Raw genomic sequence first — 57417 nt, forward strand, 5'->3', positions numbered from 1 at the left:
CCTCGCCATGTTCGGGCGTCCGCGCTTTCTAGCCCGCCGTCCGATCCTTGGTCAGGCCGGCGCTGGGCCGTGCCATGCCGGACGATCGGGCACAAGAACCGGATGCGCGGGAACAGTCACCGACCCTCGGGCTGTTGAGAATGCCGATGTCGGATCCATCGGCGAGATCGATGTGCCGTATCCGGCAAAGCGCTTCCCACCGCCGCGAACCATGGCGGCTCTCATGACTTATCAGGAGTGATCCATGAAGACCCACAAACTCAACGGCGCGGCCATGGCGATGATGGTTGCCGGTCTGTTCGCCGTCACTTCGATGTCCGCTTCCGCGGGCGACAAGACACCCACCGGCGACTCCGCCACGGTCAAGTGCATGAACTCGTCATCGTGCAAGGGCCATGGCTCGTGCAAGCAGGCAACCAACTCCTGCAAGGGCCAGAACTCCTGCAAGGGCCAAGGCTTCACCATGCAGAAGTCCCAGCAGGACTGTGCGACCGCTCAAGCCGCTGCGAAGCAGGCCTGATGTGGACGGCGGGGCTTCCCGGCTCGCCTGGGAGGCTCCGCCACTTCCGCCATGATCATCGAATCGCACACCAACCAGCTTCCTTATCTCGGCTATGGCCTGGGCCTGCGCGTCGATCACTACGAGGCGCTGCTTGAACACCCGGGCAACGTGGAGTGGCTGGAGATCGTCTCCGAGAATTACCTGATACCCGGCGGACGGCCGCTTGTATGGCTGGAGAAGTTCCGCGAGCGCTTTCCACTCGTCATGCACGGCGTATCCATGTCGATCGGCAGCACCGACCCGCTGGACCATGGCTATCTTGCGCGCCTGGCCGGGCTGGCGCGCCATCTCGAGCCCATGTGGGTTTCCGACCACCTGTGCTGGACCGGCGTGCAAGGCGTCAACCTGCATGACCTGATGCCGCTGCCCTATACCGAGGAAGCGTTGTCGCACGTGGTGGACCGCGTGCGCCGCGTGCAGGACATCCTCGGGCGCCGCATCCTGCTCGAGAACGTGTCGAGCTACATCAGCTTCGCCCAATCGCAATTGACGGAATGGCAGTTCCTCGCCGCCGTGGCCGAACGTGCGGACTGCCTGATCCTGCTCGATATCAACAATGTCTATGTCAGCGCACACAACCACGGGTTCTCTGCGTTGGACTATCTGGACGGTATTCCGGCGACGCGAGTGCAGCAGTTTCATCTTGCCGGGCATGAGCATGGCGAGCGACTGCTGATTGACACGCACGACGCGCCGATCATCGACTCCGTGTGGGATCTCTACGTGGAAGCGGTGCGCCGCTATGGACGCGTTTCCACCATGATCGAGCGCGACGATCACATTCCGCCGCTCGCCGAGCTGCAAGCCGAGCTTGATCATGCGCGCATGCTGGCGGCGCCGTTGCTGAGGGAAGCGGCATGACCGATCTGCAGACTCTCCAGCAGCATGTGTTGCAGGCGATGCTTGCGAATGCTCCGCCACGACTGCGCGAGTTGCGCGGTGATGACTCCGCCGATATTGCCAGCCGACTGGCGGTCTACCGCAACGGCTACCGCATCCGCCTACGCGATGCGCTGGCGACGGAATACGCGGGGCTCGGGTTGATGGCGGGGCCTCGCTTCACCCATCTGCTGGATGGCTATGTGGCCGCGCACCCATCCGAGCACTACAACATCCGCTGGCATGGCGCGGGCCTGCCGGCCTATCTGGAACATGCCTTGCCCTGGCGCGATAAGCCCGAGCTGGCCGATATGGCACGCCTGGACTGGGCCATTTCCACGGTCTTCGATGCGACCGATGAGCCCGTCTTGAACGCAACGGATCTCGCCGCCGTGCCGGCGGAGGCCTGGGCCGATTTGCGGCTCACCCCGCAGAGCCATCTGCAGATGTTGACCAGCGCCTACAACGTCGATGCATTCCGCCGCGCGGCCGACCGCGGCCTGAAACGGCCACGCCTGCGGCGTCTCGGCAAGCCCCGTCACATGCTCGTCTGGCGCCAGTCGCTGGAAGTGCGCTACCGACTGATCCAGGCCGATGAATGCGCGGCGTTGGCCGGCGCCATGCGCGGGGAGGCGTTTTCACAGCTTTGTGAACATTTGGGGGAGCACAATGGTCAGTTGGCGGCATTGCCGCGCATGGCGGCACTGCTTTCGCAATGGCTGGATGAAGGGCTGATTGGCGGGTTGCGGGCCTCAGACTGGCTCGCCATGGCGGGCGAGGGTGCCATGTAACCGCGGGAACCCATCCGGCGAAGTTCAGGTATCGAGCGAACCGTCGGAAGGAACTCCCGTGTACATCGAACCGAATCCCGTCCTGTCCGCTGGCTCACGTCCCGTGCTCATCGAGCCGGCGCTTGAGTCTCTGCTCAACCACTCCATGTTGCGCGTCGAGGTGATCGCTGAATTGCATCGCTGTGGCACGTGGTTCCTCGACGAACCCCGTTATTCGCGTGGGCTTTTTCATCTGGTGGGCATCGGTCAGTGCAGGGTCGAAAGTCCCGCGCTCGATCAGAGGATCGATCTGGAGACAGGCGACCTCGTGGTTTTCCCGCATGGTGACCCGCATCGCCTGAGCGCAGGTGGCCACGCGGGCGCGGAATCCCCGGACCAGACCAGCCTCATCTGTGGCGAGCTCCATTTCATGGGCACGTCGCAACATCCACTCAGTCAGGCGCTGCCTGCGTGTGTGGTGATCCGCTCGAAGGAGGCCCATCGCACGTTTCAGCAGTTGTCGGCCATGATGGTCGAGGTGGTGCATGCCGGCCTCGCCGGTCGGCAGGTGTTGCTCAACAAACTCGCGGATGCGCTGTTCACGCTTGCCGTTTGTGATTTTGCACAACGCGCTGATGAACGCCGCGGGCTCTTCGCCTCGCTGGCGGATCCGCGTATCGCCAGGGTCATGCAAGCGGTCTATGAGAACCCCGGCCTCACCTGGACCATGCAGTCGATGGCGTCGTTGGCCTGCATGTCACGCTCCGCGTTCGCGGAACGCTTCACCCAGCTCATGAAGGTTCCGCCCGTGCAGTACGTCACGCAGTGGCGCGTAAGCGTTGCGGAGCAGCTACTGCGAGATCGGCAGCAATCCGTGGCGGGCATCGCCCAGCAGCTCGGCTACAGCAGCGAAGCGGCCTTCCGCCGCCTGTTCAAACGGGTCAGCGGCATCTGCCCAGGGCGCGTTCGCGCGGACAGTTGCCGTGCGTCCGCGTTGAACTGAAGGCGCCTGGCGGCGCCAAAACCGTGGTGTGCCGGGCCTGGCCGAACGTCATGGAGCGTCTTGCATGCACGCCAGCAACCGTCGGTAAGCCTCGTCCATGCAGCCCATCAGTCCTGGGCATGCGTCGATGTCGACGCAAGGCCGGTCGAGGAAACCCCTCGGCCGTCGGAGGGCGGGGCATGAAATCCAGGCGTCCCGGTAGTTTTACGTAATTTCCCCATGTTAAGACTACGGGGCCTGCGCGGGCTCGCCGGTGCGAATTGACGATCGAAAGTGGGTCCCATTTTGACGCGGGGCTGACATCGCAATCACTACCTTGGTGGCGCAGGGCCCTGTTGATCGCCTGAATAGCGGACGCTTGAATGCCCCTCCCGATCCATTGCGGGGGTTTCGAGCGGGCAAAAGGAGTCGCTAGGCGGGAGTGCGAGGCCTTGGAGCGTCCGACGGGGTGCAGCCGCTGCCCTCGCACGCACGTCACCTTATCCACTGGGGATGCGCAATGAGCTCTCGATCGAAACGCCTGGGTATGAGTCTGCTGGCGGGCTTGGCGTTGGCAGGCGTGGCCGTCACGGCGATGGCGGACGACACGCTGGAGTTGTCAAACAGCATCTATGCACTTTCCAAGCCCCCCGAACCCCAGGGAGGTGAGTGGGACTTTTGGCGCTTCGCGGTGGGTGCTGGCGTGGTCAGCATGCCCACGTTCCCTGGCGCCAGGGACACCAAGGTCGAAGGTCTACCGATACTCAGTGCGGGCTATGGTCGCTGGTTCGTCGGTGCGAATCCTGATGCGGGCTCGCTGGTGTCGGCTGGCGCGTATCTGTATCACGACGACCACTGGCGGGCTGGCGTTGCGGTGAGTTACGACTTCTTCGAACCGCGACAGGAATCCGACGATGCGCATTTGCGCGGCCTGGGCGATGTCAAACGCACGACCCACGGCGAAGCGTTTGGCGTCTTCACCTATGACTGGTTCACGGCGCGCAGCAGCGTGATATCGGATATCGGGGGGAACCAGCGCGGGACCGTGGTGACCTTGGACACGATGGGCACCTACGAGCCGACCGAGCAGTGGTCCTTCTCTGCGGGGCCGGGAGTCACCTGGGGCAGCAGTCAATACAACCGAACCTTTTTCGGCGTAGACGCAACGCAGAGTGCCCGCTCCGGCCTGGCGCCCTACTCACTGGGCTCGGGCGTCAACGAGGTACGCGTTTCTGTCGGCGCCGCCTATCGGCCTACCAACCACTGGGTTCTAGGGGCCGACATAACGGCGGCCTGGCTTGAGAACGATGCGGGCGACAGCCCAATCGTGCAGAAAAAGAATCAGATGAGTTATGGCTTGATCGCGACCTATCTGTTCTTCTGAACAGGCGAGCGGCGTTCCGCCTCAACGCCTGTGCCTGGCCGTTCCCAAGCCCCTCATGATGAGGGGCTTGGCGTATGGGAAACGCTCAGCCTTTGCCTACCACGGTATCTGGGCGCCGTTGCTATCGATATCGCTGGATTCCTCGAACTCTTTTTCCATGGCTTCGCGCTCGGCATCGGACGGCGGCTTTTCGCTGGCGGTTTCCCCGTGCGATGGCGGCGGCGCCGGGTTGGCGATCAGCTCGCGCACGCGGTCAAGCACATAAGCGAAGAACGGGTTCGATGCCATGCGCATCATCGCGTCGATATTCAGTACGAGCGCACCGCGTTCGCCGCGTGGCGCCTGCGTGCCCAGATGCGTGCCATAGAACTCATCGGGGTTGGGCGTGGTTCCATAGAGCGAGTCGTCAAGTGGAAATGGTAGCGATACGTGCGACATGGAAAACACGCCCGGTGGATAGTGCAGCGACAAGGGGCGCGTGTGCGATTCGGTGGAATGCGCCTCGATGGTGGTCTCCACGATGGCATCGTCCGGCGGCACGCTTCCCAGTACGGTGATGCGGAAGCGCTGCGGCCCCGTGGGCAGTACGCGGCTGAGCGCCCTTGATGACGCGGGACGCATGAGTACATCGAACGCATGGTCGCGATTCACATCGAACAACACGATCTCACTGCCGTTGTCCGGCAGTAGCGCGTAGAGGGAGCGCATCACCGCGGCCGTGCTTACGGTGAAATCGACCACCGACTGAAAGGTCAGGACGGGCGCGATGTCGCCAAGCTGATTGCTCTGCCCGAGACGCTGGAGCTGGCTTTGCAGCACATCGGTGAGCAGGTAGGCCTGGCGCGCACCGTTGACCGGGAAGGAGTTGTATTTGAAGGGATTGAATTCGGGCACCACGTCCAGCCACGAAGCGCGTGCAAAGGCCGGCAACAAGGCGGGTAGTCCGGCAATCCCGGCAAAGCGCGCAAAGCGCGTAATTCCGATCATCGGTGAGATGAGGATCAGACGATCGGGGCGGGCCAGCTTCGGATCCTCGATGGCATCGAGCGCATATTTCATCGCCAGCGCACCGCCATTGGAGAAGCCGACAAGGTGCAACGGTGCATGTGGGTCCGCGTGGCTGCGCGCCTCGCGTACCGCCAGCCGTGTCGCTGCCATCCAATCGGCCCACTTCACGTGACTGAGGCCGGCGGGCACGGTGCCATGCCCAGGCAGGCGGATAGCAACGACAAAGAAGCCCTGACTCCGATAAACACGCGCGATGTGACGAAGGCTGTAGGGCGAATCGGTCAGTCCGTGCAGCAGCACCACGGTGCCCACCGGTGGCCCCTCGGGCGCCATCTGGTAGGAGCGATTCCAGTCCGTGGCAAAGCGACCCGGGTAGATGGGCGCGCCGGCGTAGAAACGATTGGTGGCGACCTGGTCGGCAGGCGGAAGCTTGTCCGTGACGTTGCGCTTCACCTCGTCAAAGAGCGCATTCTCGGCGGCCAGGTAGCCTTTCCAGTCGGTGGCGTCGATCTGTGCCGCCGTCAGCTCATGCGGCTCGAAGGTATGCCATGCGTGCAGCGGAGCGCCACGCCATGCGTCCCAGGCGCGCATGCCGAGCACGCTGAGGAGGACCACCAGCACCAGGATCACCAGACGCTTGAGTGCCGTAAGTATCGATCGATACATCGAACCACCCCACCGGTTTTGGCGCTGAGCCACGCGCTGTCCGAGCGTATCTCAGCGGCATGCGGCGGACAATCGCGCCTTGCTTCGGAACACCTTTGCGAGGCCTTGCAGCAGCTGGCCTATTTCACAGCCTCCCCACGGATGCATGCCTACGCTCCCTCTGGGACGCGTCATCGGTTGTCATGCGCCTTGGAAAAACCGCTGGCCTAGCGCGCGATGCAAAGTTGGCGAACGCGGCTTGCGCTGGCATGCATAGCCCGTCATTGCGTGCGCAGCTTGCCGTCGCCGATACCCAGGCACAGACGCGCCGACCATGCGCGCAACCTCCTGCCGGGTGAAAGCTTGCGACGGTCGCGTTCAACGTCGCGCCGCCGCTTCACCTGTGCCAATCGACGTGTCAACTTTGCATCGGTGATATAGCCATGCAGGACCAGCAGGTCGGTCCAGAGCGAGCTCATGTGAGCCTCCAGTGCAAGGAAGGGGATGGAAGACGGCTTGCAGCGTGTCGATGCAGTCAATCGACGGTTTCACCTGCCAACGGCGTTGCCAGCATGGACGGGCGTTGTAGGAAGGCGCGATACCACGCCGACAGATGCGGCCGTCCGCTTTCGAATGCCGGCAGGTCACGAAACGCGAGCCAACTCAGCGCCGTGGCTATGGCGATCGCCCCGATATCAACGATGCTGGTTTCCGCAGCCGAGCGGCTGGCGTACTCCTGCTCAAGGAAATCGTACGAGGCGACCAGCTTCTCGATCTGCCCGTCGCGCATCGCCGGGTAGCGATAACGCGCCGGTCTGCGCACGGTTTCATGGCGCACGCTGATGCCCGCCTCGCACAGGCCTTGCGCCAATGCCTGCAGTTGCAGGCTCCGCCACCGTTGCGTCGGCGCGGCAGGAATCATCTTCGGCCCGTCATGCGGGCTGTCGAGGTATTCGCAGATGACGCTCGAGTCGAACAGCGAGGTGCCGTCGTCGCGTACCAGCACGGGAACCTTGCCCAACGGGTTCAGCTGAAACACTTCTTCATTTCGCAGGGTTGGGCTGGTCTCGTGGGGAATCACCTCGAGACGATCGGCCAGGCCCACTTCATGGGCCATGACCAGCACCTTGCGCGCGTACGGGGAGTGCGTCTGATAGAGAAGTTTCATGGGGCCTGGTCGTTGGTGGCTGAGACGTCGATCGGCGGCGCCCGAGGGCGAGCGATGGACAAGCATTTTGTCGAGCTGCCGCGCGGGGAGGCTGCGTATTCGCCTGCCTTGCCGTTGCCTGGGCGCATTTTTTGGCTTATCTATGCAGCATGACGGCAAACTATGTGCTGGACGATTTCGATCGCGAGATCCTTCGACGCGTACAGCGGGATGCGCGGGTCACCGGCGAGGACATTGGAGCGGACATCGGTCTGTCCGCCGCGGCGGTGCAGCGTCGACTCAAGCATCTGCGCAAGCTGGGTGTGATCACGGCCGAAGTCGCGCTGGTGAACCCGGCGGCCGTCGGCCAGGCGATGAGCTTCATCGTTGGCGTGGAGCTGGAGCGCGAGCGGGTGGACATGCTCGATGCCTTCCGCGTGGCCGCGCGCGCCGACCCCAATGTGCAGCAGTGCTACTACGTCACCGGCGAAGCCGACTTCGTGTTGATCGTCACCGCCAGGGACATGGACGACTTCGAGGTATTTACGCGTCGCCTGTTGTTCGACAACGCGAATATCCGCCGATTCACCACCCACGTGGTGATGGCGCGCGACAAGGTAGGGAGCGTGGTGCCCGTCTAGCCTCACGCGGAACTCAGCAGCTATCCAGCGGCAGGCATGGCCGTCAGTCCTCAGGGCGTGCGCGGCTTTGCCTTGGCGCGCTTCCTGGTGCTTGCGGCGCGAGGCGCATCCTTGGCTGACCATGCGCGGGCGTCGTTCAACCGCTCTATCCACGACAAGTCATCGACGTACGACAAGAAGTGCTGCAGATACCCGGGTGACAGTTCGCGCATGAGCGCGATCGAGCGGTGTGCGAGGGCGCCCGAGTTGAGCGGGCCTGCATTCGCGGGTACCGGCTTTAGCGACTGCCGCAGGTGGCCGTCCGTACGCAGCTTGGACCAGATTTTTCGAAACGCGTCGAGCGCCGCCAATTCCGGATACGAAGCGGCCAGGGGCGTCCCGCCGCCCGCGGGCAGTTCATCGCCCCGCGTCGCCGAGCAACTGGCCAGGTAATCGACGAGTGCGCCAAGCGCTCCAGCAGCGGGCACACAGGACGTGGCCGTGTTGCTCGTCACCGCGTTGGCGAGATCGGCGGCATAGCTGTCCAGCAGCTTGGACAGTCGGTCGTCCAGCAGGCGTCGCACCTCGCCATCGTGGCTGGCCGCACGCCGCTCCAGCGCCACCATGAAATGGAAGCGTACGGGATCAAGGCGATCGGCATGCTGTTCGCGCCACATGTCCAATAGCGTCCCGGCGCGCGCTCCACTATGGCTCATGGGCCGTCACGGTGGTCGTCGATGGCTTCGGAATGGGCGCTATCTCCACGCGGCGGTTCTTGGCCCTGCCCTCGTCATTGGCATTCGAGCCGACCGGCTGTTCGGCACCGAAGGCTGCAGCGAATACCGAGGACGAGGAGACGCCGTCCGCGATCAAGGCGCGAGTCACGGTCAGCGCGCGCTCGGCCGAAAGCTCCCAGTTGTCGGCGAACTGGCGGTTGCCATCGCGCACTTGCTGGTCGTCGGTGAAGCCGCTCACCATCAGGATCTCATCGCGCGACTGCAGATAGTTGGAAAGCGGGCCCGCCAGGCTCTTCAGGACCTCACGTCCTTCCGGCTGAAGCTGATCGGAATTCAGCGCGAACAACACGCTGCCGCGAATACCGATGCGTCCGTTGACCAGGGTCACGCGGCCCGCTGCCAGCGGGCCGGCCAAGGCCTGTTCCAGGGTCATGCGACGCTGCGCCTCGGCCTGTCGCTGTTTGACCTCTTCATCCAGTCGGCTGGAGAGTTGCAGTTGTACGCCGATCACACCGACCAGGATCAGCACGAACGCACCGAGCAGCACCGACATCAAGTCGCCGAACGCGGCCCAGATCGGTGCCGTCGACTCCGCTTCGACGTCAATCTCGTCGTTCATGCCGTTTCGATCTCGGCCGCCGCCCGCTGCCCGGCAAGCTGCTGCAGATCCTCGATAATCTGCTGCTGCGAAAGCATGCTGAGGTCGATGACTTCCCTGGCCTGCGCCACGTAGTACGCCAGCTGCTCGTCACTGCGCGCGAGCGAGTTGTCCAGCGCGGTGGCAACTTGCTGCAAGCGCTCCATCAACGCTTCGTTTGACTGGCCGAACAGTTGTACCGCCACGCCGAACGCGTCGCCCAGGCTCGCCACTTCGATGGCACTGCCGGTGACCTGGGCGGCCACCGCGCCAAGCTTGCCGGTTTCGGCTTCGATATGGTCGGTGAAGCGGGTGCTGACGCGATCCAGCAGATCCGCCGAGGTGGTGACCAGCGCATCGACGGCGGTCCGTTGCTCGGTCGACGCATGGTTTACCGCATCGAGCAGGGTTTCCACGGTGGCCAGCAGGCGACTGCGTTCATCCAGCATCGCGGTATCGCGAACCATGCTGTCGGAGAGCTTCTGGCGCAGCTCGGCAATGACCTCGGCCGCCGCCTTGGGCGCTTCGGATGCGGCTTGCACGAGACGGGAAATCTCGCTGATCGTGTCGCTGGCGTGTGCCTTGGTCTGTGCCGAGATGTCGCGCGAGGTTTGCGCGAGCGTGTCGCAAATCACCTGCTGTTGGCTCGCCGCGTGTTCGCCAGCCTGCTGCCACTGCGCGCGCAACGCGTCCGTCACCGAGGCGAATGCCGAGGTCCAGCTCGTCAGGCGGCTTTCATCCCGCGATTCGAGTGCCGACTGCAGGTCCGCATGCGATTGCTGCACGACGCGCACCAGCGATGCCGCATGTTCTTCGAAGGTGCTTGCGGCAACGGCCAGCGCTTGCTGGTTGCGGGATGCCAACGCTTCATTGACACCATCCTGCCGCGACAACGCGTGGTTCCACGCGTCCGCCGCGCTGCTCGCGCTAGTGTCGAGTCGCGCCGCCACGCCATCCAACAGACCGGCCGAGCGTTGCTCGAAGGTCTCGCTGAAGCGCTCCAGCGCGATGCGCAGATCCTGCGCCAGCGCCTCGTTCGATTGCCGCTGCGCGACCAGGGCCTGGTTCCAGATGTCGGCCACCGTCGTGGTGCTCGTCGCGAAGCCAGCCGACAACCCGTCGAGTTGCCGCTGCACGGCCTGCGCGACGCTGTCGTGCAGCGCCGCGGTTTCGCGCGCAAGGCCGGCCATGGTGGACGCCACGACCGGTTGCAGCGCCGCGCTTGCGGCGCGGGCGCTCTCGGCAACGCTGGTCTGCAACGACTGCTCCACCGAGGCGGCGAGGCGCGTGTAGACGGTCTCGGTGTTGGCATGGAAGGCCGCCTGGCTGGCGGACTGCCGCTCGCTCGCGGCCACGCTGTGTTGCTCGATGGTCGCCATCATCGTTTGCAGCCGATCGATCAGCGCAGGCATCGATTCGGTCTGCTGTTGCAGCAGTTTGAACGCCTGCTCGCGCTGATGGCTCTGCGAGAAGCTGCGCAGGGTGGTGGCGATTTTTACGTCCAGCAGCTGCACGACCTGCAGGCGCTCGCGCCGGCATAGGGCCGACAGCAGCCCGAGCATGGCGGAAGTGGCCACGCCCGCGATCGACGTGCCAAACGCAAAGCCCAGTCCCTTGACCGGAGCGGCGAGCGAGCCGCGGATCGCCTGCAGGTCCGTCGCGCTTTCCAGCGCGATGCCGGTGCCTCTGAGCGTCGCCATCATGCCCAGCAAAGTGCCCAGCATGCCCAGCAAGACCAGCAAGCCGACCAGATACGGCGTCAGCGCCGGCGCTGGCAAGGCTACGCGCTCACCCTCGATGCGTAGACGCACCGCGTTGCGCAGGCTGGGATGCAGGCGCTCAAGCCAGTCACCCAGGCCGGTGGGTGCGGCGGACAAGTCCGTCACGGCACGCTGCAGCATGGAGGTGGCTTGTCGATAGCGATACAGCTCGACTGCCCCGGCGACGTAGCAGACGCCGATCAAGCCGGCGACGGCCGCTCCCAGCGGATTGGAGCCGATGTAGCCCGCGCCGATCCAGCACACGGCCGCAAGGCCGACAAAGAACACAGCGAGGTTGAGAAGATTTCTGAACATGACGACCCAGTTAGCGGGTGCGAAGCGCTGCAAGCAGGCCTTCGACCGGTTGAAAACGAACATCCAGTTCGGCGAGCAACACGCTCTGCATATCCTTGCGAAACACGTCCAGCCATGCGCCTGGCATGGCCACAGGGGTGCCTTCCCATGCGGGTGCGTCGGCCAGAGCCAGCTGCTCGGCCTGACGCAGGCGTTCGAAGTGTTCCCCGAGTAAAGCGGGCACGCTGGCCAGCAGCGTCTGCTCGCGCGGACTCAGCGCGAGCTCCATCACGGCATCGACTTCCGCCAAGTGAGCCAGCTCGGTCGATTGTTCGGCGAGCCGGTCCCGCAGACGGCCGCGCAAGCTGCCGGTGGCCGCCTGCATCGCCCGCTGCAGGTGGAGATAGCGCTGGCGAAAGACGGTGTAATCGACGGCCACGTCGGCGCCGTCTTCGGCGGCGGACGCACGCCGAGTCGCGCGCTTGGCTGAGACGGTCGCTTCCGGCTTACTCGCGATCGCCTCCGCCAACGACGCGCGGAGGCGCGCGCACTCGTCTTCCTCCGCGCTGCCAACGGTGGGCACCTCGGAAGGCATCGCCGAGGGCACGCCGTCAAGCGCCGTGGACAGCGCGAGGGCATGCTTCCAGTCGAGCCACTGGCTCAACCGGTCCGACAGCGATGCGTTCGATTGTTGGGCGTCAACGTCGCTGAGACGAGCAAGTAAGCGGATGAACGTTGGGCCGCGGACCGTCGTCCGTCGAGGAGCTTGCACGATTCTGCTGGCTAAAAAACGACCATTTTACACGCGAATGGGTGGAACCCGCTTACGGCCCCCAGGTCAAGCGGCATCGAGCCTGCGCGGGCCCCGCCCATGCTGGCCTCAGACCTCGACGTCCTCTTCGCTGCCGTCTTCGAGGGCAGGCAAGGCATCGCCCAAGAGCTCCTGGGCGGCGTCGCCGGATAGTGTTTCCACGCTGCGCAGCTTGCGTTCGATCGCGCGGGTGCGCTGGCCCGCGCTGTCGATGCTGTTGCGCACTGTGTCGAGTTGCTTGCGCGTCTTGTCGAGGACGGCGCCGAACTTGCCGAACTCGCTCTTCACCGCACCGAGCAAAGTCCACACTTCGCTGCTGCGTTTGGCGATGGCAAGCGTGCGGAAGCCCATTTGCAGGCTGTTGAGCAGGGCGGTGAGCGTGGTGGGGCCGGCTACGGTCACGTGGTGATCGCGTTGCAGTATTTCGAACAAGCCAGGGCGGCGGATGACTTCGGCGTACAGGCCCTCGGTGGGCAGGAACAGCACGGCAAAGTCGGTGGTGTGCGGCGGCGCCACGTACTTGCTGCGAATGCGCTTGGCTTCCTCACGCACGCGCGTTTCCAGCGCGCGGCCCGCGATGGTGGCGGCGTCGGCGTCGGCTGCCTCCTGCGCATCGAGCAGGCGCTGGTAGTCCTCGGTCGGGAATTTCGCATCGATCGGGAGGTATAGCGCCTCCTCATCGCCCGGGCCAGGCATGCGCACGGCGAATTCCACGCGATCGTTGCTGCCCGGCACAGTGGCGATATTTGATTCGTACTGGTCCGCGGTGAGCATTTGTTCGAGCAGTGCACCGAGCTGCACTTCACCGAGGATGCCGCGTGTTTTCACATTGGTCAGCACGCGCTTCAGATCGCCCACGCCGGTGGCCAGGTTCTGCATCTCGCCCAGTCCGCGCTGCACCTGTTCCAGTCGTTCGGAAACGAGGGCGAACGACTGGCCAAGTCGCGTTTCCAACGTGTTCTGCAGCTTTTCGTCCACGGTGGCGCGCATCTGCTCCAGCTTGGCGGCGTTGTCGTCCTGGATCGCCTGGAGCTTGGTCTCAAGTGTGGCGCGCACCTCGTTGAGGCGCTTCTCGTTGTCCGCGGTGAGCGCGGCGAGTCGCTGTTGCTGCTGCTCGCCCAGGCGGTTGAGCGTGAGGGTAAGTTCTTCGCGGCTGCGGCGCGCATCCTCGGTCAGCCGCTGTGCCAGCGTTTGCAGGCCGGTATCGGTGCGTTCGGTGAGCACGTCAAGGCGTTGGCCGAAATGGCCGATGCGCTCCTGCTGCTGCTCGCTCATGCCGCCGAGCTGCTCCTGCAGCAGACCACGGAAGTGACCCAGCGATTGCGCCAGCTCGCCGCGTCCTGCGCGCTGTTCCTGCGCCAGCGCTTCGCGCAGATGGCGGTTGTCGTCTTTCAGGGCGTCGAGTCGTGCCGTCAGGCCGCCGTCGCCACGGCCGCGCTGCAGGTTGACGGTTTGCAGCACGATCAGCACCAGCACGGCGATGACGAGGACAATCAACAGGATTTCAGAAGCGGACATAACGTTCCCTGGCAGCACTGGCTGGCAAGTGTACGCGCTGGCGTCTCAGAAACCGGGACGTCATGGCAGCGGGCTAGGGGAAACGGTGCTGATCGACGCTCAGAGTTTGAACGCGCCTTGGTCGTAGGCCTTGGCGTAGGTCTTCCAATCGCGCCGCACCTGCTTGGTAGCGTCCTTCGCCAGCGTCCGCAGTTGCGCGGGCCAGCGTCGTTTTTCGCTGAAGGCGATCAGCTGATCGGCCGTGGCCGAGCCCTGGCGGCCACTGCTGCGTAGCTGGGACCAGGCGGTAAGTTTGCCCATCGCCTCCAGCACGCCTTCGAGGCGTTCCAGTTTGCCGTCCCATTCGGTGAGCGCGACGCGGTCCTGGGTGGGCTGCAGGCCGCGCAGAATATAGGACTTGCGACCCATGTTCACCGCCCGGAAGAACGCAGGCGATATGGCCTGCATGCGCCGCTGCACGCTCACCACGCGTTCGGCTTCGCTGCCCCACTTCGGTTGGGCGATGCTCAGGTGAGGCACCAGGGACGACGGCAAGGCCTGCTTGAGATCGAGCAGATAGTTGCCGTCGGGTGAGCCTTTGCCTTCGACGAGGATGGTGTAGCGGTCGATGCCGAGGCTGCCCGTGCCGGCAATGCGGCGTGCCACGTCGATGACGCGATAGAACCTCGGATCGTCCTCTTTCGCACAGATCCGTTTGATCAGCGCGGTGACCTTCTCGCGCTGTTTATCGGTCACCGAGAGTGCCCGTTTGCCGTCGATGCGCAATTTGCGCAGCTTGCCTTTGCGCTCGGTGCGGCTGTCGAGAAAATGGGGGCGCAGACGCCCGCGTAGGCTACCCAGCAGGTCGCCCACCATGCCGGTCGCGGTGTCGCGTTCGATCCAGCGCGCCTTGCCGACGCGCAAGGCGGCGACGTAGGAAGCCATGAACTGCCCGCACAGCCGATCGGCCTGTTCGGCGTTCAGCTGCAAGCTGTCGGCGGCGATATGCACGCTGCTGAGCAGCCGGATCAACTCCCAGGTACAAGGAGCGAGTGCCGCCTCGTCGAAGTCATTGAGATCGAAATAGACGAGCCGGTTGTCGCCCTTGTAGCTGCCCATGTTTTCCAGGTGCAGATCGCCGCAGACCCAGGTCGACGGCGCCTTGGCCAGCACCTTGGAGGCCGGCAGGCGCGCATAAAACAGGTGGCAGGTGCCGCGCAGGAATGAGAACGGGTCATGGCGCATGGCGGAGTACTTGCGCGCCAGTCGCTCCGGGTCGCGCTTGGCGTTGTAGGTGCGGATGGACTCGACGACCTCGATCATGGCCCGCTCTCCTTTGAGGACTTACATCACGCGGCAGAACACCGCCTTCAAGTAACGGCCTTCCGGCACATCGCTGCGGAACGGATGGTCAGCGCCCGCGCCAGCCACGTGCAGCACCTGAATCTCGCGTCCGGCATTGAGCGCCACGCGACGCAACATTTCCAGGAAATCGGCTTCGCTCACCAGGCCGGTACACGAGCAGGTCAGCAAGAGGCCACCCGGCGGGATCACATCGAGCGCCAGCCGGTTCATGGCGAAGTATTTCTTCAGCGCATCCATCACCTTGCTGCGGTCACGCGTGAGCTTGGCCGGGTCCAGTACGACAGCGTCGTACTGCGCGCCCTGAGCCACTGCGTTGCGCAGCCAGTCGAAGATATCGGCTTGCTCGAACACTGCGGGAACGTCATTGGCGGCGGCGTTGGCGCGGGCAATCTCCAGGATGCCCGCATCCATGTCTACGCCCACGGCCTCGCTGGCACCGGCCGCCAAGGCGTGTACGGCGAAGCCACCCGCATTGCAACACAGGTCGAGCACGCGACGACCCTTGGCCAGCCGCGCAAAGTGATGGCGGTTCTCGCGCTGGTCAGCAAAGAAACCGGTCTTATGGCCATAACCCGGTGCTGCGTGGAAACGCAGGCCGTGCTCGTGCACTTCGACCGGCTCTGGCGCATCGGGGGAGCGGCAGTCGAACGACTCCTGCTTCTGCACATGGCTCTCGGCGAACCAGTACAGCCGCGCGCCGGGGAAGTGGCGCAGCAGTGCGTTATGGATCGCTTCGCGGAAACGCCACATGCCAGCCGCGAAGTATTCGATCACCAGAATGTCGGCATAGCGGTCGACTACCAGGCCGGATAGTCCGTCGCCCTCGCTGTGCACGACGCGCCAGGCGTCACTCACGCGATCGAGCTGCAGCAGTTCCTGGCGCAGCGCGATAGCGTTATCGATGCGTGTGGCGATCCAGTCGGCGTCGATGGCCTCGCTCGGGTCGGTGGTGAGCAGGCGCAGCGCGATGCGCGCATGGCCATTCCAGAAACCGCGCCCGATGAAACGGTCTTTGGCATCCACGACATCGACCACGCTGCCGGGCGGCAGGCGCGTTTCAGGCTTGTGGACCTGGGCGGACCACACCCAAGGATGGCCAGGGGCGCGGTCGGTCTTGAGGCGGATGCTGGGGAGGGAGGAATCAGGGGTACTCATCCGGCCATGATAACCGGTGTGGGCGGCTACCCCCGATTCGCCGGCTCCTAGCGCAAGCGCAAGGCCAGCCAGGACAGCAGGGCGAGCAGGTTGATGCCGATGCGCGACAGGCCGGGGCCGGCCACGGCGAGCACGAAGCCCTCGCTGCCGACATGCCAGTCCAGGCCCAGGTGGACCGGCAGGTGCAGGGTGGCGTAGACGTTCACGAACGCGCCGCAATGCAGGGCATAGCTCAAGATCGGCGTGGCAATCAGTGGCAGCTGCAACAGCTGGGCCCAGCTCGAGAACGCCACGCCGCGTTCGCTACCTTCCAGCAGCATCACGCCCGCAATAAGCACGAAGCCGTACAGCAACAGCCCGATCAGCGCGACCAGCGATTCATGCGTGGAGCCGAACGGAAACAGGCGCCTCACCATGTTGACCACGCCGTAGAAGCCGCCGGCCACTTCGAGGATGCCGATCAGTCGGAAAAGAAAATTGCGCACGTGGCCGCCCGGTTCAAAAACGGCGAGCTTACTTGCTTCCTCTCCCCTCTGGGGAGAGGATTGAGGTGAGGCGTGGGTGCTTGCGGGAAAGCTTCAACGAAGCTCACATTAGCCTTGGCGTTATCGCCACATTGGCCCCTCACCCCAGCCCTCTGTCCCACCAGGACTACCTTCGGATCGCCCGGAGGGGAGAGGGAGCAGTGCGTCGATTACAACGCCTCGGCCAGCTCGTGCAGATCCGTGATGTGCTGCTCCCACCAGCGCGCCTCGGCCGCGAACGGGAAGGCGGCGGGGAAGGCCGGGTCGTGCCAGCGGGCGGCGATCCAGCCGGCATAGTGCAGCTGGCGCATCGCGCGCAGGGCGGGCACCAGGGCCAGTTCGCTGAAGTCGAAGTCGCGCATCTGCTGGTAGCCGTCGAGCAAGGCGTTCATGGCCGACTCGTCATTGGCCAGCATCCACAAGTCCTGCACGGCGGGGCCCATGCGTGCGTCGTCGAGATCGACGAAATGAGGCCCGCCGTCCGTCCACAGCACATTGCCAGGGTGGCAGTCGCCGTGCAGGCGCAGCTGGCGTACCGGCCCCACGGCCTCCACGCGCGCGGCGACGGCGCTGTCAACGCGCTCGGCCGCAGCGCGATAAGCCGCATGCAGCGCAGGCGGCAACAGGGTCGAGGCAAGCACGGCGTGCATGGGCTGCTCGATCAGCGTGGGGCGATCGATGCGGCCGCGATGCTCGAACGGTTGTCGTGCCCCTACCCCATGGATACGTGCGATCAGGCGACCCAGCCACTCCAGCTGCTCGTTCGATTCCAGCGACGGCGCGCGTCCGCCACGGCGTGGCGTGAGGGCGTAGCGAAAGCCGTCGTGATGCAACAGGGTTCGTCCGCCGAAGACCAGCGGCGCCACCACGGGCAGCTCGTCGGCGGCCAGTTCGAGTGCAAAGGCGTGTTCTTCCAGGATCGCCGCATCGCTCCAGCGATACGGGCGATAGAACTTGGCGATGACCGGCGCGGCGTCGTCCAGCCCCACTTGCCATACGCGGTTCTCGTAACTATTGAGTGCGAGCAGACGCCCGTCGGGCCACAGGCCGCAAGCCGTGACGGCATCGAGCACGCGATCCGGATCGAGCGTGGCGTAGGGCGCGTCTACACTCAACGCGGTGTCATCGCGCGTGCCGGGATCACAGCCATGGTAATGCGCGAAATGCACACCAGGTCGCCGGTTTCGTTCTCGATACGGATTTCCCAGACCTGGGTGGTGCGGCCCAGGTGCACCACGCGGGCGGTGCCGGTTACCGTGCCGCTGCGCACGCCCCGCACATGGTTGGCGTTGATATCCAGGCCCACCGCCAGCTCCTGCGACGGGTCGAGCGTCAGCATGGCCGCCGTGCTGCCCAGGGTTTCGGCGAGCACCACCGACGCGCCGCCATGCAGCAGGCCATAGGGCTGATGGGTGCGGTGGTCGACTGGCAGGGTGCCGCGCAGCCAGTCATCACCGATCTCGGTGATGCGCATGCCCAGCGTCTCCATCATGGTGTTGGCGCTCCAGCCGTTGATGCGCTCGAGCGAAGGTTCTTGCTTCCAGATGGCCATGGCGGTTGATTCTTGGGGGTGGGGCCCGCATTGTCGATCGACTACCGTGGCCGCGACAATGTGCGGCGGCACCCGCCGATCCAGCAGAGCAGCCCATTGTTTACCGTTACCCTCCAATCTTCCGGTCGCCATTTCCCGGTCGCACCGGGCGAAAGCGTGCTGGAAGCCGCGCAGCGCGCCGGCATCGCCCTGCCGTACTCGTGCCGTGCCGGCGTCTGTGGCAGCTGCAAGGCCACCCTGCTGAGCGGGCATTGCGCCTATCCACGCAACCCGCCACTGGCGCTGAGCGGCACCACGCCCTCCCAGCACGCCATTTTGCTGTGCCAGGCGGTGCCGACCGACGATCTGCTGATCGAGGCGCGTGAAGTCACCTCGGTAGAGGACATCGTCCGCCGCCAGCTCGATGTCGTGGTGACGCGCAAATGGAAGTTGGCGCCCGACGTGGTCGGTCTCCATCTGCAACCTGCTGCAGGGAAGGCGCGCCTGCACTGGCTGCCCGGTCAGTATCTCGATGTGCTGCTCGACGACGGACGCCGCCGTCCGTTCTCCATCGCCAATCACCCGCAGGCGGATGGCGCCATCGAGCTGCACGTGCGGCACGTGGCCGGTGGTGGCTTCACCTCGTGGGTGAACGACAGCTTGCAGCTGGGTGATGCGCTGCGCATCGAAGGCCCGCTGGGCACCTTCGTGCCGCGCGAGGACTCGGAGCGACCGATGATCTTCATGGCCGGGGGCACCGGTTTTGCGCCGGTCAAGGCCATCGTCGAACACTTTATCGCGCTAGGTACGCGACGCCCGATGCGCGTGTATTGGGGCGCCCGCAGCGCCACGGACCTGTATCTGCGCGAGATGGCCGAAGGCTGGACGCGCCAGGCGCACGATCTGATCTTTCAGGCCGTGCTGTCCGACCCGGAGCAGGCTGCGAGCAGCGGCTTGCGCATGGGACTGGTGCACGAAGCGGTGCTGGAGGATCAAGCCGATCTCTCCGAGCTCGATCTCTATATGAGTGGCCCGCCCGCGATGATCGATGCTGGCCGCAAGCTGTTCATCGATGCAGGCCTTGGCGAGGCCCGCCTCTATTACGATTCGTTCGACTATGCGCCGGACGTATTGGCGCAGATCCTCTCCGGGCGCGCCGGCATCGCCGGGTTGTAAGCCGCGTTCGTGTGCCTCATCTCGGGGAGACCCCCAGATCGGAGCGTCCCCGTGGCCCGACATCATCGTTATCGTGTCACTGTCGAACACCTCGCACCCGCGAAAGAGGGCGACGCGCTGCATGCGCCCCTGCACTTCGAGGCGACCAACCACGACGAGATCCTGGCGATCGCCGACCGTCTGCGCACACGGCTGGACTATGGCGACGACGAGACCGCCCAACTGGCGATAGGGCTGAAATTGTTCGGCGAAGTCATGCTGAAGCATCGCGAGGATGCGTTGTTTGCGCCGTTGCGCGAGAGCTTCAGGGAATTCATCGGCGGCCTGAAGAAGCTGCCGGAACGCGAGGGCTGAGCGCCCTCGCGTGGTCAAACCCCCAGGAACGACTTACGGGTTCTTGCCCTTGGCCACCGGCAACTGCGCCTGCTGCCACGCCAGTACGCCGCCACCCAGGGTATAGACCTTGGCGAATCCGGCCTTGACCAGGCGCTGTGCTGCCTTGGTGCTGGCGCCGCGGCCGTCCTTGTCGATCAGCACGACCGGCACGTCCTTGGCCTTGGCCAAGTCCTTGTGCTCGGGGTCGAACTGGCTCATGGCCACATGGCGCGAGCCCGGCACGTGTGACTTCTCGTAGTCCGCATAGGCGGACAAATCCACCATCAGCGGGCCCTCGCGATTGATCAGCAGGGTCAGGCCGGCTGGCGTGAGTTCCTTGTACTTGCGAAACAGCGTGAGGATTTCCATCACGATGATCGCCAGCAGCAGGATCAGGAACAGCGCGGCGAGCGCGAGATGGTTGCCGATGAACTCGGGCAGCTTATGCAGTACATCGCTCATTCGAAAGCTTCCGCAGGCGCGGCTAGACCGCGCGGATTGAACAGAACGGGCGATTATACGGGTTGTGCGGCCCGATCCGACGCCGGGACTTATTGGTGGCTGATATCCGGCAGGCCGCTGACCAGCCACCAGTGCTTGGTTTCGGGGTTATAGCGCCATTTCTGTTTGTCGACCACGGTGCGCTCGGCCTGGGTATGGATATTCACCATGCTGATCTGGACGATCTGGGTCACTTCGTTCTCGGCGCCGGGGGCAGCGCCCTTGCCCTCGTCGTAGCCGGTGACCTTGTACATGTCATAGCGCGCCATTTCGAGCGACGACGGCGGATGTTCCTCGCGCATCTTGGGATCGACAAACTGGTACGCCGAAGCGAAGTCGCCCCAGCGTACGACGCTCGCGTAAGCCGTGAGCGTGTTGGTGAGGGAATAATTGCGCTGGTCGCTTGCGCAACCGCCGATAACCAGCGCGGCAAGCGCAGTGAGCAGGATCAGGATACGGCGCATCAAGGCTTCCCCCAGGACAGTTAGCGCATTGTGCCGGAATCTCTATGGCTCTTCATACGGCGTCGGCGGGCCGCCGTTTGGCGACAAAACGTGCCTCGAGCGTGGCCGCCGGCCGCTCGCCAGCGCCGGGAACCTGGCAGCTCACCTCGATACGGGCGCGACCGCGTGCGGCCAGGGTATCGAAGAATGTGGCCCAGTCCGCACCATGGGCCAGTCGCGCCTCGCTCTGGAAATCCGACCATACCGGTTCGAGATAGCGCACGGTCGATTCGCCCACGAACACATCGCAGTCCAGGCCCCGCATGCGCAGCTCCAGTTCCACCAGGCCCCAGCCGGTGATCGTCATCACGCTCACCAGGCTGCCGCCGAAGGCACAGCCCTTGTCGTTGACGTTGGGCACCAGCGGGGCGGCGATCGAAAGGTGTTGTTCATCGCAGTCCTGAAAATGCAGGTCCATATTCAACGCCAAGGGGATTTCGTCGCGTATGAAGCCAACCAGCTTGCGGGCAACTGTCTGTCGTTCGTTCATGCTCATCGGGGTCGGGTGCGTTCAGGGGAACGCGTAGTGTACGCACCCCGGCGAAACAAACCTCAGCGCTGCGCGGCCGGTACACTGCCCAGGCTTTCCAGGGAGGTGGCCATGAGCGTGCGACAGTCGACTTCGGAGCCTGCGCTGAGCGGGCGCACGGTGGTCATCACGCGCCCGGCGGGTACCGGTTCGTCCATGGCGCGCCAGGTGCGTCGGCTCGGCGGTGTCCCGTTCTTGCTGCCAGGATTGTCGCTGCGCGAGGTGGCTGACCCCGGGCAGGCTGCCGTAGCGCTGGTCGCGGCCCTCGAAGATGACCTGCTCGTGTTCACCAGCCCCGCCGCCGTGCGCTTTGCCACGCGTCTGGCGTCACTGCGTACGCAGGCGACGGTGCTGGCGGTGGGGCAGGGCACGGCGCGCGCGCTGCGTTTGCATGGTGTGAGTGAGCCCTGCGCGCCTTCGCAGCGGCAGGATAGCGAGGGGTTGCTGGAGCACCCCGCCCTCGCTGATTTGAAGGGCAAGCGTGTGGCTTTGATCGGAGCGGCGGGTGGCCGCGGTGTCCTCCGAAGCGAATTGGCGGCGCGGGGTGCGCAATTGCGCGAGGTTCACGTGTACCGGCGTGCGGCGCCCCGCTGGCAGAGGCGTCAGCTTGAGGTGGTCGCGGCCTTGCCAACCGATGCGCACGTGCTGCTGTCGAGCGCCGAGGCGCTGGGGTGCTTGCGCGATGGCTTGCCGGTGGCGGCGTATGCGGCGCTGAGCAGCGCGATTGCGGTGGTCAGTAGTGAGCGGTTGGCTGAGGCTGCCCGCGAGGCGGGCTTCAAGCGAGTGGTGATTGCTGCGTCGGCCATGGCGACGGACCTGTTGGAAGCGGCGGCGCGATGAGGGTTCTGTGTGCGCCTTACGAGGCTTCGCCAGAGCGACGAACCTACCCATCGACGACACGCAGCGCCTCGAAACCCCCTCGCTCCTTCACGAACACTTGATTCGAGTCCCGCACCCCAGGCTGTTAGCATGTCGCGCATGAGCCAAGACGACTCCATCCCCAGCAACAGCGCGTCCGCAGGCCCTGCCGCGCCATCCTCATCCTCCCGTGCCACGCGCTCCTCGCCACCTGCGCGGGGCGGCGGCACACTCGCGGTGGCCCTGCTGCTTTCACTGGTGGCGGTGGGCGGTGCAGGTTACGTCGGTTGGCGGCAGTGGCAGCAGGAACAGGGCCGTGCGGCGGGCAGTGAAGCGATGGCGGGCATGAAGCAGCGCCTGGACAGCCTGGAAAGCGCGTTCACGGCAAGCAACAGCGAACGTAACTTGCTGCGCCAGCGCCTCGGCGACGCGGACCAGGTCAATCGTTCGCTGCGCGAGGAATTGCTGAGCCAGGCTGAGCGCACGCGCAACCTCGAGGATGCGGTGACCAAGCTATCGGAAAAGACCCTTTCGGCCCACGACGCCATGCTGCTCGATGAAACCGAGTCGCTGTTGCGCATGGCGAAGGAGCGTTACGAGTTGTTCCACGATGCGCAGGGTGCCGCTGCCGCCTATGTGATTGCCGACCAGACGCTCGCTGCGGTGGACGATGGCGCGTTTTCCGGTTTGCGACAGAGCATCGCTGCCGAACGCGAAGCGCTGGCGAAGAGTCAGCCGGTCAGCGTGAGCGCATCGCTGGCGACCTTGGCCAGCCTGCGCGCGGCGATGATCGAGCTGCCGCTCAGGCCACTGGATACACCCGCTTCGAGTTCGACCAGCGGAAGCTGGGCGCGCATCGTCTCCGCGCTCAATAACGTGGTGAAAGTGCAGCGAACCAACGGTGCGCCCTTGTCGGTGGCGGATGCGCGGTTTGCGCGTGAACTGGCGGGGATCGATCTGGCACAGGCACAGGCGGCGCTGCTCGCGTCCGATCACGAAGCCTATGTCGCTGCGCTCAAGCGTGCCGATGCGGGTATTGCAGCCCAGTTCGACGAGAAGTCGCCCGCCGTGAAGCAGGTACGCGAGCAGCTGGCAAGCTTGCTCGCGCAACAACCGACCACACCGGTGCAGCTGGGCGCCGCGCTCAGCGAATTGCGCAACCTGCGTTCGGTACACGCGCTCAAACCTGCAAGCAGCAATAGCGCGCCGGCCGGGGTCAAGCCATGAAGTTGTGGCGCTGGATCCTGCTGCTGGTGATCCTGGCGGCGCTCGCTGCGTTCGGCTGGCATTGGGTGGCGGCAGACCCAGGCTACGTGATGGTGCAATTGCGCGGCTGGCAGACGGAAACCACGGTCGTCGCCGCGGTGGTCCTGTTGCTGGTGGCGTGGGGATTGCTGAGTGCGCTGTGGTTCCTGGTGCGCTGGCCGTTTGGCGCGTTTTCGCGTCGGCATCGCCGCATCAGCCGCCAACGCATGCGTGAAGGTCTGATTGCCCTGATGGAAGGCCGGCACGGCGATGCCGAGCGCGACCTGCATCGCGCCTCGCGGCTGGGCGCCCTGCGCGCACCCGCCTTGCTCGCTGCCGCCGAGGCCGCGTCCCGCCGCGGCGAGAACAGCCGCGCACTCGCCACGCTGGACGAGGCAGGCCAGGTCGCACCTCGTGCCGCCCGCGTGCTTCGCGCCCGCGTGCTTCGACGCGACGGCAAGGCTACGGAAGCGGTGAACCTGCTGGCCCCCGAAGCCGACAGCGGCGATCTCACACCGGGTGGCTGGCGCGAGCTGGCGCTGGCATCGCTGGCCAGCGGCGACACGCGGCGTGCGCGCCAGACCTTGGAGCCGTTGCAGAAGAGTGGTGCGTTTGGCATCCGTGGTTTTGCCGCGCTCGAAGGACAAGTGCTTGCGGCCTCCCTGCGCGCGGCGCCTGATGCCGCAGCGCTCAATACCCTGTGGTCGCAGCTGCCCAAGGCACAGCGTCGGGTACCTGCGGCGATCGACGCGTATGCACGTCGCGCGGCCGGCTTCGGCATGGTCTTGCCGGCCATGGACGAAGTGGAATCAGCACTGCGTCGTGAATGGTCGCCGCTGCTGATCGAAACCTATGGCGCGTTGGGTGGTGACGACCTGGAAGCCCGCTTGCGTCGCGCCGAGTCCTGGCTGGATGCGCATCCCAACGATGCCGCGCTACTGCTCACGCTCGGTCGGATGTGTGCGCGACTGAAACTATGGGGCAAGGCTACGCAATTTCTCGAACGTTCGCTGGCGCTTTCGCCGACCAGTGCCGCCTGGGAAGCGCTCGGCGATGTCCATGCCGGCCAGGACGACGCGGCGCTGGCCCAGCGTTGCTATCGCAATGCCTTGGCGTTGGCTCGTGGCGAATCCATCGAGCCTCTGCCGCAGGATGGACGCTCCACCAAATTGGACACGCGTCCCATCGCGGTGGAAGAGCGCAGCGAGCACGGTGTGCCGCGCTTGCGCGAATAACGCGGCGTAGCTGGCATCGGTCGTGAGCAGGCTCTTGGGCCCACCCCTTTCAGCGTTTGGTGGATTTATCGGGAGTGCTGATCAGCGTCGAATCTCATTTCGAGGGGACGCAGCGGGCGTCTCGGCACGCCGAGCCACTCGTTCTTGCTCCTTCTCCCCTCCGGGCGACCCGAAGGTAGTCCCTGTGGGAGAAAAGGTTGGGATGAGGGGCGGGTGCTCGCTGTCACGCGACAACTGAGCGTGGGGGCTAGCTTGCCGCTTACGCAGCGGGCGTTTCGATCGCCTGCCGGCGCTCGAGTCACTTTTCTTTTGCTGGCCCAAAGGAGAAGTAACCCAAAGAAAACGGCCTTAAAGGCTGGTAGCACTCCGTGGGATAGAAGCGTTGGAAGGTTAGCGCGATAGGATCGTTTGCTACCCAAGGCGAGACACAGCGGCTACACCGCAACGCGCGATAGCGGTGAGGACTTAAAGCAGGTCCGGCCGATGGTCGAAACGCTCGCAGTATCCGGAGGCGCAGATGGTCAACTCGCCACCCACGCCTTAAGCCCTCTTCGCCTCGGCGCGTTGCGGTGTAGCCGCTGTGTATAGGCCGTGGGCCGCCACCGATCTGGCGGGCCACGCCCGTCAGGCTCGTATCTTTCGCAATGCTATGAGCTCCTAAGGCCATTTTCTTTGGGTTATTTTTCTTTTGGGCCAGCAAAAGCAAAGTGACCCGGACCGCGGCAGCGGTTCGGAACGCCCGCTGCGTAAGCGGCAAGCTGGCGGCAACGCTCGGTCAACGCGTGATCGCAAGCACACACCCCTCATCCCAACCTTCTCCCCAAAGGGGAGAAGGAGTTAAGAGCGAGTGGCGCTGAGCGAGCGATGCGCCCCACGGGGACTTCGTTCGGTCACAGGCGGCACGCTGGTTTCACTTTTGTCGTACTACCGACTTCTCAATGGCAGTCAGTTCTTGAGTTCGCCAGGACGCATCCAGCGGGCCTGCAAGCGCTCGCCGATGCCCACGATCACCAAGGCACAAGCGATGCCAAGCGCCACTTCGCCGATGCGCGTGAGGGCGATGATCCAGAACGTCCCGATATGCGGCACCAGCATCACGATGGTGGTGGTGCTGCCGCTGAGCCGCCCGGCGCTGCCGACGCCGAATAACCAGCAAGCGGTAATCGCTACCACGATGGCAACGGCGTAGGCCAGATAGGTTTCACCGCCGATCAAGGTGGCGCCCAGGCCCGCGATGCCACCGACCAGGGCGCCGACGATCTGGTCGCGCGACGAGGCGCGGGTATCGAGATAGTTCTGCTGGGTCACTGCGATGCTGGTCAGTGCCGCCCAAAAAGCTTGCTGGGTATGCAGCAGCAGGCCCAGGCCGTATGCCGAACTAGCGGCGACCAATGCGAGCAACGCCAGCCACAGGCCCTGCACCGCACGGTGTGTCCACGGCAGGCGACGATAGATCGCCGCCATGCCTTCCTGAAAGCCAAGCAGTTGGCGCACATTTTCGCGCAGGGACAGGTTGTCGCTCATGATCACTCCGTGCCGTGCCGTGCATGGGCGGCAAGGTGGCTACACCGGCGTCAGGTTGGCATAGGCGTAGACCAGCCACTTGCTGCCGCTGCTGGAGAAATTCACCTGGATACGAGTATGCGCGCCGCTGCCTTCCGCGCTGACGACCACGCCCTCGCCGAAGCTGGGATGGCTGACGCGCTGGCCCAATTGCAGTGGCATGCTTTCCTGCAGCGAGCTGGACGTCGCGCCGGGTCGTGCGCCGTACAACGGGCGACTGACCTGCACGCGCGGACGCACTTCGTCGATCAGCTCCGGCGGAATCTCGGAGAGAAAGCGCGAAGGACGCGCCAGCATCTCGGTACCATGCATGCGGCGTGATTCGGCATGGGTAATGAACAGCCGTTCGCGCGCGCGCGTAATGCCCACGTAGGCGAGGCGGCGTTCTTCTTCCAGGCGGCCTTCGTCTTCCACCGAGCGCTGGCTGGGGAACAAGCCTTCCTCCATGCCGACCAGGAACACGATCGGAAACTCCAGGCCCTTGGCCGAATGCAGCGTCATCAGCTGCACGCAGTCATCCCAGGCTTCGCCCTGGCCCTCGCCGGCTTCCAGCGCGGCATGCGAGAGGAAGGCGGACAGTTCGCTCAAGCCGGCATCGATATCGTCCTGGGTCAGCTCGAAACGACTGGCCACGTTGACCAGTTCGTCCAGGTTCTCCACGCGCGATTCAGCGTTGCCGCGGCTGTCCTTTTCGTAGAAGTCGCGCAGGCCGGTCTGGGTGATCGCGTGATCGATCTGTTCGGCGAGTGCAAGCGCATCGCCCACCCCAGTACCAGCAAAGGCGCGGGCCATGTCGTCGATCAACACGAGGAACGCTTTCACGGCGTTCTTGGCGCGTCCAGCCAGTTCTTGGCCACCGCTGAGTTCGCCAAGCGTGGCTTCCCACATCGAAATATTTTCAGCGCGAGCCCGCCGACGCAACACGTCGAGCGTGCGATCACCGATGCCGCGCGGCGGCGTGTTAACTGCACGCTCGAACGCGGCATCGTCATGGCGATTGGACGACATGCGCAGGTAGGCCAGCGCGTCCTTGATTTCCGCGCGGTCGAAGAAGCGCTGGCCACCGTAGACGCGGAAGCGGACATCGCGCTGCATCAGCTGTTCTTCGAAGTTGCGCGACTGCGCATTCGAGCGATACAGGATGGCGCAATCGCGCGCATCGCCGTGTTCGGCGATGTACTCGCGGATGCGCTCGACGACGAAGCGCGCCTCGTCCTGTTCGTTGTACGCCGCGTACAGGGCAATGCGCTCGCCTTCGCCGCCATCCGTCCACAGCTGCTTGCCGAGGCGTCCGCCATTGCGCGCGATCACGCTGTTGGCGGCCTTCAGGATGGTCGAGGTGGAACGATAGTTCTGCTCGAGCTTGATGGTCTTCGAACCGGGGAAATCGCGCAGGAATTGCTGCACGTTTTCCACCTTGGCACCGCGCCAGCCGTAGATGGCCTGATCGTCGTCGCCGACCACGAAGACCTGGCCGGTGCTGCCGGCAAGTACGCGGATCCACGCGTACTGCAGCGAGTTGGTGTCCTGGAATTCGTCGATCAGCAGGTAGCGCCAGCGTTCGCGGTAGTGCTCGAGCACCTGCGGGTTGCGCAGCCACAATTCATGCGCGCGCAGCAGCAGCTCGGCGAAATCGACCAGGCCGGCGCGGCGGCAGGCATCCTCGTAGGCCTGATAGATCTGCACCAGGGTGCGCGTCATCGGATGATCGCGATGCTCGACGTTGTCCGGTCGCTTGCCTTCGTCCTTCCAGCTATTGATCTGCCAGGTGGCCTGGCGTGGCGGGAAGCGCGACTCGTCCAGGCCTAGCCCGGTGATCACCCGCTTGACGATGCGTTGCTGGTCGTCCGCATCGAGTATCTGGAAACCCTCGGGTAGCCCCGCTTCGCGCCAGTGACGGCGCAGCAGGCGATGGGCGATGCCGTGGAAGGTACCCACGGTGAGGCCTTGCGTACCGCCAGGGATCAGTTGATCCAGGCGCGCGCGCATCTCGCCCGCGGCCTTGTTGGTGAAGGTGACGGCAAGGATCGCCCACGGCGGTACCTGTTCAACCTGGGTGAGCCAGCCAATCCGGTGCGTGAGCACGCGGGTCTTGCCGGAACCGGCGCCCGCGAGCACGAGGTAATGGCCGGGCGGGGCGCAGACCGCTTCGCGCTGCGCGTCGTTGAGCTTGTCGATCAGGTGCGAGACATCCATCCCACGCATTGTAGCGGGGTGGTCAAGGGAAGGTTCTTTGCCACCGGTCCGAGTTCCGGAAAACGCCTGAATAAAACGTCTCCGTGATTCCGGCGGCTCTCAACAGCCGAAGGGCTGGTCAAGCCGGAATCCAGTGACTTTGCACAGGACACAAGGCGCTGGATCCCAGCTTTCGCTGGGATGACGGTGAGGGATGTGTAGCGCTAGTAGTAGAGGTGAGCGCTCAGCAGGTGCCACGAGAAGGTAAACCACACGGCAACCAGACAGACCAGCAGCAGGACCAGGCTACCCAGCTTGCGCCACCAGCCACCGGGCTCACGCCACGCATGCCAGGCATTCATGGCTACGGCGATCGTGCCGAGACAGGCGAGCAGGCCGACGAGCTGCAGCAGGCGCAGGCGGGTGTCGAGCTGCGAGGTGCCCGTTTCCAGGCGCGGCAACATGACCCACCAACCGGCAGCAAACAGCAGCTGCAGGATCGCGGTGACGCAGCTCAGGCGATACCAGCGCCCGGCCCAGTCCGACCACGCCACCGGTTTGTTCAGTACACGGCGCATCAGCACGGCAACCGGCCACGACAGCGCAGCCAGCAGGAAGACAGCGAGTATTCCAGCCAGCAGCGGCTGCGTGCGCGTGGGCGACAACCAGGCCGGCACCGGGAGGAAGACCTGGGTTGGTGCGAGCTCATCGATGGAGATCCAGCGGACCCTGCCGTCCTTCACATCGGCGCCGAGATGGCTGCCACTGGCGTCGTCGACCCAAAGATACGGCTTCACCTCACGCCAGTGCGCCGGACCCACGAGCTCATCGAAACCCGGCGTGCGCAGCGTACCGTCAGCCGCCATGCTGACTTCCATCTGCGTCAACAGATTGCGCAGCGCGCGAAAGTTGCTGACGGACATTTTGCTGCCTAGATAGCGACCCACGATCGAGGCACCGTGCGCGCGCGCCGTCGTCAACGTGGGTTGTTTGATCTGCGGCAACGGAGGGAAATAGCGATCGGCAAAGCCATTCAGCAGTTGACGCCGCAGGCCGCCGTCATCTGCACCATCGACTGAGACAAACAACCCGACATGCTGTTGGCCGAACAGCGCCAACGCACTATGGAAGAAGCGGGTGTTGCTGGTCTGGCCGATGATGTCCTGGCCATTGCGGTCCAGGTGATAAAAGCCAAGGCCGATCGCGCGGAGTCCGGGCACGCTGGGGCGCGCGTAGCTGTGCATTTGCTTGACGGTTTCGCCACGCAGGAGTTGCGCGTCGCCGACATGGCCGTCTTGCAGATGGGCGATCATGAAGCGCGCCATATCGTTGCCGCTGATCGACAACGCTCCCGCCGGAACCGCGGGAATCAATCCCAGCGGAAACGGTGGCCCGCTGGGCGACAGGTAGCTTCCGGCCATGTCGGCCAGCAGCGAGGGCGGCAGCGGTTGTCGAAAGGTCGCGTGCGTCATGCCCAGTGGTTGAAAGATGTGTTGTTCGATATACGTCTCGAATGGCTCTCCGGCTACGCGCTGCACGATATAACCGGCCAGCGCGGCGCCGTAGTTCGAATACGCGGTAACCTCACCGGCAGGGAAAATGCGCGCCGGCACCCAGCGCTTCAGCCATGCTTCGTTGCTGATCAGCGACGAGGCGTCGGGCACATACAGGTCTTTCACCACGTCCTCGAACCCGGCGGTGTGCGTCATCAACTCGCGCAGCGTCACGGGCTTGCCGTCGCGCGGCGGGATGCTGAAATCCAGAAAACGATTGACGTCGGCATCCAGGTCGAGCTTGCCTTGCTCGACCAGTTGCATCACGGCCGTCGCGGTGAAAAGCTTGGAGAGGGAGCCCGCACGGAACAGCGTCGTCGCGGGGTCGATCGGTTTTTTCGACGACGCGTCGGCATAGCCGTAACCCTTGGACAGCAGGATGTCGCTGTCCTTGACGACGACAACCACGGCTCCAGCGATGGGTGCCCGCCTCATCGCGTCGGCCACCAACGGATCGAGCCAGGATGCGGCGTCGGATGCGGTCAACGCGTTTGCGCCCAGCGGCATCGCCGTGGCGCGCTTTTGCTCCGGGATAGGGGTGATCTGGATCTGCGCTTGTGCGGCGACTTGCAGCGAAATCACACACAGCGCCAGGAGCACGAGCAGCCGGAGGCGAATGGGGGCGCGTTTCCACGCGGCGCGTGCTGGCCTGCTCATCGTGCGGTTCCTGTCAATGCAATCTCGCGAGTATGACGGGGGAGCCGTAGTGTTCGATGTCAACGCCAAGCTGACGGGTAGGTACGATTCAGCCTTCGCGCAGGAATCCGATCAACGCCAGCACAGCGCCGACCACGATGCTTGCAATGCCCACCTGCGGCGAAATCGGCGTGTCATGCGTGGCGGTGACTTTGGCCGAACCGATCTGCACCAGCGTGTCGGTCTGCTGGTAGCTGCCATGGCCGAGGAGAACCCAGATGCCTGCAGCGAGCAGGATCAGACCGAGAGTGATCAGCACAGCGCGCATGAAAGCCTCCTATCGACGAGGCTTCGATCATAGGCGGGACGGGCGCAAGGGAAAAGTCGACGGCGGCACGCGGGATCGCCGCCGTCGATGGGGAAAGGCTAAAGCTTCAGCCGATGCGGGCAAACAGCGCGCCGTGGCCGGGTAGGGTGAGCCGGCCATTGCTCAGGTCGCCATGCGCCAGGCCATGGCCGTTGATCGGTGTCACCGCGTCCATGCCCGCGAGCGGCGTTTCGACCGCTTCGTGGGACAGGTTGAAGGCAGCGAGCACGGTGTCGTTGCCATGACGACGGGTAAACGCAAGTACCGGCTCGGGTGTGTCGAGGAAGCGGATGTCGCCCCAACGCAAGGCCGGCTGCGACTTGCGCCATGCCATGAATGCGCGGAAGCCGTTGAGCGCGGAGTGTGGCTCGGCGTCCTGCAGTGCCACGGCCAGCGCGCGATGTTCGGCTGGCACCGGTAGCCACGGTTCGCCCACGCTGAAACCGGCGTTGATGCCGTCGTTCCAGGGAATCGGCGTGCGGCAGCCGTCGCGGCCCTTGAAGGTGGGCCAGAAGGTGATGCCGTAGGGATCTTGCAGGGCTTCGTAGGGTACCTCGGCTTCGGTCAGGCCGAGTTCCTCGCCCTGATACACGCACACCGAACCGCGCAGCGAGCAGACCATCGCGCTCAGCATATTGGCCAGGCGCACCGACGCGTCGCCATTGCCCCAACGACTGAGCACGCGCTCCACGTCGTGATTGGAGATGGCCCAGCACGGCCAGCCTTCGAGCATCTGCGCTTCGAGGTTCTGCACCGTGCTGCGGATATAGGCTGCGTTGAAGTCGTTGGTGAGCAGCTCGAAGCTGTAGCCCATGTGCAGGCGGCGACCGCTGGTGTATTCGGCGGTGGTCGCCAGCGAATCTTCCGAGGAGATTTCGCCGATCGCCGCGACGTCCTGGTAGCGATCCATCAATGCACGCAAGTCTTCGAGGAACGCCAGGTTCTCCGGCCGCGTGTTGTTGAAGTAGTGGTACTGGAATGCGTACGGATTGTCCGGGCTGAAGCCGCGCCCCACGCGCTGGTCAGCGGGCTTGGGCGGGTTATCGCGCAGCTCGCGGTCGTGGTAACAGAAGTTGATCGCGTCCAGGCGCAAGCCATCCACGCCCTTGTCCAGCCAGAACTGCACGTTGTCGAGCACCGATTGGCGTACGTCCGGGTTGTAGAAGTTGAGGTCCGGCTGCGAGGTCAGGAAGTTGTGCAGGTAGTACTGGCCGCGGCGCGGCTCCCACTGCCAGGCGCAGCCGCCAAACAGTGACAGCCAGTTGTTGGGCGGGGTGCCGTCGTCCTTCGCGTCGGCCCAGACGTACCAGTCGGCCTTCGGGTTGTCGCGGCTCTCGCGGCTTTCCTTGAACCAGGCGTGTTCGGCCGAGGTGTGGCTGAGGACCTGGTCGATCATCACTTTCAGGCCCAGCCTGTGTGCCTTGGCCAGCAGCAGATCGAAATCGGCCAGCGTGCCGAACAGCGGGTCGACGTCGCGATAGTCGGCGATGTCATAGCCAAAATCCGCCATCGGCGAGCGGAAGAACGGCGCGATCCAGATCGCGTCCACGCCCAGTCCGGCAACGTAATCGAGCTTGTCGATGATGCCTGGCAGGTCACCGACGCCATCGCCGTTGGTGTCCATGAAACTGCGTGGATAGATCTGATAGGTGACGGCCCCTCGCCACCACGGTGCATCACTCATGTCGCATTCCCGATGTTTCCGCCCAATGCCCGCGTCGCGAAGACCGGTGGCCAGCTCGAAGCGCGGGGGCAGCTTAAACGCAGAGCGGTGACGCAATGATTTGACTGCATACGTATTCAGAAAAGCACGATATTGCGGCGCAGCAGGGCTTGGCCGGATCTTCGTGCGGGGACAAAAATCGTGCGTATCACAGCGTGTGAGTGAGCGAAAAACCGCACAGATAAGGCACGCGAGGCGGTTGGCTGCGGCATGCGGCGCGCGCGAAAATTTGCTGCTGCACGAGCCGGCAACCGTTATCATTTTGTCAAAGGTGCACAAAAAAACGCGGTAATGAATACGTATGCATAGACCTGTTCGCGTTTTGGCGCAGCCCTACCATGGCCGCCACGCGACTGGGCCCTCCGAGCATCGGCATGCACTGGCGCGTAGCCCGCAACAGTCTGTGGGGACTGTTGCGGCAACTACATAACAAGCAAGTGCAAACCCGTGGGAGGGGAAGACGGTGATACTGAAACGTAATGTGCTGGCCCTGGCGCTGGCGTCCGGCCTTTGTTTTACCGCCGGCATTCAAGCAGCGCCGGTTGATACGGGTGCGAAAGCTGATGGTTCCGCTGCCAATACAGGCGCGGCCAATGATCAGTCCGCGCCCGCGTCTGCGCAGCAGACCGACCAGAGCAAGAAGGACAGCAAGTCGGGCGACCAGCCCAAGCAGACCGAAGACCAGCAGCTGGCCAAGAGCCTGTCCACCATCACGGTGACCGGCTTCAACCAGGGCATGGAGCGGTCGATCGACTACCAGCGCTACGCTGACACGATCCAGAACGTCATCACCTCGGCCGATATCGGCGGTCTTCCGGACCAGTCGATCGCCGACGCGTTGACGCGTCTGCCGGGCGTTTCGGCCGAGCGCATTGCTGGCCAGGCATCGCAGATCAATATCCGTGGCCTTTCCGGCAACTTCATCCAGACCACGCTCGACGGTCGCGAACAGCCGTCGACCAGCGGCAGCAACTACATCAACTTCGACCAGTACCCGTCCGAGCTGATCAACATGGCCACGGTGTACAAGTCCTCGCAGGCTTCGCTGGTCACCGGCGGCGTGGGCGGCACCATCGCGCTGCAGACGGCGAACCCGCTGAACGCTCCGCAGGACCAGACGCTCAACGTCGATGCCCGCGGCAGCTACAACGGCCAGGCGCATGACGTCGCCGGTGCCAACGCGCTCGGCTATCGCCTCAGCGTGGCCTACCAGGGCAAGTTCCTCGACAACACGCTCGGCGTTGGCATCGGTGTCGCGCAGATGTACCAGCCGCACGTGGCCGAGCAGTTCGTGGGTGAAGCGTCCGACGGCACGCTCTACCAGGTCACGCCGACCCAGCAGGGCTATCTGACGCAGGGTATCCAGCTGCAGCAGAACGGTGGCACCGAGCGTCGCACGGGTTATCTGACGACGGTCGTGTGGAAGCCCACCGACGAACTGCAGGTGACCGGTGACGGCTTCTTCTCGAAGTTCAACAACAGCTCGTTTGGTTACGGTTTCCGCTCGCAGAACATCTACGGCAACAACGCGACCATCACCAATCCGGTGTTCAGCTCGCTGGGCACCATGATTGGCGGCACGGCGACCAGCAATCCGCCGGGCGTGGGTGGCGACCAGTTCTCCAACGAGACCACGGCCGACAACTACTCCGCCACCACCTATGTGTTCTCCGGTGGCCTGAACGCGAAGTGGGACCACGACCGCTGGCACGTCGAGGCGGATGCGTCGATGTCGCGCGCGTCGAGCAACGAGATCAACGTCGATACCACCGCTGACCCGTACAGTGGCCTGGGCACCGCCAGCCCGCAGTTGATGCCGCAGTCGGTGACTTACGCCCTGGCCGGGCGCCAGATCGGTACGGCGTCGTTCGCCAATCCGGGCATCTATACCAACCTCAATGACCTGGGCTTGTCGCGCTACGGTGTGTATCCGTACATCTATCACGACAAGATGAAGGCCTTCCGCACCAGCGTGAAGTACGACCTGCCGAACAGCTCCTGGCTGTCGGGGCTGGAAGCCGGCGTCTATATCAATAACCACGACTACCAGGCCGATCGCGAAGTCTACGTCTACGGCTCGGAGTGGAACACCTCGCCGGTGGCCGGCCAGCCGCCGCTGACCATCCCCAGCAGCGATGCATCGTTGCGGTGCTGGAAGGGCAATTTCTCCGGCTTCCCCTGCTTCATGCAGCTCAATGGCGCGGCCATCCTCGGTTCGCATGGCATCACGGCCACGCCGGTGAAGGACTGGAACAACAGCTGGTCGGAAATCCAGAGCGGCTCGGTTGATGAAAAGACCCGCGACCTGTTCTTCATGGCCGATATCGATGCCCAGGTGTTCGGGCATGAGCTGACCGGCAATGCCGGCGTGCGTGTCTCGCACCAGTCACAGTACAGCACCGGTCTGCAGCAGGTGGGCAACGGCGCCGGTGTGCCGATCGCCGACGGTTACGGCGTGATCAGCACCGACTATGCCCCGCTCACCGTCGGCAAGAGCTATACCGACTGGCTGCCCTCGTTCAACCTGATCTATCACCTGACCGACGACGATCAGATGCGCCTCTCGGCCGCCAAGGTGCTGTCGCGTCCGCCCATCGACAAGATGCTGGCGGGTGCCGGTTCGTGGGTGTCCAACGGCCAGTACAACGTGTGGGGCGGTACCAGCCCGCTGCTGGATCCGCTGCGCGCCAACCAGGTTGACCTGGGCTACGAGCACTACTTTGAGGATTCGTCGGGTGCCGTCACCGCGGGTGTGTTCTACAAGCACATCGAATCGTTCATCCAGAGCGTGACCTACGACAACTACGACTTCGCCGCGGCCGGCATCCCCGTGCCGATCGATCCGACCACCGGCAAGCCGTACCTGAATGGTCAGTTCCAGACGTCGTACAACGCCCAGGGCGGCAATGTTCGCGGTCTCGAGCTTGCTGGTTCGAAGAACAAGTTCCTGCCGGGTATCTGGGCTGGCCTCGGTGTCCAGGCAAACTTTGCCTTGACCTCGAGCACGGTGCGCAACCCGACCAACCTGGGTGGTCCGACCACCTACGTCGGCTTGCCGGGCCTGTCCAAGCGTGTGGCCAGTGCGGCGGTGTTCTACGACTACGGTCCGTTCTCGGCTCGCGTGTCCGGCAACTACCGTTCGTCGTTCCTGTCCGATTCGCAGATCGCGGTGAGCAACCAGTTGGTGACCTTCGCTGCCGAGACGGTGTACGACTTCCAGGCGTCGTACAACATCACCAAGCAGTTGAGCGTGGTCTACCAGATGCTCAATATGACCAACGAGCCGACACGCACGTTCTTCGGTGGCAATCCCCAGCAGACCGGCACGATCCAGTACTTCGGTCGTACCAGCTACCTGGGTCTCAACCTGAAGCTGTAATCCAAGGTCGCGCCGGCGCTTCCGCAAGGAGCGCCGGCGCGATGCTTTAGGGGCTTTGTCGCGGTGAATGGACAAAGCACCGGCACACCGCGAGGTCCGGCGTGGCGGTTACCGGCCCCGGCGATGCCCGCGTCCGCGAACCGATCCGTCGATGGCCTGCGGCCCTCGAATGGAGCAAGACATGTCGCGGTATCGCTTATTCACCCCTCTGGCTTTTCTGTTTGCGATGGCCTGTGGTTCGGCCGTCAGCACGACCCTCGTCGCCCATGCGACCGATGCGCCAGCGGCGCCCGCCGCGACGGCTCCTCCCTCCGGCGTCTATTACGAAATCTTCGTTCGCGCCTGGTACGACACCAATGGCGATGGCATCGGTGATCTCAATGGCGTCACCGCCAAGCTCGATTACCTGAAGTCGCTGGGCATCAGCGGCATCTGGCTGATGCCGATCAACCCATCGCCCAGTTCTCACGGCTACGACATCACCGATTACTACGGCATCAATCCGCAGTACGGCAGCATGCAGGACTTCCAGCACCTGCTCGACGAGGCGCACAAGCGCGGCATCGCCGTGACCATGGACATGGTGATCAACCACACCAGCCAGCAGCATCCCTGGTTCCTTGCCGCCCACGATCCCGCCGATCCGCACCACGACTGGTTCACCTGGGCCGGCGCACACCCGGACCTCAACGCGCAGAGCGCACCCGGCGGCAAGATCTGGCACCAACTCGGCGACACCTATTACCTCGGCGATTTCGGCGGCGGCATGCCGGACCTCAACTACGACAATCCCGCCGTGCGCGCGGAGATGATCAAGGTGGGGCAGTTCTGGCTGTCGAAGGGCGTCGATGGTTTCCGGCTGGACGCGGCCAAGCATATCTACGACGACTTCAAGTCGCGCGAACACGATCCCGAAATCGTCACCAAGAACGTCGCCTGGTGGACGCAATTCCATGACGCCATCGCCACGGTGAATCCCCGCGCCACCCTGGTCGGCGAAGTGATGGCGGAATCGCCCAAGCAGCTGGCGCCGTATCTGACGCCGCTGGGCTCGGTCTTCGACTTTCCGCTGGCCGCGCAACTGATCCGCAGCGCCAAGAACGAACGCGTCGGCAAGCTCGACCAGCTGCTGGAGGAAACCTACACCGCCTATCGAAGTGCGGCGGATGAGTCGTTTATCGACTCCACCTTCCTGTCCAACCACGATCAGCAACGCGTAATGAGCAGCCTCGACGGCGACGGCCAGCGCATGCGCATGGCGGCTGCGATGCTGCTGACGCTGCCCGGCCGGCCGTATCTCTACTACGGCGAGGAGCTGGGCATGGAAGGGCGCAAGCCTGACCCAAACCTGCGCGAGCCGATGCGCTGGCAGCGCCAGGCAGGACCGGGTGAATCGCGTTGGAAGCCTTCGAGCGTAAGCCAGGGCGAAGCCGTGTCGGTGGAGGCCGAGCAAGACGATCCTGATTCGATGCTCAATTTCTACCGCATGTTGATCAGCTGGCGTAGCCAGGTCAGCGCGCTGCGCGATGGCGACTTGCATATGCAGGCCACCGGCAATCCGCGTTTGCTTGCCTACTGGCGCCAGGATGGCACGCAACGCGTCCTGGTCGTGCATAACCTGTCTGGCAAGGCGGCGACCTGGAAGCCGGGTGGACACACCTTGCCCGAAGGCGCCAGCGTCCTGTTGAAGAGCAAGCCCGATGTTGCCCTGCAAGGGCAGAGCTTGAGCCTCCCCGCCTATAGCAGCGTGGTGGTGCACTGATGCGCGCACGCCTGCTCGCTCTGGCCCTGCTTGCCGCCATCGCCGGCACGCCGGCGGCGGGTACCGAAAGCCAAAGTGCGGTGACGACGGATCGCCTTTCGCTCGCGTTGGCGCAGGGCAAGCTGGAGTTGCGTTGGCTCGCGTCGGGCATCGTGCAGTTGCGCGTCACAGGCGCGGACGCGGCACCGGCCACGCCGGTCATCGACGCGCAGGCCAGTTTCGCCGCGGTGACGGCCACGCTGGAACAGCAGGGCGACGAGCAGGTGTTGCGCTCGGATCAGTTGACGCTGCGCTGGAATCCCCGCCGCGCCCAGTTGCGCATGGAGGATCACGACGGTCGCCTGTTGCTCACCGCAGATCTTGCACATGCCGCCGACGGGCGCTGGTCGCTACGCCACGCCAAGGGCGATCCGCAATACGGCATCGGCGGCCTCAATGCCTTCGATGCGGCGACCGGTGACTTGCTGCGCGAGGGCAAGCAGGTCGCGACGGCGGGCAACCAGGGCCACACCGGCGCACCGCTGGTATGGAGCACGGCCGGCTATGGCGTGCTCGCCGATGCCGAACCGGCCCGTTTCGACCTATCGGATACGACGATCGGCATTCATGCCGAGCATGAACCCGTGCGCACGCTCTATCTGCTGGCGGGTTCGCCGGCAGAGCTCTTCGCCGGAGTACGCCAGTTGAGCGGCGCGGCACCGATGTTTCCGAAGTGGGCGATGGGCTTCACCAACAGCCAGTGGGGCATCGACCAGAAGGAAGCGCTGGCGCTGGTGGACACCTATCGCGCCAAGCACATTCCTATCGACAACTTCACCTTCGACTTCGACTGGAAGGCCTGGGGCCAGGACAACGGCGAGTTCCGCTGGAACACCGACAAGTTTCCCGATGGTCCCGACGGCGCGCTGAAGCAGGCCATGGATCGTCGCGGCATGCACATGACCGGCATCATGAAGCCGCGCGTGCACGTGGATACGGTCGAAGGTCGCGAGGCCACTGAACACGGCTATTGGCTGGCCCAGTCAAAGCCGGCGCCGGACTATTTCTCGCACAAGACCGTGCGCGACATCGATTTCGACAACCCGGCGGCACGCGCCTGGTTCTTCAACGAAGCGCTCAGGCATTCCTACGACACCGGCATCGTCGGCTGGTGGAACGACGAGGCGGACGATAGCGGCGTCGACTCCCAGTTCCTCAATATGCAGCGCGCGCTGTACGACGGCCAGCGTGCCCACGGCGCGCAGCGCGTGTGGTCGGTCAATCGCAACTTCTACCTCGGTTCGCAACGCTACGCCTATGGCGTGTGGTCCGGCGATATCCAGAGCGGCTTCGCCAGCATGGCGGCGCAGCGCCAGCGCATGCTGGCGGCATTCGATGTCGGCGCGATGCATTGGGGCATGGATGGTGGCGGCTTCAAGGCGCCCCGCCCCAGCGACGAGAACTACGCACGCTGGATCCAGTTTGGTGCGTTCACGCCGATGTTCCGCGTGCATGGCGACTTCGGCCAGAAGCGCCAGCCCTGGGCCTATGGCCCGGTGGCCGAGAAGGCGGCGACGGATGCGATCCGCCTGCGCTACGCGCTGATTCCGTACATCTATGCTTACGAATATCGGAACCACGTACACGGCGTGGGCCTGGTGCGACCGTTGCAGTTCGAATATCCAAACGATCCCGCGCAGCGCGATCGCATCGATGCCTGGATGTTCGGTCAATACCTGCTGGTGTCGCCTGTCGTGGAGCAGGGCCAGACCCGCAAGCAGCTGGCCTTGCCCAAGGGGCGCTGGATTGGCTATGCGGACGGCAAGGTCTACGAAGGCGGCAAGGACGTCACGCTGCCGGTCGATGCGACGGGCTGGAGCGACATCCCGCTGTTCATTCGCGAAGGCGCGATCATCCCGCAACAGGCGTCGATGGACTACGTCGACGAAAAGCCGTTGACCACGCTCGACGTCAACGTGTTCCCCGCCCATGACCAGACGCACTTCGACTACTACGACGATGACGGCAACACGTATGGCTACGAGCAGGGCGATTACTTTCTGCAGTCGCTCTCGGTCAAGCGCCAGGACGGCGTGGTGACGTTCGACGCGGGCGCTCCCTCGGGCAGCTATCAGCCGGCATTGCGGCACTACGTTCTTGCGTTTCACGGCGACGTGGCAGGCACCGTGAACAATGACGGGCATGCTTTGCCCCGTTTCGATGGCGTGGAAGCCTTGCGTGACGCCCCAGGCGAAGGCTGGGCGCGCGGCAAGGATCGCTACGGGGAAGTTACTTATGTGAAGATCACGGCGGGCGCGGACCGCCATGTGCAACTCACTTCCACAGCGGACCAGCCATGAGCCTGCGCAAGACGTCCCGGTTGAGTCAGCGCACCGCATCGGCGATTGCCTGCGGGACGCTGCTGTGGGCCAGCCTCGCCCATACGCAAGCGGCCGGGCCTGGCGATGCGCGCGACAGTGTGAGCTGGCAGGGCAAGACCGCAAGCATGCGTCCGGTGGCCGATGGCAGTTTCCTGCTGCGCTCGCCGCAGGGCGAGCGCCGTATCCCGGCGCAAAAGCTCACCGTCCATACCGCCAGCCCGTTGTTCGACGGGCTGTTTGCGATGGCGCAGGAGGATTTGCATCAGGACTCGGTAGCGGCGATCCGCGACAGCGCCTTCGACCACGGCGAATCCATTGCGTGCGATTGCTTCGAGACCGGGGAGAAGTGGCATTACGTATGGACGCGCGATCTGTCCTATGCCGTGGATCTTGCCTTGTGGCGCGTCGATCCGGCGCGTTCGCGGCAGTCGCTGCGCTTCAAGTTGTCCGAGGTGCGTGAGCCGTCCATGCCCCAGGGGCTTTACGTGATGCAGGACACCGGTTCCGGCGGCAGCTGGCCGATCAGTACCGACCGCGTGGTGTGGTTCCTGGGCGCACGGCATCTGCTGGACGACCCCGCATTTGCGAATGAAACCTGGCGGGCGCTGACCGATACGCTGGCCCAGGACCGCCTCTACGTCTTCGACCAGCAGCTCGGCCTCTATCGCGGCGAAACCTCGTTCCTCGACTGGCGCGAGCAAAGCTACCCCGATTGGACCGCGAAGGACGTGCGCTTCATCGCCGAGTCCTACGCCTTGTCCACCAATGTGCTGCATTATCAGGCCTTGCAGCTGGCAGCCGACCTGGCCGAACAGCGTCACGAGGTGCTGGCGTCCGAGTATCGCGCCCAGGCCGAATCGCTGAAGCGCGCAATCAACGCGCATTTCTGGCGTGCCGATCGCGGCATGTACATGAGTTACGTCGGCGCCGGTGGCATGCCGATGGAAGCGTATGACCTGCTCGGCCTGTCGCTGGCCATTACCAGCGGCGTGGCCGATCCCAAGCGCGCGCAGTTGGCCTTGGCCAACTATCCGGCCTGGTCGTCGGGCAGTCCGGTGATCTGGCCTGAGCGCGCCGATCAGCCGATCTACCACAACCGGGCCATCTGGCCGTTCGTCAGTGCGTATGCGTTGCGCGCTGCGCGCAGCGTCAACGATGCACCGCGCATTGCCCATGAGATGGATTCGGTGCTGCGCGGCGCGGCCTTGTCGGCATCCAACATGGAGAACTTCGAGCTGGCCACCCAGTCCGTGCACGTCGAAGACGGCGCACTGAGTGGCCCCGTCGTGGATTCGCCACGCCAGTTGTGGTCGGTGGCCGGCTATCTCGACATGGTCATCGGCGGTGTGTTCGGCCTCGGCGACGATGGCAGCATCGCGCCGAAGCTGCCGGTGTCATGGCTGCCGCAGCTGTTCGGAGAGAGCAAGCAGATCAGTCTCGACCTGGCGGGGCAACGCATCACCCTGGTGCGCCCGGAAAAACTGCATGGCGACCTGCTGGTCGCCAAATCGCAGCGTCGTGACGGTGACGAAACGGTGGTGGAACTGACCGCGATTGCATCGGGTGCAGCGCCGCTGCGCATGGATGCACCGCTGTTCGCACCGGCCACGCCCGCGGCTCCGGTCGTGGTCGAAACGCCCGAGGGCCGGCAAGTCACGGTGGCCGACAAGGCGGTGCTGTACGTCGATGGCCGGCGTCATGGCGTGGTGGATGGCAAGACCACCTTGCCCACGCCTGCCTCCGTGCAGTGTCTGCGGGTCGCGACCCTCGGCAAGGACGGGCTGGAGTCGCTGCCGAGCGCGGAAACCTGCAAGGGGCTGGAGATCCATGTCGACAGCGCCTGGCCGCGGCAATGGCAGGCAACGGCGACCGGCAAGTTCCGTGTTTCGCTCGCCTATCGCAACGACCATGGCCCGATCAATACGGGTATCACGGCTGCGGTGAAGCTGCTCGACATACATTGCGATGGCGCCGCGCCACAGCGCGTCCCGCTGGCGATGCCGCATAGCGACGGCGTGCAGCGTTCCACTTCAGCCATATTCACGGCGACTGCCGGTGCGTTGTGTCGCTTCAGTCTGGAGCAGGGGTTCAACATGAGTTTTCTGCGCAGCAACGCGCACTATACCGGCGGGCAAGGTGGGGCCGACGGTCCCCTCAACGACGCCGCCATCGAAGGGCTGCTGATCGCGCCCGTGGCCAACGGAAATCCCACACCATGAAGCGCAAGCCCGAATTGTCGTTCTGGCAGATCTGGAACATGTGCTTCGGCTTTCTTGGCATCCAGTTCGGCTTTGCGCTGCAGAATGCGAATGTCAGCCGCATCTTCCAGACGCTAGGCGCCGATGTCGCCGATATTCCCGCGCTGTGGATCGCCGCGCCGCTTACCGGCCTGATCGTGCAGCCGATTGTCGGGTATCTGTCAGACCGTACCTGGACCCGACTGGGTCGGCGTCGGCCGTATTTCCTGATCGGTGCGGTGCTCACTACGCTGGCCCTGCTCTACATGCCGAACTCGCCGGCACTGTGGGTGGCCGCCGGGCTGCTGTGGGTCATGGATGCGTCGATCAATATCTCGATGGAGCCGTTTCGCGCGTTCGTCGGCGACCAGTTGCCACCACGGCAGCGTCCGCTCGGCTATGCGATGCAGAGTTTCTTTATCGGCGTGGGCTCGGTGGTCGCGTCGCTGCTGCCGTGGCTGCTCGCCAAGATCGGCATCAGCAACGTGGCGGGAACAGGCGGCATTCCGGATACGGTGAAGTACGCGTTCTACCTTGGCGGCGCGGTGTTGCTGGTGTCCGTGCTATGGACGGTGTTGTCCACGCGCGAATATCCGTCGGAGCAGCTCGAGTCGTTCGCCGACAACGTCGTGGAAACGCACGCGACCGATGTGTCCGGCGCCTGGCGCATCGGCCTGCTGCTGCTGGGCGTCGGCGTGGCGTTGCTGGCGGCGATTCGTTTCTACGCGCTGGAGAAGGAGCTTTACCTGCTCGCCGGTGGCTTCACTGCGTTCGGCGTCCTGTTTGGCTGGCTCTCGGCCACGCGCAGCCAAGGCATGCTGCGGCAGGTGACGGGCGACTTGTACGGCATGCCTGCACCGATGCGTCGCCTGGCCTGGGTGCAGTTTTTTTCCTGGTTCGCATTGTTCGCGCTATGGATCTACACCACCGCCGCCGTCACCGCCGTGCACTTCGGCAGCACCGATGCGCATTCGGCGGCGTACAACGATGGTGCCAACTGGGTGGGCGTGTTGTTTGCCGCCTACAACGGCTTCGCCGCCGTGGCCGCCATCGCCATTCCCTGGATGGTGCGCCGCTGGGGGCTGCGCATGAGCCATCTGGTGAATCTGTGGCTTGGCGGCGCGGGCCTGCTGTCGTTCCTGCTGATTCGCGATCCACACTGGCTGCTGTTGTCCATGGTCGGCGTGGGCTTTGCCTGGGCGTCCATTCTGTCGCTGCCGTATGCGTTGCTGTCGGACAACCTGCCGGCCGCGAAGATGGGTGTGTACATGGGCATCTTCAATTTCTTCATCGTGATCCCGCAGCTGCTGGCGGCCAGCGTGCTGGGTCTGTTGCTGCGCCTGTTCTTCCACGGCCAGCCCATCTGGGCGCTGGCCATGGGTGGCGCCAGCCTGATGATCGCCGGGTTGTTCACGCTGCGCGTGCGTGAGCCCGCCCTGGAGCTTTCCGCCGCTTCCGCCAGCACAGGACGCCATTGACGCCATGTCCATCCGCGCACCCATCGCCGCCGTCATCGGTCTCTCGCTCGCCATGCTCGGCGGTGCTGCCGCTTTCGCGGGCGAAGCACCCAAGGATTTCTACGGCACCGAGCTACCGTTCGCCTCGCAGGCGATCTACTTCGTGATGACCGATCGCTTCGTCAATGGCGATCCGTCCAACGATCACCGCGATCAGGGCGGTGCACACCACACGTTCGATATTCCCGTCCAGGGGCCGAATGGTGAGACCGACAACATCGGCTATCTCGGCGGCGACTTCAAAGGCGTGCTTAATAACGCCGGCTATATCCGTGGCATGGGCTTTGGCGCGGTGTGGATCACGCCGATCGTGGACAACCCGGACGAAGCGTTTACCGGCGGCGATCCGGTGACCTGGGGCGCTTCGCTGGCCGACCGCGGCAAGGCGGGCTATCACGGCTATTGGGGCGTCAGCTTCTACAAGCTCGACGAACACCTGCCCAGCAAGGATCTGGACTTCGCCCAGTTCACTTCGAGGATGCGCGCGCAGGGGCTGAAGACCGTGCTCGATATCGTCGCCAATCATGGCTCGCCGTCGTTCAGCATGCCCGTGGCGCAGCCGATGTTCGGCCAGATCTTCGACAAGGACGGCAAGCTGATTGCCGACCACCACAACCTCGCGCCGTCGGATCTCGATCCGGCGCGCCATCCCTTGCATCGGTTCTATCACGCGTACGACGACCTGGCGCAGCTGTCCAACAACAACGATGAGAATCCGGCGGTGCTGGATTATTTCGTTGGCGCGTACCTGCAATGGGCGGACCAGGGTGCGGATGCGTTCCGCATCGACACCATCAGTCATATGTCGACCGCGTTCTGGAAGCAGTTCGCCACGCGCATCCGTGCCAGGCACCCCGGCTTCTTCATGTTTGGAGAAGCGTTCGACTACAACCCGGACAATATCGGCCAGTACACCTGGCCGCGTAACGGCGGCATCAGCGTGCTGGATTTTCCGTTGCGCCAGCGCGTCGCCGAAGTGTTCGAGCATCCGCACAGTGACTACGCACGTGTTGCCGAGCGGCTTTACCTGCGCAATGGCCCGTATGCGAATCCGTACGAAGTGGTGACGTTCTACGACAACCACGACATGGCACGCCTCAACGCCACCGACGACGGTTTTATCGACGCGCACAACTGGCTGTTCACTGCGCGCGGTATTCCGGCGGTCTATTACGGCTCGGAAGTCGGCTTCATGCGCGGGCGTGCGGAGCACCAGGGCAATCGCAACTACTTCGGGCAGGAGCGCATCGATGCGGCGCCGAAAAGCCGCATCTACCAGCAGTTGGTGCGCATCGCCCAGCTACGCGCCCGCACACCGGCGTTGCAGAAGGGCTTGATGTTGCCGCTGCAGTTCAAGGGTGACCAGGCGGCGTTCTATCGCGTCTATCAGAAGGGCAACGAACACCAGATCGCGCTGGTGCTGCTCAACAAGGGCGATGCACCGGCGTCGTTCGATATCGCGGACTATGTGCAGCCAGGGACGTGGAAGGCCGCTCTGGGCGGTCGTAACGTCGAAGTGGCCGGTGGCGGAGCGCTGCACGCCACGGTGGGCGCGCACGATGTGCAGGTCTATCTACTGGATGCCGTGGCGACGCGCGCCGACTTCGTCACCGAGCTCACCCGGTTGATGAACGAAAAAGGCCATCCCGGCGCAGGGTAGGTAAGAAGCGCAGGTGCCGCTGTGGGCTTTTAGCCCTGCCGCAAGCTGGACCGACGCACGATCAAGCGAGCCGGCAGCATGGCGCTCTCCGCCGGCTCGCCACGAATCAGTCGCAGCAGGTTGTCGACCAGGATCTCGCCCGCCTGCTTGGTGTCCTGTAACACCGTGGTCAGTGGTGGATTGACGAAGCTGGCCATGGTGATGTCGTCGAACCCGGCCAGTGCCACGTCGTCCGGCACCTTCAGGCCGTGATCGGCGAGCGCACGCATGGCGCCGATAGCGATCAGGTCGCTGGCGGCGAACACGGCATCGAAACCGACACCGTGACTGAGCAGCTTCTCGAGCGCGTCGTAGCCCGAGCGTTCGGTGCTCTCGGCGTTCACCTGCAGCAGGGGCCCGGCTTCCAGCCCCGCATCGCCAAGGGCTCTCACGTGGCCGCGGTAGCGATCGAAGAATTCCGGATAATGACTTGAGGCATCGCCAAGAAAAGCGATGCGTCGACAGCCTTGTTCGATGAGATGGGTGGTGACCGCTTGGCCACCGCTGAGGTTGTCGCAGCCCACCGACACATCCGGCTGGTCGTGCAGCACCGCACCCCAGCGCACGCAGCACGTACCCTGGTCCACCAGTTTCTGCAGCTTGTCGCGGGTGGCGAGATAGTCGCCGTAACCGAGCAGGATGATGCCGTCGGCCTTCTTGCTGTCCGCGTAGTCCGCATGCCAGTCGCGCGAAAACTGCTGGAACGAGATCAGCAGGTCGTAGCCGCGCTGCGCACTGGCGCGCGTGATCGATCCAAGCATGGACAGGAAGAACGGGTTGATATGGGAGTCGTCTGCCGTCGGGTCCTCGAACAACAGCAAGGCCAGCGTGCCGGTATGTTTGGCGCGCAGGCTGGAGGCGTTCTTGTCGACCTTGTAGTTGAGTTGGTCCACCGCCGCCTGGATGCGCCGGCGCGTTTCCTCGTTCACCAGCGGACTGCCACGCAGCGCGCGCGACACCGTCGACTGGGAGACGCCAGTCAGGTGGGCGATATCGAACGAGGTGACTTTTCCCTTGATCTGCACGCGGCCGTAACCCTTGAGGCAATGCCGGCCGAGCTCTCTGTGGCCAGACGAGTTGTTCGCGGCATCCTAGCTGCTTTACGTCGCTCCCGCGCGCCGCGTGGAGACATTAGACGGGCGCTTGGCCCAGGCAAAAAAAGCCCCGAGGATTAGGGGGGAATCCTCGGGGCCGGGGGTGGAAGCGAAACCCAGGGGAGAGGTTCGCTTACCAGTTGGCTCATCCAGGGAGGTGGTCTGAGCCGGTTGGACGCCGTTGCGTGCATCCGAATACTAAGAACGCGCCACGCGGCAAAAGTTGCACTCACCAGGTCAGTTTTAGTTAGCGACGATTCATTTGACGAAAATCAAACACTTCGCCGCCCGCGTCGTCGCAGCGAAGACTGGGACGACGGCGAGAGCTTGAACAGGCTCCTAGTGCGCCTCGTCCCAGTTGGCTCCCACGCCCGCTTCCACCAGCAGGGGCACGGAGAGTTCCGCCGCACCCGACATGCGCTCAATGACGCCTGCACGCACCGCCTCGACCGCGTCCTTGCGCACCTCGAAGACCAGTTCGTCGTGCACCTGCATCAGCATGTGGGCATCGTCGCGTTGCTGCAGCCAGGGATGCACGGCGAGCATGGCGCGCTTGATGATGTCGGCGGCGGTGCCCTGCATGGGTGCGTTGACGGCGGCGCGTTCGGCACCGGCGCGCAGGGCCTGGTTGCGCGAGGTGAGGTTCTCCAGGTACAGCCGGCGGCCGAACAAGGTCTGCACATAGCCGTCGCGGTGCGCCTGCTCGCGGGTGGCGTCCATGAAGGCGCGCACGCCCGGATAGCGCGAGAAGTAGCGCGCCATGTAGTCGCTGGCTTCGCCACGATCCACGCCGAGCTGACGGGCCAGCCCGAACGCGCTCATGCCATACATCAGGCCGAAGTTGATGGCCTTGGCGGCACGACGCTGGTTGGCGCTGACTTCTTCGGGCTTGAGGCCAAACACTTCGGCGGCCGTGGCCCGATGCACGTCGCCGCCTTCGTGGAAGGCCTTGAGCAGCCCTTCGTCGCCAGAGAGGTGGGCCATGATGCGCAATTCGATCTGCGAATAGTCCGCCGCCAGCACCACCCAGCCTTCCGGTGCCACGAACGCCTGGCGTATGCGCCGACCTTCCTCGGTGCGTACCGGGATGTTCTGCAGGTTGGGATCGGACGAGGAGATACGCCCCGTCGCCACCGCACCCTGGTGGTAGCTGGTATGCACGCGACCCGTACGCGGGTTGACCATCTCGGCCAACTTGTCGGTATAGGTCGAACGCAGCTTGGCCAGGCCGCGGTAGTCAAGAATCAGGCGTGGCAGCGGGTGGTCGTCGGCGATGGCGTCCAGCGCTTCCTCATTCGTCGACGGCTGGCCCGTGGGGGTCTTCAGCTTGGCCCGCAGACCAAGTTCGTCGAACAGGATGGCCTGCAGCTGCTTGGGCGAGTCGAGATTGAACTCGCGGCCGGCGCTCTTCCAGGCTTCCCGCTGCAGTTCAAGCATGCGCTTGCCCAAGTGCTGGCTCTGCTTGCGCAACTCGCTCACGTCGATCAGCACGCCGCGCTGTTCCATCGCGGCCAGCACGGGAACGAGTGGAATCTCGATATCCTCGTAGACCGCGCGTAGGGCGGGGATGCTTTCAAGCTTTGGCCACAGTGCGTGATGCAGGCGCAGCGTCACGTCGGCATCTTCGGCGGCGTAGCGGCAAGCCGTATCCAGATCGACTTGGGAGAACGAGATCTGTTTGGCGCCCTTGCCGGCGACCTGCTCGTACTTGACGGTTTCGTAGCCAAGGTACTTCCGCGCCAGCGAATCCATGTCGTGGCGCGTGGCGGTGGCGTTCCATATATAGGACTCCAGCATGGAGTCGTGCCTGAGCCCCTGCACGGCAATGCCGTAGTGCGACAGGATGTTGATGTCGTACTTCGCGTGCTGGCCCAGCTTCGGCCGGGCGGGGTCTTCAAAGAACGGCTTCAAGGCAGCGAGCACCTGATCGCGCGGTAGCTGCGCCGGTGCCCCCGGGTAATCGTGGGTGAGTGGCACGTAGCAGGCATGTCCCGGTTCCACCGACAGGCTGAGGCCGACGATATCGGCCTGCATGGCGTCGATCGAGGTGGTCTCGGTATCGAACGCGATCAGCGGTGCGCTGGCGATCTTCGCCAGCCAGCTATCGAATTGAGCCTGTGTGGTCACCAGCTCGTACTGACCTTCCATCGCCAGATGCTGGTCGAGTAGGAGCGCACCCTGTACGCGATGCTCTTCGGTGGCAGCCGCCGGGTTCGAGTCGCGCACAGGGTGCGCTCCTGCAGGAGAGGCGGCTTCGTTGTCGAGCTCCTTCAACGCGGCCTTGAACTCGTAGCGTGTAAACAACTCGCGCAGCTGCTCCAGGTGGCGTTCGTGCAGGGCGAGATCCGTCACCGTCACATCCAGCGGCACGTCCGTCTTGATCGTCACCAGCTCGCGCGACAGCGGCAGTTGCGGCAGCGCCGCGCGCAGGCTCTCGCCGATCTTGCCGCCGATTTTGTCCGCGTTCGCGATGAGCTGGTCCAAGGTGCCGTATTCGGCCAGCCATTTCGCCGCCGTCTTGGGGCCGCACTTGGGTACGCCCGGCACGTTGTCGACGGTATCGCCGGTGAGTGAGAGGAAGTCGACGATTTGCGCCGGCTCCACGCCGAATTTTTCCATCACGCCCGCGCTGTCGGTGGTCGTGTTGGTCATGGTGTTGACCAGGGTGACGCCGGGTCGCACGAGCTGGGCGAGATCTTTGTCGCCGGTGGAAATCTCCACCTCGATGCCTTGGGCATGCGCCTGCTCGGTCAGCGTGCCGATCACGTCATCTGCTTCCACGCCGCTCACCCGCAGGATCGGGAAGCCGAGTGCGCTGACAATGGCGAGCATGGGGTCGACCTGCGCGCGCAGGTCGTCTGGCATTGGTGGGCGATTGGCCTTGTACTGGTCGTAGAGCTCGTTGCGAAAAGTAGGCCCCGGCGCATCGCTGACGAAGGCGACATGGTCGGGTCTGGCCTTCAGCGTCGCGCGCAGCATGTTGACCACGCCGAACAGCGCACCGGTGGGTTCGCCGTGCGAGTTGCTCAGCGGTGGCAACGCGTGGAAGGCGCGATAGAGGTAGGACGAACCGTCGATAAGAATGAGCTTGGCCATGCCGGGGATTGTCGCATGCGAGGGGTGGCGGCCTGCGATTCACGAGCCGCATCGCTACGCGCTGCTATGCTTTGGTTTCATCAGGAGGCCGTCATCATGAAACCTGTCGCGTTGTTCATCGTTCTTGGCGCCGCGGTCGCATCCCAAGCGTTCGCCCAGACCGCAGGCTTCCCGCCCGCACCGCCGCCGCCCGGCATGAATGATCCGGGCGTGAAGGCAGTAGCACCTCCCGCAGCGACACCGGCATCCGCAGCACAGACCGCGCAGCCGGCCCAGCAAGCGCAGGCCGCGTCGAACAGTGCAGCCGCTCGCCCGGGCCAGCCCGCGCTGCCGGCCATGCAGGAGCCGCGCGACGCCATGGGCCAGGCACCGCCGCAGGTGACCGTGCGCAAGCAAGGTGACGACACCATCCAGGAGTACCGCCGCAGCGGCCAGCTCTACATGGTGGTGGTGACGCCGAAGAATGGCATCTCGCAGACCTACACCGTCGACCAAAAGGGCGCCTGGACCAATGCGGGTGGCGAGCCGGTGAAGCCCGTGATGTACAAGGTGCTGGAGTGGGGCAAGGGCAAGTCCGCCGAGGATCAGGACAGCGGCGGCCAATGAGCCGCCTGTCGGCCATCGACGGACGCCGGGTTATGACGCTTCGCGCGGTGGGTCGGCTGTGAACCTGCGGGAGAGCTGGCTGCTCTTCGCACTGGGTTCGGCGTTCTTCGCCGCGTTGACGGCGCTGTTTGGCAAGCTGGGTGTGGCGGGGATCAATTCGAATCTCGCCACCTTCATCCGCACCATCGTGATCCTGCTGGTGACCGCCGGCATCCTCAGCCTGCGCAACGAATGGGCTCGCCCCACCGGGCTGCCGATCAACAGCTGGGTCTTCCTTGTCCTTTCGGGCATCGCCACCGGCTTGTCATGGCTTTGCTACTACCGCGCACTGCAATTGGGACCGGTGAGCAAGGTGGCACCCATCGACAAGCTCAGCGTGGCCATCGCCATCGTGTTTGGCGTGCTTTTGCTCGGCGAGCAGTTGAGTTGGTCACTGGTGATCGGCGGCGGGCTGATCGTTGCCGGCGCCATCGTCATTGCCGTGTTCTGATCGAGGATCGCTACGCGTCGTCCAGCTCCGGATAGTGACGGAAGATGTCGTCCTCGTTGAACGGTACGCGTCGCGGCGAGGCGAGATAAGCGGCAAGCCGGGGTCTCGCGGCGACACGCTCGCTCAGGGAGCGTAGACGTGAAGTGTGTCGACGAAGCCGCTTCATCGCGAGGGGAAAGGCGTAGTCCAGCCCCGCCATCAGCTGGAACAGGGATACATCCACATACGAATGGTTTCGGCCAACGGCATGGTGCCCGTCGCCGCGTGCCAGCACCTGTTCGAAGTAGTCGATGAATTTCGGCAGCCGCTGCGTACGGAACGCTTCCGCGCGTTTGCGCGCTTCCATCCGCTGATCCTCGAAGTACTGATCCATCGCAATCGGATGGTGGGTATCGTGCACTTCCGCGACCAAATCGGCGATGGTGAGCTGCAACTGCAGTGCAAAACACTTGCTGGCTACCGATGAGGGCACCAGACCGTGCCGCGGGGCAAGAAAAGCGAGGATGTTCGGTGTCTGCGCAATCACCAGCTTGCCGGCCTGCAGAAAGGGTGGGGCAAACGGCAACGCGCCCGGTTGTTCGCCACCAAGAAACCGCGTCATGACGCCATCCCCCTGGTCGCGTGCCACATCGACATAGGTGGCGCCGGCATCTTCCAAGGCCAGGCGCACGAATTCGCCGCGACCCTGGATACCCGTCCAGTAGAACAGTTCGTAGCGCATCGTCTGGCCCGATGGTGTCGGAGGGCCAAGGCTAGCTTCGGTCCGTTCAAGCTTGCGTGAGCATTACTCGGCAGGCATCGACGGCCACGCAGCAGCGAGTGCGCGCAGTCGTTCCCACACCAGTGCAGCGAGCGGCGACAGAGAGCGCTGGCGCCGCTTCAGCAGCACGACATTGCGATGTTCTGTCGGCGTCAGTGGCCGCGTCACCAAGGTGTCCGGCGCAGGTGCCAACGCCGGACTGACACTGATGCCCAGACCCGCCTCCACCATGCGAAACGCCGTGAGGGTATGACCGGTCTGCTGCACGATGTCGACCTCGATGCCGCGGCTGGCGAGCGCGTGATCGATCAGTCGACGGCTGCCGGAGGAATAGTCGAGCAGCACCAGGCGCTGACCGCGCAGCTTGCGCCACGGCACCCGCTCCAACTGCGCCAACGGATGGTCGGGTCGGCATACCAGCACGAAGGGGTCACGCAGAATCAGTTCGCTATCGAATTCACCACTCGGCGGTGGATCGATGGCGAGGCCGAAATCCACTTCGCCGCCGCGCACGCTGTCCAGCACCATCGTTTGCGCCTCGTCGTGCAGTTGGATGGTGAGATCGGGATAGCGCCGGATGCAGTCGGCAATGCATGGCGGCATCAAGCCGGCCGACAAGGTGGGTACGGATGCCACGTGCACCTTGCCGTGTCGGCGCTCGCTTTCGGAGTGGACATGACTGAGCACGCCTTCCAACTCCTCGAGCACGCGGCTGATCGCGTTCTCCAGATAGCGCCCCGCATCCGTGGGCACTACTTCCCGCGTGTTCCGGTCAAACAGTTTCAGGCCCAGATCCGCCTCCAGTTCGGCCACATGCCGGCTCACGGCTGGCTGGCTCAGGTGCAGGCTCTCCGCTGCGCGCCGGAAGTGCTGCTGCTGGGCCACGGCGAGGAATACACGAAGCTGGCGCAGGGTGATATTCATAACGGGATGATATCAATGAATCCGATAATACGAATGGATTAATGAATGGGGCGGCGTTCCAATAACGGCCTCTCGCGTAATCCGGCTTCCGGTCATGTCACTGAGTCGCTTCCTTCCCGATCGCTTCACCTGCGCCCTGGTGGTCACGGTCACCCTGGCCAGTCTGCTGCCTTGTCGCGGCCACGTGGCCGGCGCCTTCGAGGTGGTTACGGACCTGGCCATCGCGCTGCTGTTCTTCCTGCATGGCGCCAAGCTGTCGCGCGAGGCCGTGGTGGCTGGGATGACCCACTGGCGCCTGCACCTCACGGTGCTCGCCAGCACCTTCGTGTTGTTTCCCGTGCTTGGCCTGCTGTTGCGTCCGGTGCTGTCGCCGCTGGTGACGCCGTCGCTGTACCTGGGCGTGCTGTTCCTGTGCACGCTGCCTTCCACGGTGCAGTCGTCCATCGCCTTCACCTCGATGGCGCGCGGCAATATTCCGGCCGCGATTTGTGCGGCATCCGCTTCCAGCTTGCTTGGCATCTTCATCACGCCGCTGCTGGTGGGCGTGATGCTGGAGTCGCACGGCCAGGGTGGCATGAGCTGGGATGCCGTAGGCGGCATCGTGCTGCAGCTGCTGGTGCCCTTTATCGCGGGCCAGGTGGCACAGCGCTGGATCGGCCCGTGGGTAAGCCGCAATCGTGCATTGCTTGCCTATGTGGACCAGGGTTCGATCCTGTTGGTGGTGTACACGGCGTTCAGTGCGGCGGTGCTGCAAGGCCTTTGGAAGCAGATGCCGCTGCCGGTGCTTGGTGGCTTGTTGGGGGTCAACGCGGTGCTGCTTGCGATTGCGCTGCTGGTGACGCGTTACGGCGCGCGTGCGCTGGGCTTTGGGCGCGAGGACGAGATCACCATCGTGTTCTGCGGTTCGAAGAAGAGCCTGGCCAGTGGCGTGCCGATGGCGAAGGTGTTGTTCGCAGGTCATCCGCTGGGCGCGATCGTGCTGCCGATCATGCTGTTCCATCAGATCCAGCTGATGACTTGTGCGGTGCTGGCGCGGCGCTATGCGGAGCGGGCGCGAAGGATTGAACTGGACGTGGAGGCGGATGGCGCTACGCGCGCTTGAGCCTTGGTTTGTTCTCACGTGAAGGTAGCGAAGCTACCTCTCACCGACATCCCCGCGAACGCGGGGATCCAGTGCGTTTCGCTCTTGTGCGCGCCGGTCGCGGCATCGCAGCAGCCGAGCAAGAAAACCACGGGCTCAAACAGCGCCACCGCGAGTACCTGCCCCTCACCCCAACCCTCTCCCCTTTGGGGAGAGGGAGCTGCAGGGCGTCGATCAATGACGGAAGTGACGAATCCCGGTAAACACCATCGCCATATCGTGCTCATCTGCGGCGGCAATCACTTCCGCATCGCGCATCGAGCCACCCGGCTGGATCACGGCGCGAATACCCGCCGCGGCGGCGGCATCGATGCCGTCGCGGAATGGGAAGAACGCGTCCGAGGCCATCACCGACCCACGCACTTCCAGCTTCTCGTCGGCCGCCTTGATGCCGGCGATTTTCGCGCTGTACACGCGACTCATCTGGCCGGCGCCGATGCCGATGGTCTGGCGATCGCGGGCATAGACGATGGCATTGCTCTTGACGTACTTGGCCACCTTCCACGCGAAGATCAGGTCGTCGACCTCGGTCGGTGTCGGTGCGCGCTTGGTGACGATCTTGAGATCGTCGGCGCCGACCATGGCGCGGTCGGCGGTCTGGATCAGCAGGCCGGAACCGACACGGCGCGTATCGTTGCCGGGATGCGGCTTGGTCAGGTCGCCATCGGCCGGCGGCGGAATTTCCAGCACGCGCACGTTGGTTTTCTTGGCGAAGACCTTGAGCGCCTCGTCTTCATAGCCAGGGGCGAGCACCACTTCCACGAACTGGCGCTCGACGATGGCGCGTGCCGTGGCCGCGTCCACCACGCGGTTGAACGCGATGATGCCGCCGAAGGCGGAGGTGGGATCGGTCTGGTAGGCGAGATCGTAGGCGCGGCCGATGCCTTCCAGGCTCACGGCGACGCCGCAGGGATTGGCATGCTTGACGATCACGCAGGCCGGCTTGGTGAAGCTGCGTACGCATTCCCACGCGGCATCGGAATCAGCGATATTGTTGAACGACAGCTCCTTGCCCTGCCGCTGGCGGAACGTGGCCAGCGTGCCCGGATGCGGATACATGTCGCGGTAGAACGCGGCCTGCTGATGCGGGTTCTCGCCGTAGCGCAAATCCATCATCTTCACGAAGCGGCCATTGGCCTGGGCCGGGAAAGCGTCGTGGCCGGCAATGGCGTCGTAGCCATCGTTGAGCTGCAGCGCGGACAGGTAGTCGCTGATGGCGCCGTCATAGTTCGATACGCGATTGAACGCGGCGACCGCAAGCTTAAAGCGCGTGGCGCGGGCCAGGCCGCCGCTGGCCTCGATTTCCGCCAGTGCATCCTGGTACTGGTCGGGGGACGTCAGCACGCCGACGTCGTTCCAGTTCTTGGCGGCGGAACGCAGCATGGCCGGGCCGCCGATGTCGATGTTCTCGATCGCGTCTTCCAGCGCGCAATCAGGCTTGGCCACCGTCTGCTCGAACGGATAGAGGTTGAGTACGAGCAGGTCGATCGGTGCGATGCCCAGTTCGGCCATCACCGCGTCGTCCGTGCCGCGACGGCCGAGCAGGCCGCCATGCACCTTCGGGTGCAGCGTCTTGACGCGACCGTCCATGATTTCTGGAAAACCGGTGACGTCGCTGACATCCTTGACCGGGATGCCGGCATCGCGCAGCGCCTTGGCGCTGCCACCGGTGGAAAGCAGCTCGACGCCGGCCTGGTGCAGCCGCTGACCCAGCGCGATCAGTCCAGTCTTGTCCGAAACGCTGAGCAGCGCACGGCGGATAGGGGTAACGGCAGGGGCAGACATGGCGGCTTCCAGAGCGGGAGAGCCGAGCATTATAGCGGGCTGGGCCCGAACCGGCAGAAAGCGCGGCTTGATGCGGGATGGATGGCTAAACGCCGGGAGCTGCGTGGTCTACCGGCCCGAACGCGGGGCACGTGCAGGGCTGAGGTCCGATGGTTTCGTCAGGCTTACAGCAGGCCGTGGGCGGCCAGCTTCTTGCGCAGCGTGGCGCGATTGATACCAAGTACGGCGGCGGCACGGCTCTGGTTGCCGTCGTGCCAGGCCAGTACTTCGCGCAGGAGGGGGCCTTCGACTTCGCGAATCACGAGCGCGTGCAGACCCTCGTCGCATTCGGTATCGCCGATGTCGGCGAGAAAACGGCGGACGGTGCGACTGACGCATTCGCTCAATGCGCTCTGCGACGAAGTCTCCTTAGGGGACTCGCTAGCAGGCAGTCTGACGGCGTTCACTGGCATTTCCCCTCACGTTCTAATGCGGCGGCTGCGTTGGCCGCTGCAATTGTTGTATGGCAATACCGCGGGCGGCGGCTCGCATGGAACGCCGGGTGCAGCACAAGACGAAGGGGCGAGTTTACCCGTGTGTGCCGATAAATTTAAGTCCCTTGCAACGAACAAAGGGTGGGACTTGATGACATCGGCATTTGTCCTATGGACATTTCGCTGGCGCCTTGGTGGGTTGTGTGCAACGTCCGGCTTGAGCGTATGGATGCCGGCCGGCGATCGCCAGCACAGCTTGTTGGTACAAAGAGTTGGACGGCTATTCGAAGCCGAATTCGAACGCCACGGCCTTGCCGTCGGGATCTTCCACTTCAAGCACGATGGCGGTGCTGGCGCCCGGCGGCAGTCCGCGTTGCAGCGTGGCCATGTCACCAAGGTATTCGGCGGCACGCAAGCGGCGCATGGCCAGGCGATGGCCATTGACGTCGGACAGCGTGATGGCCACGACCGGATAGGGCTGGGTAAAGGTGGCGTCGTTGCGCAGGTTGGCGGTAATCAACAGGGCGCCAGGCACCGAGGGGTGCGCCTGAACGTCGCGGGCGAGCAAGCTCAACTGTGACGTGTCCTGAACCAGCGGCAGTTGGCATCCCATGCTGTTGCAGGCTTGCCGCAGCATCGTCCCGATCGTCGGGTCGCTGATCAGGACGTCACGCTTGGCCCAGGCGATTTGCGCGCCGAGGGCGGATAACAGCAGGACGCAGGCCGTTACCCATGGCCAGCGCCGCCCGTTACGTTCCTTGCCGCGCGCAAAGCGGGGGGCAAGGACCAGGTTGCTGAAGTCCTCGATGTCGTCGCGCGCTTCGTCCTTGGCTTCGGCAATGGCCGGGGTTTCCGGGCGCGGGCGATAAATCGCCAGATCCAGCCGAGGCGCCGCCGTCTGCGTGCGGGGTGACAGATGTTGGAAGGGTTCAGGCGGCAACTGATCGATGAGGCTGACTAGGGCATCGAATTCGGTCTCGCAATGACCGCACACGACCATCCCTCTCGCCTGCGCAAGCGTTTCCGTGTTCAGCGAGAACACGGTCAGGCATTCGGGACATTGGGCGTACATGCAGGCCGCTCCGTCGAACTGTGGCAAGCCTAGTGCAGGTGCGGTCACAAATCATCCGCGGTGACGCGGAGATCGTGATCAGTCTCTCAGGCCTGGCGTCCGTCGCGCCCGCGCATCCTGCGCTCGCAGCACTAGCGCGTCCGTGCGCGTCGACCACTGATGCGCACCCAGTCTTCCTGGGTGTCTACGCGCAGTTCGTCGAACCACTCGGCGTAGCGCTGCAGCAGCTCGTCTTGCTGGCCCTTGAGGATGCCGGAGATGGCGAACGGCGCGCC

49 protein-coding genes (1 of these 49 cut by a window edge) are annotated in these 57417 nt (G+C 64.3%); 20 read left to right on the plus strand and 29 right to left on the minus strand.

Features of this window, described 5'->3' with window-relative positions; all coding sequences use genetic code 11:
• The first annotated feature begins 244 nt into the window (after positions 1-244).
• The 5 genes from bufA2 (at position 245) to OUZ30_RS17885 (ending at position 4577) form a co-directional block, all read left to right on the plus strand.
• Positions 245-520, plus strand: coding sequence for a BufA2 family periplasmic bufferin-type metallophore (gene bufA2 / locus OUZ30_RS17865; protein WP_266183792.1), 276 nt, complete (start codon positions 245-247; stop codon positions 518-520).
• A 51-nt stretch (positions 521-571) separates the two neighbouring features.
• Entirely contained in the window at positions 572-1423 is an 852-nt protein-coding gene (gene bufB / locus OUZ30_RS17870) for an MNIO family bufferin maturase (protein WP_266183793.1), read from the plus strand.
• Complete coding sequence (locus tag OUZ30_RS17875; protein WP_266183794.1) at positions 1420-2232, plus strand: HvfC/BufC N-terminal domain-containing protein; 813 nt, start codon at positions 1420-1422, stop codon at positions 2230-2232. Before bufB ends, OUZ30_RS17875 begins: the two co-directional genes overlap by 4 nt.
• Positions 2233-2290: 58 nt before the next feature.
• The gene (locus tag OUZ30_RS17880; protein WP_266183795.1) at positions 2291-3214 is read left to right on the plus strand and encodes an AraC family transcriptional regulator; all 924 of its coding nucleotides are present in this window, start codon (positions 2291-2293) and stop codon (positions 3212-3214) included.
• 499 nt (positions 3215-3713) lie between these two features.
• Positions 3714-4577, plus strand: a complete 864-nt coding sequence (locus OUZ30_RS17885) for a MipA/OmpV family protein (protein WP_266183796.1) — start codon at positions 3714-3716, stop codon at positions 4575-4577.
• A 96-nt stretch (positions 4578-4673) separates the two neighbouring features.
• Here the strand turns inward: OUZ30_RS17885 and OUZ30_RS17890 are convergent, their stop codons facing one another.
• The 3 genes from OUZ30_RS17890 to OUZ30_RS17900 all read right to left on the minus strand — a co-directional run bounded on the left by OUZ30_RS17890 (position 4674) and on the right by OUZ30_RS17900 (position 7398).
• Positions 4674-6251 carry an alpha/beta hydrolase gene (locus OUZ30_RS17890; RefSeq protein ID WP_266183797.1) on the minus strand — a complete coding sequence of 526 codons (1578 nt, stop codon included), beginning with the start codon at positions 6249-6251 and terminating at the stop codon, positions 4674-4676.
• 260 nt (positions 6252-6511) lie between these two features.
• A complete protein-coding gene (locus OUZ30_RS17895) occupies positions 6512-6709 on the minus strand; it encodes a hypothetical protein (protein WP_266183798.1) in 198 nt (65 codons plus the stop codon).
• Between the two features lie 56 nt (positions 6710-6765).
• Positions 6766-7398 (minus strand): glutathione S-transferase family protein, encoded by a 633-nt coding sequence (locus tag OUZ30_RS17900; RefSeq protein ID WP_425601533.1) that lies wholly within the window; start codon positions 7396-7398, stop codon positions 6766-6768.
• A gap of 149 nt (positions 7399-7547) precedes the next feature.
• Here OUZ30_RS17900 and OUZ30_RS17905 point away from each other — a divergent pair, with 149 nt between their 5' ends.
• Positions 7548-8018 (plus strand): Lrp/AsnC family transcriptional regulator, encoded by a 471-nt coding sequence (locus OUZ30_RS17905; protein WP_266183799.1) that lies wholly within the window; start codon positions 7548-7550, stop codon positions 8016-8018.
• Positions 8019-8068: 50 nt separating this feature from the next.
• Here the strand turns inward: OUZ30_RS17905 and OUZ30_RS17910 are convergent, their stop codons facing one another.
• From OUZ30_RS17910 to OUZ30_RS17955, 10 genes are all read right to left on the minus strand, one after another.
• Positions 8069-8713, minus strand: coding sequence for a DUF2894 domain-containing protein (locus tag OUZ30_RS17910; protein WP_266183800.1), 645 nt, complete (start codon positions 8711-8713; stop codon positions 8069-8071).
• The gene (locus tag OUZ30_RS17915) at positions 8703-9353 is read right to left on the minus strand and encodes an OmpA family protein (protein ID WP_266183801.1); all 651 of its coding nucleotides are present in this window, start codon (positions 9351-9353) and stop codon (positions 8703-8705) included. Before OUZ30_RS17915 ends, OUZ30_RS17910 begins: the two co-directional genes overlap by 11 nt.
• The gene (locus OUZ30_RS17920; protein ID WP_266183802.1) at positions 9350-11446 is read right to left on the minus strand and encodes a DUF802 domain-containing protein; all 2097 of its coding nucleotides are present in this window, start codon (positions 11444-11446) and stop codon (positions 9350-9352) included. The genes OUZ30_RS17915 and OUZ30_RS17920 overlap by 4 nt, the downstream gene beginning before the upstream one ends.
• A 10-nt stretch (positions 11447-11456) precedes the next feature.
• The gene (locus tag OUZ30_RS17925; RefSeq protein ID WP_266183908.1) at positions 11457-12200 is read right to left on the minus strand and encodes a DUF3348 domain-containing protein; all 744 of its coding nucleotides are present in this window, start codon (positions 12198-12200) and stop codon (positions 11457-11459) included.
• Positions 12201-12305: 105 nt separating this feature from the next.
• Positions 12306-13754, minus strand: coding sequence for a DNA recombination protein RmuC (locus tag OUZ30_RS17930; protein WP_266183803.1), 1449 nt, complete (start codon positions 13752-13754; stop codon positions 12306-12308).
• 99 nt (positions 13755-13853) lie between these two features.
• A complete protein-coding gene (locus tag OUZ30_RS17935) occupies positions 13854-15056 on the minus strand; it encodes a DUF2252 domain-containing protein (RefSeq protein ID WP_266183804.1) in 1203 nt (400 codons plus the stop codon).
• Positions 15057-15077: 21 nt separating this feature from the next.
• A complete protein-coding gene (locus OUZ30_RS17940; RefSeq protein ID WP_266183805.1) occupies positions 15078-16253 on the minus strand; it encodes a class I SAM-dependent rRNA methyltransferase in 1176 nt (391 codons plus the stop codon).
• A 47-nt stretch (positions 16254-16300) separates the two neighbouring features.
• The gene (locus OUZ30_RS17945) at positions 16301-16738 is read right to left on the minus strand and encodes a hypothetical protein (protein ID WP_266183806.1); all 438 of its coding nucleotides are present in this window, start codon (positions 16736-16738) and stop codon (positions 16301-16303) included.
• Positions 16739-16947: 209 nt separating this feature from the next.
• Positions 16948-17892, minus strand: coding sequence for a serine/threonine protein kinase (locus tag OUZ30_RS17950; RefSeq protein WP_266183807.1), 945 nt, complete (start codon positions 17890-17892; stop codon positions 16948-16950).
• Positions 17889-18329 (minus strand): hotdog fold thioesterase, encoded by a 441-nt coding sequence (locus tag OUZ30_RS17955; RefSeq protein ID WP_266183808.1) that lies wholly within the window; start codon positions 18327-18329, stop codon positions 17889-17891. Before OUZ30_RS17955 ends, OUZ30_RS17950 begins: the two co-directional genes overlap by 4 nt.
• A 96-nt stretch (positions 18330-18425) precedes the next feature.
• Here OUZ30_RS17955 and OUZ30_RS17960 point away from each other — a divergent pair, with 96 nt between their 5' ends.
• Positions 18426-19484, plus strand: coding sequence for a 2Fe-2S iron-sulfur cluster-binding protein (locus OUZ30_RS17960; RefSeq protein ID WP_266183909.1), 1059 nt, complete (start codon positions 18426-18428; stop codon positions 19482-19484).
• A gap of 51 nt (positions 19485-19535) precedes the next feature.
• A complete protein-coding gene (locus OUZ30_RS17965; protein ID WP_266183809.1) occupies positions 19536-19838 on the plus strand; it encodes a DUF3861 domain-containing protein in 303 nt (100 codons plus the stop codon).
• A 33-nt stretch (positions 19839-19871) separates the two neighbouring features.
• Here the strand turns inward: OUZ30_RS17965 and OUZ30_RS17970 are convergent, their stop codons facing one another.
• The 3 genes from OUZ30_RS17970 to OUZ30_RS17980 all read right to left on the minus strand — a co-directional run bounded on the left by OUZ30_RS17970 (position 19872) and on the right by OUZ30_RS17980 (position 21359).
• Positions 19872-20321: a rhodanese-like domain-containing protein gene (locus OUZ30_RS17970; RefSeq protein WP_266183810.1), complete on the minus strand. Its 450-nt coding sequence runs from the start codon at positions 20319-20321 to the stop codon at positions 19872-19874.
• Positions 20322-20410: 89 nt separating this feature from the next.
• Entirely contained in the window at positions 20411-20824 is a 414-nt protein-coding gene (locus OUZ30_RS17975; protein WP_266183811.1) for a hypothetical protein, read from the minus strand.
• 52 nt (positions 20825-20876) lie between these two features.
• The gene (locus OUZ30_RS17980; protein ID WP_266183812.1) at positions 20877-21359 is read right to left on the minus strand and encodes a YiiD C-terminal domain-containing protein; all 483 of its coding nucleotides are present in this window, start codon (positions 21357-21359) and stop codon (positions 20877-20879) included.
• A 105-nt stretch (positions 21360-21464) separates the two neighbouring features.
• Between OUZ30_RS17980 and OUZ30_RS17985 the strand changes: the two genes are divergently transcribed.
• The 3 genes from OUZ30_RS17985 to OUZ30_RS17995 all read left to right on the plus strand — a co-directional run bounded on the left by OUZ30_RS17985 (position 21465) and on the right by OUZ30_RS17995 (position 24730).
• Positions 21465-22232 (plus strand): uroporphyrinogen-III synthase, encoded by a 768-nt coding sequence (locus OUZ30_RS17985; RefSeq protein ID WP_266183813.1) that lies wholly within the window; start codon positions 21465-21467, stop codon positions 22230-22232.
• 138 nt (positions 22233-22370) lie between these two features.
• On the plus strand, positions 22371-23477 hold the full coding sequence (locus OUZ30_RS17990; protein WP_266183814.1) for a uroporphyrinogen-III C-methyltransferase: 1107 nt from the start codon (positions 22371-22373) through the stop codon (positions 23475-23477).
• Positions 23474-24730 carry a heme biosynthesis protein HemY gene (locus OUZ30_RS17995; RefSeq protein ID WP_266183815.1) on the plus strand — a complete coding sequence of 419 codons (1257 nt, stop codon included), beginning with the start codon at positions 23474-23476 and terminating at the stop codon, positions 24728-24730. The genes OUZ30_RS17990 and OUZ30_RS17995 overlap by 4 nt, the downstream gene beginning before the upstream one ends.
• Before the next feature lie 945 nt (positions 24731-25675).
• Here the strand turns inward: OUZ30_RS17995 and OUZ30_RS18000 are convergent.
• The 5 genes from OUZ30_RS18000 to OUZ30_RS18020 form a co-directional block, all read right to left on the minus strand.
• The gene (locus OUZ30_RS18000) at positions 25676-26254 is read right to left on the minus strand and encodes an FUSC family protein (protein ID WP_266183816.1); all 579 of its coding nucleotides are present in this window, start codon (positions 26252-26254) and stop codon (positions 25676-25678) included.
• Between the two features lie 39 nt (positions 26255-26293).
• The gene (gene uvrD / locus OUZ30_RS18005) at positions 26294-28489 is read right to left on the minus strand and encodes a DNA helicase II (RefSeq protein ID WP_266183817.1); all 2196 of its coding nucleotides are present in this window, start codon (positions 28487-28489) and stop codon (positions 26294-26296) included.
• A 203-nt stretch (positions 28490-28692) separates the two neighbouring features.
• Positions 28693-30678 (minus strand): serine hydrolase domain-containing protein, encoded by a 1986-nt coding sequence (locus OUZ30_RS18010; RefSeq protein WP_266183818.1) that lies wholly within the window; start codon positions 30676-30678, stop codon positions 28693-28695.
• An 88-nt stretch (positions 30679-30766) separates the two neighbouring features.
• Complete coding sequence (locus tag OUZ30_RS18015) at positions 30767-30985, minus strand: hypothetical protein (RefSeq protein WP_266183819.1); 219 nt, start codon at positions 30983-30985, stop codon at positions 30767-30769.
• A 106-nt stretch (positions 30986-31091) separates the two neighbouring features.
• A complete protein-coding gene (locus tag OUZ30_RS18020) occupies positions 31092-32708 on the minus strand; it encodes an alpha-glucosidase family protein (protein ID WP_266183820.1) in 1617 nt (538 codons plus the stop codon).
• A 502-nt stretch (positions 32709-33210) separates the two neighbouring features.
• Between OUZ30_RS18020 and OUZ30_RS18025 the strand changes: the two genes are divergently transcribed.
• The 6 genes from OUZ30_RS18025 (at position 33211) to OUZ30_RS18050 (ending at position 45662) form a co-directional block, all read left to right on the plus strand.
• Positions 33211-36126: a TonB-dependent receptor gene (locus OUZ30_RS18025; protein ID WP_266183821.1), complete on the plus strand. Its 2916-nt coding sequence runs from the start codon at positions 33211-33213 to the stop codon at positions 36124-36126.
• Positions 36127-36307: 181 nt separating this feature from the next.
• On the plus strand, positions 36308-37888 hold the full coding sequence (locus tag OUZ30_RS18030) for an alpha-amylase family glycosyl hydrolase (protein WP_266183822.1): 1581 nt from the start codon (positions 36308-36310) through the stop codon (positions 37886-37888).
• Positions 37888-40227 carry a glycoside hydrolase family 31 protein gene (locus OUZ30_RS18035; protein WP_266183823.1) on the plus strand — a complete coding sequence of 780 codons (2340 nt, stop codon included), beginning with the start codon at positions 37888-37890 and terminating at the stop codon, positions 40225-40227. Before OUZ30_RS18030 ends, OUZ30_RS18035 begins: the two co-directional genes overlap by 1 nt.
• A complete protein-coding gene (locus OUZ30_RS18040; RefSeq protein WP_425601534.1) occupies positions 40224-42467 on the plus strand; it encodes an alpha-L-rhamnosidase-related protein in 2244 nt (747 codons plus the stop codon). Before OUZ30_RS18035 ends, OUZ30_RS18040 begins: the two co-directional genes overlap by 4 nt.
• Positions 42464-43963, plus strand: coding sequence for an MFS transporter (locus OUZ30_RS18045; RefSeq protein ID WP_266183824.1), 1500 nt, complete (start codon positions 42464-42466; stop codon positions 43961-43963). Before OUZ30_RS18040 ends, OUZ30_RS18045 begins: the two co-directional genes overlap by 4 nt.
• Positions 43964-43967: 4 nt before the next feature.
• On the plus strand, positions 43968-45662 hold the full coding sequence (locus OUZ30_RS18050) for an alpha-amylase family glycosyl hydrolase (protein ID WP_266183825.1): 1695 nt from the start codon (positions 43968-43970) through the stop codon (positions 45660-45662).
• Between the two features lie 29 nt (positions 45663-45691).
• Here the strand turns inward: OUZ30_RS18050 and OUZ30_RS18055 are convergent, their stop codons facing one another.
• Complete coding sequence (locus OUZ30_RS18055) at positions 45692-46720, minus strand: LacI family DNA-binding transcriptional regulator (protein WP_266183911.1); 1029 nt, start codon at positions 46718-46720, stop codon at positions 45692-45694.
• A 414-nt stretch (positions 46721-47134) separates the two neighbouring features.
• Entirely contained in the window at positions 47135-49891 is a 2757-nt protein-coding gene (polA, locus tag OUZ30_RS18060; RefSeq protein WP_266183826.1) for a DNA polymerase I, read from the minus strand.
• A 96-nt stretch (positions 49892-49987) separates the two neighbouring features.
• On the opposite strand from polA, the gene OUZ30_RS18065 reads away from it, so the two are divergent.
• Together OUZ30_RS18065 and OUZ30_RS18070 are read left to right on the plus strand one after the other, a co-directional pair.
• On the plus strand, positions 49988-50497 hold the full coding sequence (locus OUZ30_RS18065; protein ID WP_266183827.1) for a DUF2782 domain-containing protein: 510 nt from the start codon (positions 49988-49990) through the stop codon (positions 50495-50497).
• A 58-nt stretch (positions 50498-50555) separates the two neighbouring features.
• Positions 50556-50987 (plus strand): EamA family transporter, encoded by a 432-nt coding sequence (locus OUZ30_RS18070; protein WP_266183828.1) that lies wholly within the window; start codon positions 50556-50558, stop codon positions 50985-50987.
• 10 nt (positions 50988-50997) lie between these two features.
• Here OUZ30_RS18070 and OUZ30_RS18075 read toward each other — a convergent pair whose 3' ends face one another.
• A complete protein-coding gene (locus OUZ30_RS18075) occupies positions 50998-51708 on the minus strand; it encodes a glutathione S-transferase (RefSeq protein ID WP_266183829.1) in 711 nt (236 codons plus the stop codon).
• A gap of 63 nt (positions 51709-51771) precedes the next feature.
• On the minus strand, positions 51772-52671 hold the full coding sequence (locus OUZ30_RS18080) for a LysR family transcriptional regulator (RefSeq protein ID WP_266183830.1): 900 nt from the start codon (positions 52669-52671) through the stop codon (positions 51772-51774).
• 94 nt (positions 52672-52765) lie between these two features.
• On the opposite strand from OUZ30_RS18080, the gene OUZ30_RS18085 reads away from it, so the two are divergent.
• Positions 52766-53773 carry a bile acid:sodium symporter family protein gene (locus tag OUZ30_RS18085; protein WP_266183831.1) on the plus strand — a complete coding sequence of 336 codons (1008 nt, stop codon included), beginning with the start codon at positions 52766-52768 and terminating at the stop codon, positions 53771-53773.
• Positions 53774-53986: 213 nt separating this feature from the next.
• Here OUZ30_RS18085 and purH read toward each other — a convergent pair whose 3' ends face one another.
• From purH to prmA, 4 genes are all read right to left on the minus strand, one after another.
• The gene (gene purH / locus OUZ30_RS18090; RefSeq protein ID WP_266183832.1) at positions 53987-55597 is read right to left on the minus strand and encodes a bifunctional phosphoribosylaminoimidazolecarboxamide formyltransferase/IMP cyclohydrolase; all 1611 of its coding nucleotides are present in this window, start codon (positions 55595-55597) and stop codon (positions 53987-53989) included.
• A gap of 164 nt (positions 55598-55761) precedes the next feature.
• A complete protein-coding gene (locus tag OUZ30_RS18095; protein ID WP_266183833.1) occupies positions 55762-56049 on the minus strand; it encodes a helix-turn-helix domain-containing protein in 288 nt (95 codons plus the stop codon).
• Between the two features lie 301 nt (positions 56050-56350).
• A complete protein-coding gene (locus OUZ30_RS18100) occupies positions 56351-57142 on the minus strand; it encodes a zinc-ribbon and DUF3426 domain-containing protein (RefSeq protein WP_266183834.1) in 792 nt (263 codons plus the stop codon).
• 131 nt (positions 57143-57273) lie between these two features.
• On the minus strand, positions 57274-57417 hold the end of the coding sequence (gene prmA / locus OUZ30_RS18105) for a 50S ribosomal protein L11 methyltransferase (RefSeq protein ID WP_266183835.1). It continues 762 nt past the right edge of the window; the window shows 144 of its 906 coding nt (coding positions 763-906); its start codon lies off the right edge, out of view; it ends in the stop codon at positions 57274-57276.

Source organism: Dyella humicola, from assembly GCF_026283945.1.
In the GTDB taxonomy this organism is placed as follows: Bacteria; Pseudomonadota; Gammaproteobacteria; order Xanthomonadales; family Rhodanobacteraceae; genus Dyella; species Dyella humicola.

Excerpts from the sequence above, each read along its gene's own strand:
- bufA2 (WP_266183792.1), top strand. The coding sequence starts at position 245 with ATGAAGACCCACAAACTCAACGGCGCGGCCATGGCGATGATGGTTGCC.
- bufB (WP_266183793.1), top strand. The coding sequence starts at position 572 with ATGATCATCGAATCGCACACCAACCAGCTTCCTTATCTCGGCTATGGC.
- OUZ30_RS17875 (WP_266183794.1), top strand. The coding sequence starts at position 1,420 with ATGACCGATCTGCAGACTCTCCAGCAGCATGTGTTGCAGGCGATGCTT.
- OUZ30_RS17885 (WP_266183796.1), top strand. The coding sequence starts at position 3,714 with ATGAGCTCTCGATCGAAACGCCTGGGTATGAGTCTGCTGGCGGGCTTG.
- OUZ30_RS17890 (WP_266183797.1), bottom strand. The coding sequence starts at position 6,251 with ATGTATCGATCGATACTTACGGCACTCAAGCGTCTGGTGATCCTGGTG.
- OUZ30_RS17895 (WP_266183798.1), bottom strand. The coding sequence starts at position 6,709 with ATGAGCTCGCTCTGGACCGACCTGCTGGTCCTGCATGGCTATATCACC.
- OUZ30_RS17900 (WP_425601533.1), bottom strand. The coding sequence starts at position 7,398 with ATGAAACTTCTCTATCAGACGCACTCCCCGTACGCGCGCAAGGTGCTG.
- OUZ30_RS17905 (WP_266183799.1), top strand. The coding sequence starts at position 7,548 with ATGACGGCAAACTATGTGCTGGACGATTTCGATCGCGAGATCCTTCGA.
- OUZ30_RS17910 (WP_266183800.1), bottom strand. The coding sequence starts at position 8,713 with ATGAGCCATAGTGGAGCGCGCGCCGGGACGCTATTGGACATGTGGCGC.
- OUZ30_RS17915 (WP_266183801.1), bottom strand. The coding sequence starts at position 9,353 with ATGAACGACGAGATTGACGTCGAAGCGGAGTCGACGGCACCGATCTGG.
- OUZ30_RS17920 (WP_266183802.1), bottom strand. The coding sequence starts at position 11,446 with ATGTTCAGAAATCTTCTCAACCTCGCTGTGTTCTTTGTCGGCCTTGCG.
- OUZ30_RS17930 (WP_266183803.1), bottom strand. The coding sequence starts at position 13,754 with ATGTCCGCTTCTGAAATCCTGTTGATTGTCCTCGTCATCGCCGTGCTG.
- OUZ30_RS17935 (WP_266183804.1), bottom strand. The coding sequence starts at position 15,056 with ATGATCGAGGTCGTCGAGTCCATCCGCACCTACAACGCCAAGCGCGAC.
- OUZ30_RS17940 (WP_266183805.1), bottom strand. The coding sequence starts at position 16,253 with ATGAGTACCCCTGATTCCTCCCTCCCCAGCATCCGCCTCAAGACCGAC.
- OUZ30_RS17955 (WP_266183808.1), bottom strand. The coding sequence starts at position 18,329 with ATGGCCATCTGGAAGCAAGAACCTTCGCTCGAGCGCATCAACGGCTGG.
- OUZ30_RS17970 (WP_266183810.1), bottom strand. The coding sequence starts at position 20,321 with ATGAGCGATGTACTGCATAAGCTGCCCGAGTTCATCGGCAACCATCTC.
- OUZ30_RS17975 (WP_266183811.1), bottom strand. The coding sequence starts at position 20,824 with ATGCGCCGTATCCTGATCCTGCTCACTGCGCTTGCCGCGCTGGTTATC.
- OUZ30_RS17980 (WP_266183812.1), bottom strand. The coding sequence starts at position 21,359 with ATGAGCATGAACGAACGACAGACAGTTGCCCGCAAGCTGGTTGGCTTC.
- OUZ30_RS17985 (WP_266183813.1), top strand. The coding sequence starts at position 21,465 with ATGAGCGTGCGACAGTCGACTTCGGAGCCTGCGCTGAGCGGGCGCACG.
- OUZ30_RS17990 (WP_266183814.1), top strand. The coding sequence starts at position 22,371 with ATGAGCCAAGACGACTCCATCCCCAGCAACAGCGCGTCCGCAGGCCCT.
- OUZ30_RS17995 (WP_266183815.1), top strand. The coding sequence starts at position 23,474 with ATGAAGTTGTGGCGCTGGATCCTGCTGCTGGTGATCCTGGCGGCGCTC.
- OUZ30_RS18000 (WP_266183816.1), bottom strand. The coding sequence starts at position 26,254 with ATGAGCGACAACCTGTCCCTGCGCGAAAATGTGCGCCAACTGCTTGGC.
- uvrD (WP_266183817.1), bottom strand. The coding sequence starts at position 28,489 with ATGGATGTCTCGCACCTGATCGACAAGCTCAACGACGCGCAGCGCGAA.
- OUZ30_RS18010 (WP_266183818.1), bottom strand. The coding sequence starts at position 30,678 with ATGAGCAGGCCAGCACGCGCCGCGTGGAAACGCGCCCCCATTCGCCTC.
- OUZ30_RS18015 (WP_266183819.1), bottom strand. The coding sequence starts at position 30,985 with ATGCGCGCTGTGCTGATCACTCTCGGTCTGATCCTGCTCGCTGCAGGC.
- OUZ30_RS18020 (WP_266183820.1), bottom strand. The coding sequence starts at position 32,708 with ATGAGTGATGCACCGTGGTGGCGAGGGGCCGTCACCTATCAGATCTAT.
- OUZ30_RS18030 (WP_266183822.1), top strand. The coding sequence starts at position 36,308 with ATGTCGCGGTATCGCTTATTCACCCCTCTGGCTTTTCTGTTTGCGATG.
- OUZ30_RS18035 (WP_266183823.1), top strand. The coding sequence starts at position 37,888 with ATGCGCGCACGCCTGCTCGCTCTGGCCCTGCTTGCCGCCATCGCCGGC.
- OUZ30_RS18040 (WP_425601534.1), top strand. The coding sequence starts at position 40,224 with ATGAGCCTGCGCAAGACGTCCCGGTTGAGTCAGCGCACCGCATCGGCG.
- OUZ30_RS18045 (WP_266183824.1), top strand. The coding sequence starts at position 42,464 with ATGAAGCGCAAGCCCGAATTGTCGTTCTGGCAGATCTGGAACATGTGC.
- OUZ30_RS18050 (WP_266183825.1), top strand. The coding sequence starts at position 43,968 with ATGTCCATCCGCGCACCCATCGCCGCCGTCATCGGTCTCTCGCTCGCC.
- polA (WP_266183826.1), bottom strand. The coding sequence starts at position 49,891 with ATGGCCAAGCTCATTCTTATCGACGGTTCGTCCTACCTCTATCGCGCC.
- OUZ30_RS18065 (WP_266183827.1), top strand. The coding sequence starts at position 49,988 with ATGAAACCTGTCGCGTTGTTCATCGTTCTTGGCGCCGCGGTCGCATCC.
- OUZ30_RS18075 (WP_266183829.1), bottom strand. The coding sequence starts at position 51,708 with ATGCGCTACGAACTGTTCTACTGGACGGGTATCCAGGGTCGCGGCGAA.
- OUZ30_RS18080 (WP_266183830.1), bottom strand. The coding sequence starts at position 52,671 with ATGAATATCACCCTGCGCCAGCTTCGTGTATTCCTCGCCGTGGCCCAG.
- OUZ30_RS18085 (WP_266183831.1), top strand. The coding sequence starts at position 52,766 with ATGTCACTGAGTCGCTTCCTTCCCGATCGCTTCACCTGCGCCCTGGTG.
- purH (WP_266183832.1), bottom strand. The coding sequence starts at position 55,597 with ATGTCTGCCCCTGCCGTTACCCCTATCCGCCGTGCGCTGCTCAGCGTT.
- OUZ30_RS18095 (WP_266183833.1), bottom strand. The coding sequence starts at position 56,049 with ATGCCAGTGAACGCCGTCAGACTGCCTGCTAGCGAGTCCCCTAAGGAG.
- OUZ30_RS18100 (WP_266183834.1), bottom strand. The coding sequence starts at position 57,142 with ATGTACGCCCAATGTCCCGAATGCCTGACCGTGTTCTCGCTGAACACG.